We start from the raw sequence: 55,111 nt of genomic DNA, 5'->3' as shown, positions 1-55,111 counted from the left end.
CCACGGTGCCGATGGCCCGGGTGGGGTGGGCCTCCTCCAGAAGGGCCTCTATCTCCGCCTCGGCCTCGTCGGGAAGCTTCTCCCCCGAGGGCCCAAAGAACTTGATGCCGTTGTCCTGGTAGGGGTTGTGGCTGGCGGAGATCATGGCCCCGGCGGTGGCCCCAAGGCGCCGGGTGAGGTAAGCCACCCCGGGGGTGGGCAGCACCCCCAGGTGCTCCACCCGGACCCCCTGGCTCATGAGCCCCGCGGCCAGGGCCGCCTCCAGGAGGTCCGAGGACTCCCGGGTGTCCTTGGCCAGGAGGACCACCGGCCGCGCTCCCTGGCGGGCGAAGTAGGCCCCCGCCGCCTGGCCCAGCCGCAACACGAACTCCGGGGTCAGGGGGGGCTTGCCCGCCTCCCCCCGCACGCCGTCGGTGCCGAAGTAGCGCCTCATCCCGCCCACTATACCCGGCCCAGGACCCCCCTACTCCTTGGCGGAGAGCCAGTCCTCCCCCAGGCCCACCTCCACCTCCAGGGGCACCCGCAGGGGCCAGACCCCCTCCATGACCTCCTTGGCCAAAGCGGCTACCCTCTCCGCCCGGTCCTTGGGGGCCTCGAGGACCAGCTCGTCGTGCACCTGCAAAAGCATCCTCGCCCCCAGCTCCTGAAGCCGGGGGAAAAGCCGCACCATGGCCAGCTTCATGAGGTCGGCGGCGGTGCCCTGGACCGGCATGTTGAAGGCCATGCGCTCCGCCGCCTCGCGCACGCTCTTCACCCGGGCGTTGAGGTCGGGCACATAGCGCCGGCGGCCGAAGAGGGTCTCCACGTACCCCCGCCGGCGGCCCTCCTCGAGGGTCCCCTCAATCCAGGCCCGCACCTTGGGGTAGCTCTGGAAGTAGCGCTCAATGAAGGCCACCGCCTCCTCGTAGGGGATGGAAAGCTCCCCGGAGAGGCGGTGGGCGGACATGCCGTAGAGCACCCCGAAGTTGATGGTCTTGGCCGCCCGGCGCATCAGAGGGTCTACCCCTTCGGGGGAAACGCCGAACATCCAGCTGGCGGTCTGGGTGTGGATGTCCCTCCCCTCCTGAAAGACCCGGATCAGGTTCTCGTCCCCGGAGAGGTGGGCCAGGACCCGAAGCTCAATCTGGCTGTAGTCCAAGACCACCAGCACCCAGCCCTCCTCGGCCACGAAGGCTCGGCGGATGCGCTGGCCCAGGGGGGTGCGCACGGGGATGTTCTGCAGGTTAGGGTCGGAGCTCGAAAGCCTGCCCGTGGCGGTGGCCGTCTGGTTGAAGCGGGTGTGGAGCCGGCCGGTCTTGGGGTGGACCAGGGCGGGCAGGGGGTCTATGTAGGTGTTCTTGAGCTTGGTGAGCTCCCGGTACTGCAGGATGCGGTCCACGATGGGGTGGGCCTCTCGCAGGGCCTCCAGCACGGCAGCGCTGGTGGAGCGTTTCCCCGTCTTCTCCGTCTTGCCGATGGCAGGCAGGCCCAGCTCGTCAAAGAGCACCCGCTCCAGCTGGTCGCGGGAGTTGAGGTTGAAGGGGTGGCCGGCCAGGCGGAAGACCTCCTCCTCCAGCTGGCGCACCTCCGCCTCCACCTCCAGGGAGAGAGCCTGGAGGTAGGCCACGTCCAGCCGGACCCCCGTGGCCTCCATCCGGGCCAACACCCGGGAAAGCGGCTTCTCCACCTCCTCGTAAAGCCAAAGCAGGCGTTCTTCTCCCTTAAGGCGCTCCTTTAGGGTCTGGAAGAGGCGCTCGGCCAGGAGGGCCCTCTCCCCCGCATCCTCCGTCCACTCCCCCCCGTAACGCCGGGCCACCCCCTCAGGGGTGGTGTTGGAGGGGTCCAGAAGGTAGGCCAGGAGCATGGGGTCGTCCTCTGGGAAGAGGTCCAGGCCCTCCCGCAGGGCCAAAACCGCCAGGTCCTTGGCCAGGATTCCCCGCACCCCCTTAAGGTCCCTCAGGCCCCTAAGGGGGTCTTGTGCCCGATGGAGGCGCCCCTCCCACGCCCCCGCCAGGGCCAGAAGCTCGGCCCACATGGGCTCGGGACGGGAAAAGGAAAAGCCCAAAAAAGCCCCTTCCGGAGGGGGCCAGGGGGCCTCCTCTGCCGCCTTCGGCCCCTCCAGGAGGCCGAACTCGTGGAGGAGGCTTCCAAACTCCAACCGCTCCAAAAAAGCCCGCAGACCCTCCAGGTTGGGTGTGCGGCGCCTCCCGAAGTCCACCTCCAGGGGCAGGTCAGTGTGCACCTGGGAAAGCTTCCGGGAAAGGGCCAGGGCCTCCATGCCCGCCTGGAGCTTCTCCCGCAAGGAGGGCTTCACCTGGTCCAGGTGCTGGAAGAGGTTTTCCAGGCTCCCCCACTCGCGGATGAGCCTCTGGGCGGTCTTCTCCCCGATGCCCTTCACCCCGGGGATGTTGTCCGAGGGGTCCCCCGCCAGGGCCCGGTAGTCCACCCACTGCTCCGGGCGCAGGCCGTACTTCTCGTAAAGCCACGCCGGGGTGATCAGGTACCCCTCAGGGTGGAGGATGGCGATGCGCTCCGAAAGGAGCTGGTAGAGGTCGCGGTCGGCAGTGAGGATGCGCACCTCGTACCCCTCCTTTTCCGCCCGCTTGGCCAGGGTGGCCAGCACGTCGTCCGCCTCAAAGCCGGGCACCTCCAGCCGCACAAGGCCCAGGAGGTCCACCAACTCCTTGATGAGGGCCAGCTGCCGGGGAAAGTCCTCCGGGGTGGGGGCCCGGCCCGCCTTGTAGGCCTCGTAGGCCTCGTGGCGGAAGGAGGGGGCCTTGGCGTCAAAGACCACCACCACCACGTCCCCGTCCTCCTTCAGGGCCTTGAGGAGGCTTTTGGCGAAGCCGTAGACCGCCTGAACGGGTTCGCCGCGGCTGGTGGTAAGGCCCTTGAGGGCAAAGAAGGTGCGGTAGGCCAGGTGGTGGCCGTCCACCAGGAGCACGCGGCCTTTGGGCTCAAAGAGGGGAAGCATCGCCATCCATGCTAAATCAGCCCTCCACCCAAAGCCGCCCCCGGGTAAGGTCGGAAAGGGCCTTCAGCAGGGCCTCCTTCTCCCCCTGGGGAAGCCTGAGGGCAAAGCGCACCCCCTCGGGCAGGTAGGCCTCCTCCGCCTCCAGGTGCCGGGCGCGCAGGAGGCCGTGGACCCGGCCCACCTCGGGGAAGGGGACGCGGAAGGCCACCTCCACCCAGTCCAGCAGAGGGGCCTTGGGAGCCCGCCGCAAGGCCTCGGCCGCCACCCCCCCGTAGGCCCGCACCAGCCCCCCAGCCCCCAGCTTGACCCCGCCGAAGTAGCGCACCACCAGCACCACCACCCGGTCCAACCCCGCTGCCTCTATGGCGTGCAGGATGGGCCTGCCCGCGGTGCCCGCGGGTTCCCCATCGTCGGAAAAGCGGTAAAGGGGGCCTATCCTGTAGGCATAGGCGTTGTGGGTGGCCTGGGGCTCCCGGTGGGCGGCCAAGAAGGCCAAGGCCTCCTCCTCCGAGGCGGCGGGAGCGGCCTTGGCCAGGAAGCGGCTCCGCTGGATGATCACCTGGTGCTCGGCGAAGCCGGCCAGGGTCTGCACCTACCCCTCCCCCAAGGCCCGCGCGGCGGCCTCCTCCATGCCCCTGGCCTCGGGCAGGAGGCCGGTCCAGATCTGGAAGGCCAGGGCCCCCTGCCAGGCCAGCATGGGAAGCCCCGTCTGCACGGCAAGCCCCCTGGCCTGGGCCTCCTGCAAAAAACGGGTCCAAAGGGGCTGGTAGACCAGGTCTACCGCCGCCCCCTCCTCCGGGAAAAGCTCCGGCGGCAAAGGGGTGGCCTCCGGGTCCTTCAGGCCCACGCTGGTGGCGTTCACCAGGAGCCTGGCCTCCTTGGCCCACGCCAGGGGTACGGCCCGGAGGCCGAACTCCCGGGCCAGGGCCTCGGCCCTCTCCGGGGTGCGGTTCCAGACCCAGACCTCCAGGCCCGCCTCCTTCAGGGCCCAGGCCACCGCCCGCCCGGCCCCTCCCGCCCCCAGGACCAGGGCCGGGCCCTGCAGGGGAAACCCCCCCGCCCTCAGGGCCGCCAGGAAGCCCGGGGCGTCGGTGTTGAATCCGAAAAGGCGCCCCTCCACCTGGAGCACGGTGTTCACCGCCCCTATGGCCCGGGCCTCGGGGGAGGCCCAGTCCAGAAGGGGCAGGGCGGCCTCCTTGAGGGGGATGGTCAGGTTGACCCCCCGGTAGCCCCGGCGCACCTCCGCCAGGCGGGCGGGCAGGGCCTCGAGGGGGGTATCCAGGGCCTCGTAAGTGCCGGGAAGGCCTAGGCCCTGAAGGGCGTGGCGGTGCATGGCTGGGGAAAGGGAGTGGGCCACGGGATGGCCCAAAACGGCAAGGCGCAGCATCCCTTCCAAGATACCGTGGCCCCGGCCCCACTTGCCCGCCCGGGCCCTATAGAATGAGGACGGTGAAAAGGCTCCTTGCCCTGGTGTTCCTCCTCCCCCTGGCCCTGGGGAAGACCTACCTCATCCCCATCCAGGGAGAGATTGACCCGGCCCTGGCGGTCTTCGTGGAGCAGGCCCTGGACCGCGCCGAGCGGGAAGGGGCGGCGGGGGTAGTCTTCCTCATAGACACCCCCGGGGGGCGGGTGGACGCGGCCATCCGCATCTCCGACCGCATCCTCCAGACCCCCCTGCCCACCCTGGCGGTGGTGCAAAACGCCTTCTCCGCCGGGGCCCTCATCGCCCTCTCCTGCCGCCAGATCGCCATGCTGCCGGGCTCGGAGATCGGGGCCGCCCTGCCGGTGGTGGCCCTGCCCCTGCAACAACCCCAGGCCGCCGACCAGAAGGTGATCTCCGCCCTCAAGGGGAAGTTCCGGGCGGTGGCCGAGGCCCGGGGGCGGCCCGTGGAGCTTGCCGAAGCCATGGTGGACCCCGCCATAGAGGTGCCCGGCCTCAGCGCCAAGGGAGAACCCCTTACCCTCTCCGCGGAAAAGGCGGTGGAGCTCAAGGTGGCCGACTTTCGCGCGGGCAACCTGCCCGAGGCCCTGCGCCAGGCGGGGTTCAGCCTGGAGACCGAGCGGCTGGAGCCCGGCCCCCGGGTCCAGGTGGCCCGCTTCCTCACCAGCTCCACCGTGGCCGGCCTCCTCCTGGCCTTAGGGCTTCTTCTCCTCCTCCTGGAGCTCTTCACCCCGGGGTTTGGGGTGATGGGGGCCCTGGGCCTTGTCTTTTTGGCCCTCTACTTCGCCGGGGGGTGGTTGGCGGGGCTTTCTGGGGCCTTCGAGCTCCTCCTCTTCTTCCTGGGGGTGGCCCTGCTCCTGGCCGAGGCCTTCCTCTTCCCCGGCTTCGGCATCGCCGGGGCCCTGGGGGTGGGGGCCATCCTGGCCTCGGTATACTTCACCTTTGGGGAAAACGCCCTTTTGGTGATCGCCATCGCCGTGATCGCCCTGGGCCTGGGCCTCCTCTTCGTGTTCCGCTTCCTCCCCAGGACCCGGCCCGCCCGGGCCCTGGTGCTGGAAAGCGCCATCTCCGAGCACGCGGGGCCCCAGGAGGTGGAGGTGGGTTCGTTGGGCACCGCCATCACCGACCTCCGCCCCGGAGGCGTGGCCCGCTTCGGAGGTAAACGGGTGGACGTGGTGGCCCACCGCGGCTTCATCCCCAAGGGCACCACGGTGCGGGTGGTGGAGATACGGGGACCCACGGTCTTGGTAGAAGCGTTGGAGGAGTGATATGGAAGGACTCGGCGTGCTCTTTTTGGCCCTTTTGGTGCTCATCTTCGTCTTCCTCTTCTTCAGCTTCATCCCGGTGGGGCTTTGGATTTCCGCCTGGGCCGCGGGGGTCAGGGTACCCCTCCTCACCCTGGTGGCCATGCGCCTCAGGCGCGTGCCCCCAGCCAAGATCATCTACCCCCTGATCAAGGCCACCAAGGCGGGGCTGGACGTGCGGCTGGACCGCCTCGAGGCCCACTACCTGGCGGGGGGCAACGTGGACCGGGTGGTGGACGCCCTGATCGCCGCGGACAAGGCGGGCATCAAGCTCACCTTTGACCGCGCCGCGGCCATTGACCTGGCGGGCCGGGACGTGCTGGAGGCGGTGCGGGTCTCGGTGAACCCCAAGGTGATCCAGACCCCCATGGTGGCCGCGGTGGCCAAGGACGGCATCCAGCTTCTGGCCACCGCCCGGGTCACGGTGCGGGCCAACATTGACCGGCTGGTGGGCGGGGCCGGGGAGGAGACCATCATCGCCCGGGTAGGAGAGGGCATCGTGACCACCATCGGCTCGGCTAACTCCCACAAGGAGGTCCTGGAAAACCCTGACCGCATCTCCAAGACCGTGCTGGAAAAGGGCCTGGACGCCGGCACGGCCTTTGAGATCCTCTCCGTGGACATCGCCGACGTGGACGTGGGCAAGAACATCGGCGCCCAGCTGCAAATAGACCAGGCGGAGGCCGACAAGAAGATCGCCCAGGCCAAGGCCGAGGAGCGGCGGGCCATGGCCGTGGCCGCGGAGCAGGAGAACCGGGCCCTGGTGGAGGCCATGCGGGCCAAGCTGGTGGAGGCCCAGGCCCAGGTGCCCCTGGCCCTGGCCGAGGCCCTGCGGGAGGGGAACCTGGGGGTCATGGACTACTACCGCCTGAAGAACATTGAGGCGGACACCGACATGCGGGAGTCCATCAGCCGGGCCGCCAAGCCCGAGGGTGAGGAATGAGCCTGGACGACCTCATAGGCCTCCTCTTCCTCCTCTTCTTCGTCATCCTACCCGCCCTGCAGGGACTAGGCCGCCGGGGGGCGCCACCCACCCCCCCGGGCTTCCCCGAGGAGCTTCCCGCCCCCGAGCCCCTTCCCCGCCCCAAACCCAAGGCCAAGCCCAAGCCCAGACCTAGGCCCGCAGTCCCTCCCCCACCTTCCCGGGAACCCCAGCGGGAAGGAGAGAGCCTGGAAAGGGCCCCAAGCCCTGAGCGCACCCCCCTGGAGGTGCGCTTCCGGGAGGCGGCCCCTGAGGAAACTGCACAGAAAAAACCCAGGAAAAGGCTTATCACTACGGACCGGGAAAGCCTCCTGAAAGGGGTGATATGGCACGAAATCCTGAAGAAGCCCAGAGGCTGGTAATCCCCCTGAAGCCCGAGGAGACCCTGGCCTTTTTGGGCCAGGCGGACAAAAACCTAAAAAAGCTCCGCGCCCTCTTGCGGGAGGCCTTCCCCGAGCGCCTCAAGCTGGTGGTGCGGGGGGACCAGGTGGAGCTCTCCGGAGACCCCGAGGCCGTGGGGGTGGCGGAAAGGGTGGTGCGGGACCTCCTGGCCCTCCTGCGGCAGGGGGCGGAGCTGGACGAGCCCACCCTGGAACAGGCGGTGGGCCTGGCCCTCCAGGGGGAAGGGCTCTACCAGGCCACCACCCCGGAGACGGAGCTGGCCCTGCCCGGGCGCCTGCGGCCCAAGACCCCGGGGCAGCGGCGCTACGTGGAGGCCATCGCCACCCACGACATCACCTTCGGGGTGGGACCGGCGGGCACGGGCAAGACCTACCTGGCGGTGGCCATGGCCGTGAGCCACCTGCGGGCCCGCCGGGTGAAGCGCATCGTCCTCACGCGGCCGGCGGTGGAGGCTGGAGAAAAGCTGGGCTTTTTGCCGGGGGACATCCAGGCCAAGGTGGACCCCTACCTGCGCCCCCTCTACGATGCCCTCTTTGACATGATTGACGCCGAGCGCTTTGAGCAGTACCTGCAGTCGGGAATCATTGAGGTGGCGCCTTTGGCCTTCATGCGGGGCAGGGCCCAGCCCGTGGACACGCCGGTGCTCACCCCCGAAGGCTTCCGCCCCATGGGGAGGCTTAAGCCGGGGGACTGGGTGGTGGGCGCCTATGGCGTACCGGTGATGGTGGTGGCCGTCCACCCCCAAGGGGTCAAGCCCATCTACCGGGTCCGCTTTAGCGATGGCGTGGAGACGAGGGCCACGGCCGACCACCTTTGGGCCGTCCTCACCCCCTGGGACCGGAGGCGAAAGCGCCCTCCTCGCCTGGTCACCACCGAGGAGATGCGGGATAACCTCCACCAGCACCGCTACGAAATCCCCCTGCTCCAGGCCCCCGTGGAGTTCCCGCGGCGCCCCGTCCCCTTGGACCCCTACGCTTTGGGACTCCTCCTGGGGGATGGGTGCCTTACGGATGGCACCACGCCGACCCTCTGCACCGGCGACCCCGAGCTGAAAGAAGCCCTCGCCGCCCGGCTTCAGGGGGTGAAGGTGGTCCCCAAGGGGGGCGCGGACCCCACCTTGACCCTGAAGGGAGGGGAAAACCGCAATCCGGTAAGTACCGCCCTCCGGGCCTTAGGCCTCTGGGGAACACGCTCCAGGGAGCGCTTCGTGCCGGAAGCCTACCTCTGGAACGCATGGGAGGTGCGGTTGGCCGTGCTCCAAGGGCTTCTGGACGCGGACGGCAGCGTTCACGTCCAGCCGGGGCGGAGGGCGCGGGTCCAGTTCTCCACCTCCTCCCCCCGCCTAGCCCAGGACGTGGCCTTCCTGGTCCGTTCCCTGGGCGGCGTGGTGCACCACCGGGTGCGGCCGCAACACCGCCTGCACCCAGGCGTGGCCCGGGGACAGACTGCGCTCCACCCGGCCGAAAGCCACGTCCTGGACATCCGCCTGCCCCCAGGCCTTTCCCCCTTCCGCTTGGCACGGAAGGCGGCGATCTACGCCCAAGCCGGGGGAATACATCCCATGCGTTTCGTGGAGGCCGTTGAGCCCACCGGGGAAGCGGAAGCGGTGTGCATCACGGTGGCTAGCCCCGATGGCCTCTACGTGACAGAGGACTTCATCCTCACCCACAACACCCTCAACGATGCCTTCATCATCCTGGACGAGGCCCAGAACACCACCCCGGAGCAGATGAAGATGTTCCTCACCCGCATGGGCTTCTCCTCCAAGATGGTCATCACCGGGGACGTGACCCAGATTGACCTGCCCAAGCACCAGAAATCAGGCCTCATTGAGGCCACCCGCATCCTCAAGGGGATTGAGGGGATCGCCTTCATCTACTTCAAGGAGTCCGATGTGGTGCGCCATCCCCTGGTGGCCCGCATCATCAAGGCCTATGAGGAAGCCGAGCGCGGTGGCGATCGCGGTTAACAAGCGCCCCCCCAGGGGTCTGGTGCCCCGGCTACGCCGGGCCCTGGGGGCCCTTATGGCGGAGCTGGGGGTGGGGGACAAGGGGGTGACGGTGATCCTCACAGGAGACCGCCGCATGCGCGCCCTGAAGCGGGAATGGTGGGGAGAGGATGAGGCCACGGACGTCCTCTCCTTCCCCCACTACGAGCCCGGGGACCCCTTCATCCCCCCCCACCTGGGGGACATCTGGATCAGCCTGGACACCGCCAGGAAACAGGCGGAAGCGCGGGGGGTGGACCTTCAGGAGGAGGTGCTGGTGCTGGCCGCCCACGGCCTTTGGCACCTCCTGGGCCACGACCACCAGAAGGAGGAGGATTGGGAAGGGTTCCGCCGCGTCCAAGAGAGGATCCTCACCCTGTAAAGGGCGTGGTGCGCTCCTTCGCCTACGCCTGGGAGGGGGTGCGGTATGCCTGGCAGGTGCAGCGCAACTTCCGCATAGAGGTCTACCTGGGCCTCCTGGCCCTCCTCCTGGCCTTCTGGCTTGGGGTGGGCCTGGTCCCGGTCCTCCTCCTCCTAGGCCTGGTCCTCTCCCTGGAGCTCCTGAACACGGCCCTCGAGGCCCTCACCGACCTGGCCAGCCCCGTCTACCACCCCCTGGCCAAGCGGGCCAAGGACACCGCGGCGGCCGCGGTGCTATTGGCCAGCCTGGTGGCCTTCTTGGTGGGCCTCTACCTCTTCCTCCCCCCCCTTCTGGCCCGGCTTGGGCTAAGCTAGGGGCATGGACCACGAAGAGCGGGAGCTGATCCTGGAGCTCTTTCCAGGCACTCCCCCAGACCTCCTCCCCCTCGGGGAGATCCTCTACTACCGGGACGAGCTGGACCGGGTGGTGATCCTGGAAAAGGGCCCCCCCGAGCTCCGCCTCACCCTGGAGCCCCTGCCCGGGACCACCGGCAGCCCCCAGGTGTGCGAGGCCTGCCGCCGCCACCTCTCGGGAAGCGCCCTGGGCTTCTTCCGCCACCCCGTGGGCGGGCGGGAGACCCACCTGCGCTACCTGGTCCTCTGCCTGGACACGGGAAGCTGCGCCAGCCACGCGGAGCCCGAGCGTTTGAGGGAAATCCTCCTTCGGGGTATACTCTCCTGAGAAGGGGGCCCTTGGGCCAAGGAGGTCGGCTTTGGCCGGCCTCCATGACTTACGAGGTGAGCTATGGCGCGCGAGGTAAAACTGACCAAAGCCGGCTACGAGCGGCTCATGCAGCAGCTCATGCAGGAGCGGGAGAGGCTGCAACAGGCCACCCAGATCCTGCAGGAACTCATGGAGTCCTCCGACGACTACGACGACTCCGGGCTGGAGGCGGCCAAGCAGGAAAAGGCCCGCATTGAGGCCCGCATTGACAGCCTGGAGGACGTCCTCTCCCGGGCGGTAATCCTGGAGGAGGCCGCTACCGAGGTGATCGGGCTGGGCTCGGTGGTGGAGCTGGAGGACCCCGTAACCGGGGAGCACCTCACGGTGCAGGTGGTCTCCCCCGCCGAGGCCAGCGTCCTGGAAGTGCCCATGAAGATCTCCGACGCCTCCCCCATGGGCAAGGCCCTCCTGGGCCACCGGGTGGGGGACGTGCTCTCCCTGGACACCCCCAGGGGCAAGAAGGAGTTCCGGGTGGTGGCGGTCCACGGCTGAACCCGGGAAGTCCCAAGATGAACGAACAGACACGGCAACGCCTGCTGAACCTGGAAGCCCTGGTGGAGGCCGGGTTTGCCCCCTATCCCTACCGCTTCCCCAAGACGGCAAACGCGGCCGACCTCTTAAAGGATAAGGTGGGAGCCCCCCCGGAGACCGAGTGGCCCGAAAGGGTGGGAGTGGCCGGACGGGTGGTGGCCATAAGGCGCATGGGCAAGGTCACCTTCGCCCACCTCCTGGACGAAAGCGGCCGGATCCAGGTCTACTTCCAGCGGGACCTCACCCCCCAGTACGAGCTCCTGAAGAAGCTGGACGTGGGGGACATCCTGGGGGTGGAGGGCACCCTCTTCACCACCAAGACCGGGGAGGTCACGGTAAAGGTCCTCTCCTGGACCCCCCTGGTGAAAAGCCTCCACCCCCTGCCCGACAAGTGGCATGGCCTGCGGGAAAAGGAGGTACGCTACCGCCAGCGCTACCTGGACCTGATCGTCAACCCCGAGGTGCGGGAGGTCTTCCGGCGGCGCAGCGCCATGGTGCGCTACATCCGCCGCTTCTTTGAGGAAAAGGGGTTTTTGGAAGTGGAGACCCCCATCCTCCAGGCCACCACGGGGGGCGCAGAGGCCAGGCCCTTCAAGACCTACCACAAGGCCCTGGACCACGAGTTCTTCCTGCGCATCTCCCTGGAGCTCTACCTGAAGCGGCTCCTGGTGGGCGGCTTTGAGAAGGTCTTTGAGATTGGGCGCAACTTCCGCAACGAGGGGATAGACCACAACCACAACCCCGAGTTCACCATGCTGGAGGCCTACTGGGCCTACGCGGACTACCAGGACATGGCCCAGCTGGTGGAAGAGCTCCTCTCGGGGTTGGTCCACCACCTCTTCGGCTCCTACCAGGTGCCCTACCAGGGAAGGACCCTGAACTTCGCCCCTCCTTTTAAGCGCATCTCCTTCGTGGAGGCCCTAAAGGAGAAGGCGGGCCTGCCCTTTGACCCCCTGGACTTGGAAAGGCTTCGCATCTGGGCGGACGCCCACCACCCCGAGCTTTCCGGGGTACCCAGCTACAAGCTCCTGGACAAGCTCTTTGGCATCTACGTGGAGCCTGAGCTTCAGGACCCCACCTTCGTCTTTGACTTCCCCCTGGCCATCAGCCCCCTGGCCAAGCGCCACCGGGAGAAGCCTGGGCTCACGGAGCGCTGGGACCTGTACGCGGGCGGCATGGAACTCGCCCCCGCCTACTCCGAGCTCAACGACCCCCTGGACCAGCGGGAGCGCTTCCTGGAACAGGCCAGAAGGCGTAAGGAGGGAGACGAGGAAGCCCCGGAGCCCGACGAGGACTTCCTGCTGGCCCTGGAGTACGGCATGCCTCCCGCGGCCGGCCTGGGCCTGGGCCTGGACCGCCTGGCCATGATCCTCACCGACCAGCCCTCCCTGCGGGATGTGCTCCTCTTCCCGCTCCTGAAGCCCAAACGGGAGCTAGCGGAGGAAGAGGTTTAGGTGGCAGAACAAGCAGCCCGGCTCAGCTTCCTGGTGGCCCTCCTGGTCCTGGGGCTTAAGGTCCTGGCCTACCTCCTCACGGGCTCGGTGGCCCTGCTTTCCGATGCCCTGGAGTCCACGGTGAACGTGGCCGCGGCCCTCATGGCCCTCTTCGCCATCCGCTTCGCCCAGCGCCCCCCCGACGCCACCCACCCCTTCGGCCACACCAAGGCGGAGTACTTCTCCGCGGTGCTGGAGGGGGTCTTGGTGGTGCTGGCGGCCCTCCTCATCGCCAAAGAGGCCCTTCCCCGCCTCCTCCAGCCCACCCCCCTGGAAGGCCTGGGCCCCGGGCTTTCCGTGAGCCTTCTGGCCTCCGGCCTGAATGGCCTCCTGGCCTACCACCTGATCCGGCAGGGACGGCGCCTGCGCTCCCCCGCCCTCACCGCCGACGGCTACCACGTGCTCTCCGACGTACTCACCTCCATGGGGGTCCTCCTGGGGATAGGCCTCGCCTGGCTCACAGGACTTTGGGTGCTGGACCCCCTTTTGGCCCTCCTGGTGGCGGGCAACATCCTCCTCATGGGCTTCCGCCTGGTACGCCACTCCGTGGGGGGGCTCATGGATGAAGGGCTTTCCCCTGAGGAGGTGGCCCGCATCCAGGCGGTCATCACCAGCCGCCTTGCGGGAAGGGCCCTGGAGGTCCACGACCTCAAGACCCGCCGGGCCGGCCCCCGGGCCTTCTTGGAGTTCCACCTGGTGGTGCCGGGAAGGACCACGGTGGAGGAGGCTCACCAGCTTTGCGACGAGCTGGAGCGGGCCCTGGAAAAGGAGTTCCCCGGCCTGGTGGTCACCATCCACGTGGAACCCGAGAGGGAACGCAAGGAGCTGGGGGCCTAGCCCCCCCTGTGCCTGCACCCCCGCCTGGCGGGGGTGCATGACGCTCTTTTCCCAAAGCGCATAAAAGCGTAAACTGTAGCCAAAGGGAGGGCCCATGCGCAAGAAGCACGACTGGCTCAGGGAGACCTACCAGAAGAGCCTGGAGAAGATGCCCGAAAGGCCCATTGCCCACCGTACCCTTTCGGACATCGCCCCCGAACCCCTCTATACCCCGGAGGATATCGGGGTCCTGGACCCGGAGTACGAGGAGAAGCGGGGCTACCCCGGGGAGTACCCCTACACCCGGGGGGTTTACGGCTCCATGTACCGGTCCAAGCTCTGGACCATGCGCATGTTCGCTGGCTTCGGCACCGCCGAGCAGACCAACGAGCGCTTCAAGAAGCTCCTCAAAGCGGGTCAGACCGGGCTCTCCGTGGCCTTTGACCTCCCCACCCTCATGGGCTACGACTCCGACCACCCCCTTTCCAAGGGAGAAGTGGGAAAGTGCGGGGTGGCCGTAAGCAGCCTGGCGGACATGGAGGTCCTCTTCGACGGCATCAACCTGGAAGAGGTCACCACCTCCATGACCATCAACAGCCCGGCCAACGCCATCTGGGCCATGTACCTGGCGGTAGCCAAGAAGCGGGGCTACGACTGGAAGAAGCTGGGTGGAACCATCCAGAACGACATCCTCAAGGAGTTCATCGCCCAGAAGGAGTTCATCTTCCCCCCTGAGCCCAGCGTGAAGCTGGTCATCGACACCTTTGAGTGGGGGCCCAGGAACGTGCCCAAGTGGAACTTCATCTCCGTCTCCGGCTACCACATCCGCGAGGCGGGCTCCACCGCGGTGCAGGAGCTGGCCTGGACCCTGGCGGACGGGTTTGAGTACGTGGAGGCCGCCCTCAAGCGGGGCCTGGACATAGACGAGTTCGCCCCCCGCATCAGCTTCTTCTTTGACGTGCACAACGACTTCTTTGAGGAAATCGCCAAGTTCCGCGCGGCCCGGCGCATCTGGGCCAAGGAGATGCGCCACCGCTACGGGGCCAAGAACCCCCAGAGCTGGATGCTCCGCACCCACGCCCAGACCGCCGGGGTCTCCCTCACCGCCCAGCAACCCCTCAACAACATCGCCCGGGTGGCCATCCAGGCCCTGGCCGCCGTCCTGGGAGGCACCAACAGCCTGCACACCGATGCCTACGACGAGGCCCTGGCCCTGCCCACGGAGGAGTCGGCCACCATCGCCCTGCGCACCCAGCAGATCATCGCCTACGAGACCGGCGTCACCCACACCATTGACCCCCTGGCGGGCAGTTACTACGTGGAGTGGCTCACCGACGAGATGGAACGCCAGGCCATGGCCATCATTGAGGAGATCCGCCGCATGGGCGGGGTGGTGCGGGCCATTGAGGAGGGGTACTTCCTGCGGGAGCTGGCCGAGGCCAGCTACCGCTACCAGCAGGAGGTGGAACGCAAGGAGCGCATCATCGTGGGGGTGAACGCCTTCACCGACGAGATCCCCCTCAAGGTGCCCATCCAGCTGGTGGACCCCGAGGTGGAGCGGGTCCAGGCGGAGCGCCTGGCCCGGGTGCGGCGGGAGCGGGACCCCAAGCGGGTGGAGGAGGCCCTGGCCGGCCTTCGCCAAGCGGCGGTGGAGGGGCAGAACACCATGCCCCACTTCGTGGAGTGCGCCCTGGCCTACTGCACCCTGGGGGAGATGATGGACGTGCTGCGGGAGGTCTACGGCACCTACCAGGAGCCCGCTTACGTGTAGGAGGGTAGAATGCCCCACATGGACAGGCGCATACGGGTGCTGATCGCCAAGCCGGGCCTGGACGGGCACGACCGGGGGGCCAAGGTGGTGGCCCGGGCCCTGCGGGATGCGGGGATGGAGGTGATTTACACCGGGCTACGCCAGACCCCCGAGATGATCGTGTCCGCGGCCATCCAGGAGGATGTGGACGCCATCGGGCTTTCCATCCTCTCCGGGGCCCACATGCACTACTTCCGCGAGGTGAAGCGGCTCCTCGAGGCCCAAGGGGCGGAGGACATCCTCCTCTTCGGCGGGGGCATCATCCCCGACGAGGACGTGCCCCGGCTCAAAGAACTGGGGGTGGCAGCGGTCTTTGGACCAGGCACCAGCACCCAGGAGATCGTGGACTTCCTGCGGCGGGCGGTGCCGGAGCGCTGGCGCGCCCAGGGGCTGGCCTGAAGCCATGAAGGCCATCCAGCTCCACTACCCCCCGGAGTGGGCCCACTGCTACGGCTGCGGCTACCTGAACGCCCACGGCCTGCACCTCAAGACCTACTGGAACCCCGAGCGCCAGCTGGCCGAGACCCGCTTCACCCCAAGCCCCCACCACACCGCCATCCCCGGCTTCGTCTACGGGGGGCTTCTGGCCTCCTTGGTGGACTGCCACTCCACCGCCTCGGCCGCCGCTGCCAAGGCGGCGGCCGAGGGGGTAAACCTGGAGGAAAACCCCTTGCGCTTCGTTACCGCCAGCCTCAAGGTGGACTACCTGAGGCCCACCCCCCTGGGGCCTGAGCTCTACCTGGTGGGCCGGGCCCGGGAGGTAAAGGGCAAAAAGGTGGTGGTGGAGACGGAGCTCTACGCGGAAGGGGCGCTCACGGTGCGGGGGGAAGCCGTGCTGGTGCAGATCACGGAGGGCTTCGGTCAGCCCAGAAGCGCTCCAGGCGCTGGATGAGGCGGGCTAGGCCCTCCGCCACCGGGGAAGCCATGAGGGCCAGTTCCAGCCAGGCCTCCTCCAGCACCTTCCGCACCTCCTCCAGGTCCTTCTGGGGGAAAAGGGCGCCCGCGGCCAGGGCATCGCGCTCGGCCTGAAGGGCCTTGAGCCGCTCTTGGGCGGTCTGCAGGTAGTAGCCTAGCCGGGCGTTCTCCAGGGCCAGCCGGTCCACCTGCTCCCTCAGGGGACGCGTTATCTCCTCGCGCCAGGCCCTTTCCTGCTGGATCCTCCGGTCCAGCTCGTCATCCCAGCGGAGCATGGCTCCATGCTAAGATCACCCGCCACCCTCCCCTTGTGATTTTTGCACACGCCCTAAAACTCAAAGAAGGCGGGGAGGAACTCGTACCCCTCCCCCGCCCGGCGAATGTAGCCCAGGCTCGGCCAGGGGAAGTGATAGGCGGTGATGAGGCTCCGCTCCTCCGCCACCTTCGCAAAAAGACGCGCTCGGGTGCGCACCACCTGCTCCCGGTCCATGTCAAAGCCCAGGTAGGCCTGGGGAAAGCGCAGGGAGAGGAGGTAGTGGCCGGCAGCATCCCCGAACACGAAAAGCCGCCGGCCCTGGGAGAGGACCTCGAGGCTCATGTGCCCCGGGGTGTGGCCGTAGGAGGCCACCGCCCTGACCCCGGGGAGCACCTCCTCCCCGTCCCTGACGGGGCGAATCCTTTCCCTAAAGGGCACCAGGGCCCGGGTCACGGCGGCCGAGGGGTTTTTCAGCCAGTAGTCCAGGTCCACCTCCCCCATGAGGAGCTCCGCCCGGGGGAAGACCGGCCTTCCCTCCCCGTCCACCAGGCCGCCGATGTGGTCGGGGTGGCCGTGGGTGAGGAAGACGTGGGTGATCTCCTCCGGGGCATACCCCGCCAGGGCCAGGTGCTCCAGAAGCCTTCCCCCTGAGGCCACCCCCCGCCCCGTGTCCACCAGGAGGCGGGCTGGGCCAGTGTCCAGAAGGAGGGGATTGAAGTTGTTGCGGGTGGCCTCGGGGTTGAGAAAGTGCGCCTCCAGGGTGCGGCGGAAGGCCTCCTGGAGCTCAGGGTTGGCCCCCCAGTTGGGCAAAAGGGGCCCGGGGGCCGACTGCCCGTCGGAGAGGACAAAGGCGGTAATCCCCCCCACCTGGAAGCGGTAGAACCCGCCCCCATTGACCCCGCGGGGGCTACGGCCCGGGGCCTGGCCGGAGGCCAGGCCGGCCATCAAGAACAAGCCCGCGCCTTTAAGAAACACCCGGCGTTCCATACTTTTCCCCCTCAGGGCCCAAGCTAGCAGGGATGGCCCTACCCCAAGGTGGCCCGGCTTACCCTGGCCTCGAGGAGGCGTTCCAGGAGGAAGAGCCCAAGGGCCAGCCCCAGGAGGTAGGGCCGCAGGGGCAAGGCGGCAGAGGCCCGCACGGGGAGGTCCTCCGGGGCCAGAAGCCGCCCCCCGCTGGCCTCGGCCATGGCCCGGAGAACCTCCCGCCCATCCCGGGGGCTCCACTCCCCCGGCAAGGGGAGGCGCAAGGGGAGGCGGCGCTTGCCGTCCAGGAGCACCCCCTCCCCCGCCACCCAGGCCTCGTGGCGCAGGGGCCCCGTGGGCACCAGGGCCACCTCCTGCCCCCCCACCAGGAGGAGGGGGCGCTCCAGAAGCCCCAGGGCCACCACCCGCACCCCCTCCCCCTCGGGGTAGGCCTGGAGGGCCAGGCCCCGCCTGGCCCCCATGAGGTACCGGGCGAGCCCACCCAAAAGGGGTGCCGCTCCCTCCCAGTCCCGCCAGGAACGGCTGAGGTCGGTGGCCAGGGCGGCCACCCGCCCCTCCCCCCGCTCCCCCACCGCCAGCACCGCCCTTTTCCCGCTCCTGAGGAGGACCTCCGCCCAGGGCTCGGCCCGGGCGGGAAGGAGGACGCTCACGGGCGGGAAAGCAAAGCCCTCCGTCAGGGGGTGGGGGGTGGCCTCGAGGGGAAAACGACCCTCCAACCTCTCCCCCTGGAAGACCTCCTGCCCCTCCCGCAAGAAGAGGCGGGGCAACTCCCGGGGGGTGGCCGCCTGGTAGAACCGCCCCCCGCCCCGGCGGGCCAGCTCCTCCAGGAAGGCCCGGTCGGCGTCCGGCCCCAGGGCCATGGCGCTCACCTCGAGGCCCGAGGCCCCGGCCAGGGCCAGGATGGGTTCCTTGGGGTCGGAGATGAGGCCGTCCGTGAGGACCAAGACCCCCTTCCGCTCCACCGGCACCCCCTCCAGAAGCCGCACCGCCTCCCGAAAAGCTCCCCCAAGCACCGTCCCGCCCCCCGCCCGCACGGAAAGGAGGAGGCTTTCCGCCTCCTTCTTGGCCTGGGCGGTCATGGGCCTGGGGGGAAAGAGGAGCCGGGGGCTGGAGGAGAAAAGGACCACCCCCAGATAGTCCTCGGGGGCGGCGGAGCGCACCAGCTCCAGGGCCCCCGCCAGGGCCATGGAGAGCTTCTCCCCCTCCATGCTCCCCGAGACGTCCAGCACCAGGACCAAAGCCGCCCCCTTGCGGCCCAAGGGCTTCAGGGGGAGCTCCTCGGGCAGAGCCCGGTCCCAGCCCCCGAAGAAGAGGCCTTTGGGGGTAGCGGTGAAGAGGAGGCCACCTCCCTGGCGCAGGAAGTCTCGCAGGGCCTCCGGGGCCCCTTCCGGCAGGTCCAAAACCCCCAGGCCCACCGCCACCAGGTCAGCCTCCAGGGGAAGGCGAAAGGGCCCTTCCGAGACCTGGAAGCCCTGGGCCTCCAGGTAGCGGGCCAGGGCCGGGTCCCCAAGGACCAGGGCCTTCCCCCGGTCCGCGGGGGCCACCTGGGCCTCCGCCTCGCTCCTCCCCCAGGACCCCTCGGCCACCGCCCGCACCGTTACCGCCTCGGTGAGGGAAAGGGTATAGACCAGGCTCCGCCGCCCCTCCACCCGCAGGGTGCGCTCCAGGACCCCCGAGGGGCCTTCTACGCGCAGCCGGGCCTCCGTGGCCACCGGGGCCTCGAGGACCACCCCTACCCCCACGGTCTCCCCATAGAGGGGGTAGGGGGGCGGCACCAGGTGGACCTCCACGTGGGGCTTGGGGGGCACGTAAAGGGCGTCCAGGGGAAAAGGAGGCGCCAGGGGGGGAAAAAGCCCATCGGAGACCAGGACCACCCGGCTTGGCCTGAGGGCTTCCGCCGCGGCGAAGGCTGCCTTTAGGTCCGTCTTTTTCCCCAGGTCCAGGCGGCGGGCCGTGGGGGAAGGAAGAGGCACCACCCGCTCGGCGAAGGCCAGGTAAAGGGCCCCCCGGGGCAGGCGCTCCGCCAGGGCGAAGACCCCCTCCCGGGCCGAAGGGGAAAAGTCCAGGAGGTAGACCACCCGGCCCGAGAGGGGCCACCTGGGGTCCAGAAAGGCCAGGAGGAGCAGGAAGAGGACCGCCCCCCGGAGGACCCTGGGCATACCCCCATGCTACGGGAGGGCCTCAGTCCATCCAGTGGCCCAGCTTCTCCTTCTTGGCCTGGAGGTAGCGCTCGTTGTAGGGGTTGTCCCCGGCCCGCAAGGGGAGGCGCTCCACGATCTCTATGCCGAAGCCGGAAAGCGCCTTGACCTTGCGGGGGTTGTTGGTGAGGAGACGCATCTTGCGCACCCCCAGGTCGTAGAGGATCTGGGCCCCCACCCCGTAGTCCCGGAGGTCGGCGGGAAAGCCCAGGGCCAGGTTGGCCTCCACCGTGTCCAGCCCCTGGTCCTGCAGGGCGTAGGCGCGGATCTTGTTGGCCAGGCCAATCCCCCGCCCCTCCTGCCGCAGGTAGACCAAGACCCCCTTCCCCTCCTGGGCGATGCGCTCCAGGGCCAGGTCCCGCTGGAACCCGCAGTCGCACCGCAGGGAATGGAGGGCGTCCCCGGTGAGGCACTCGGAGTGCATGCGCACCAAAACGGGCTCCTCCGGCGCCCAGGTGCCCATGACCAAGGCCGCGTGCTCCTCCCCGGTGAGGGTGTCCCGGTAGGCCAGGATGCGGAACTCCCCAAAGCGGGTGGGCAGAAGGGCCTCCGCCTCCCGCCGCACGTACCGGTCCCCCTTCTCCAGGCGGTAGCGGATGAGGTCGGCGATGGTGCCCACCTTGAGCCCGTGCCTTGCGGCAAACTCCAGGAGGTCGGGCAGGCGGGCCATGGTGCCGTCCTCCTTGAGTATCTCAATGAGGCTTCCCACCGGGGTGAGGCCGGCCAGGCGCAGGAGGTCCACGGTGGCCTCGGTGTGGCCCGCCCGGCGCAACACCCCCCCGGGCCGGGCCACCAGGGGGAAGATGTGTCCGGGACGGCGGAAGTCCTGGGGCCCCGCCTCGGGGTCGGCCAAAAGTCGGATGGTGGCCGCCCGCTCGTAGGCGGAAATCCCGGTGGTGGTGCCCTTAGCGTCCACGCTCACGGTGAAGCGGGTGCCCTGGGGGTCCTGGTTCCGCTCCACCATGAGGGGCAGGTCCAGGGCCCTAGCCCGCTCCTCGGGCAGGGCCACGCAGAGGAGCCCCCGGCACTCCTTGAGCATGAAGTTCACCCACTCCGGGGTGACGTGCTCCGCGGCCATGATGAGGTCGCCCTCGTTCTCCCGGTCCTCGTCGTCCACCAGGATCACCGGGCGGCCCTGGCGAAGCTCCTGCAAAAGTTCCTTGACGTCGGCCAGTTCTGGCATCACTCCCCCCGCATGAGCCTTTCCAGGTAGCGGGCGATGAGGTCCACCTCCAGGTTCACCCCGTCCCCCACCCGCAGGTTTCCCAGGTTGGTCACCTTGAGGGTGTGGGGGATGAGGGTGACGAAGAAGACCTCCCCCGAAAGTCGGGCCACGGTGAGGGAGACCCCGTTGAGGGCCACGCTTCCCTTCTCCGCGATGTACCGGGCCAGCGCCCTGGGAGGCCGGAAGTGGTAGTCCCTGGCCCCCGGGGCCTCCTGGATGGCCACCAGCTCCGCCACCCCGTCCACGTGTCCGGTGACGAAGTGCCCCCCCAGGCGGTCCCCCACCCTGAGGGCCCGTTCCAGGTTGGGCCGGTGCCCCACCCGCCAGGTGGGGGCGGTGCGGCGCAGGGTTTCCTGGGCCAGCTCCACCCAGAACCCCTCCCCGTCCACGGCCACCGCGGTGAGGCAGACCCCGTCCACCGCCACCGAGTCCCCCACCTTCAGGTCGGAAAGAACCTCTTGGGCGGCAATCCGCACCCTGAGGAAGGGGCCTTCCTCCACCTTTAGGATCTCGCCGGTTTCCTCAATGAGTCCCGTGAACACTCACACCTCCGGATAGGCCTCCAGCCAAAGGTCGTCCCCCAGCCACTCCCGCCGCACCAGGCGGAGCCTTTTGGCCTCGGCCATGCGCTCCAGGGCAACGCCCTCCAAAAGCCCCCTCCCCTCCCCCAGGAGCTTGGGGGCCAGGAAGAGGGCCAGCTTGTCCACCAGACCCTGCTCCCAGAAGGCCCCGGCCAGCCTGGGCCCCCCCTCCAGGAGGACCCCGTCCAGCCCCTCCTCCAGGAGGAAGGCCAAGGCGGCCTCCAGGCTCACCCGCCCCCCCTCCCGGGGAAGCTCCACCACCCGGGCGGAGGCGGCCTCGAGGGCCTTGATCCGCTCCTTGGGAGCCCCGCGCCCCACCAGGACCAGAACCCGGGCCGCCTCCCCCCGGGGACCGGGTTGGAAGAGGCGGGCGGTGGGAGGGGTTTTGGCCTCGGTATCCAGGACCACCTTCACCGGGTCCCGGAGGGGCGGGGGTTCCAGCATGAGGGGGAAAGGGCGGAAGTCGGGCTCCCGCACGGTGAGGGCAGGGTCGTCCTGGAGCACCGTGCCCACCCCCACCATCACCGCGGGTAGCCACTGCCGGTAAGCCTGGGCCACCCGGCGGCTTTCCTCAGCGCTCACCCAGCGGGCATCCCCCGAGGGGGCCGCCACCTTGCCGTCTAAGGTGAGGGCGGCCTTGAGGAGGACGAAGGGAAGCCCCTTCCTCTGGACCGTGAAGAAGACTTCGTTCTGCGCCCTGGCCTCCGCTTCCAGAAGGCCGGCCTCCACCGCCACCCCTGTCGCCTTAAGCCGCTCCAGCCCCCCCTGGGCCAGGGGATTGGGGTCCCGGGCCGCCACCACCACCCGGGCCACCCCGGCCTCCAGGAGGGCCAGGGAACACGGGGGGGTGCGGCCAAAGTGGTTGCAGGGCTCCAGAGAGACGTAGGCCGTGGCCCCCCGGGCCGCCTCCCCCGCCACCCTCAGGGCGAAGACCTCCGCGTGGGGCTCCCCCGCCTTGGGGTGGTACCCCTCCCCCAGGATGCGCCCCTCCTTCACCAGCACCGCCCCCACCAGGGGGTTGGGGTGGGTGTGGCCGCGGGCCCTTTCCGCCAGTTGCAGGGCTCTACGAAGAAACCGTTCGTCCAGCGCTCGCAAAGGCCCTCCTTCTCCCATCCGGACTTTCACCGTCGGCCCCGGAGTTCCACCGGGTCGGGCCCCAAAGGGGCTTCGCGGGCTTTCACCGCCGGTGGGGACTTCCACCCCGCCCCGAAGGAGGTGCCAGATGGCACCATGCTCACTTTAGCAGGTCCCGAGGGGAAAAATGTCCGGCCCTCCCCACAAAGGGTTTGGGGCGCCCCTTGGGCGCCCCTTTTGGTGGAGGTGGGGGGAGTTGAACCCCCGTCCGAAGGTCCCTACGGCGGGCTTCTACGCGCGTAGTCCGCGTTTCGGGTGTCCCCCTGGCTTGGCCCGCGGACGGGCGGCCAGGGGCTAGCTCCGCTTAACTTCGCCTCAGGCTACGGAGCCTTGCCCTCGGCTAGCCGGGTTTGGTGTCCCCGCGCTGGCGAGCCCCCGGCAGGGCTTCCAGGCGAGGTCGCGGGCATTAAGCCGCGAGGGCGTAAGCAGGCTTGTTGGCCTTTATTCTTTTGCGGGTTTTTACGAGGCCACCCGCACCTCGGCGCGCCGCCTTGCCCTCGGTGACCCCCGTCGAGACCGTTCACCCCCATGTGAAGACCGGGTTCGGACCGGCAGACTTGAGTGTAGCAGGCTAAAGGGGTTGTGGTCAAGAGGCCCTTGGGTGTAAACTGAGCCCAGTGCTCCCAAGGGAGGGGGGTGGGTGTAAGCCCACCCTTCCTTTGTGAAGGGAGGTGAGGAGGTGCCGGTGGACCTTTGGCGGCTGGTGGAGGAAGCGGTGGAGCCTTTGGGCCTCGAGGTCCTGGAGGTCCGGGAAACCCCCGGGGAGGTCTTGGTGCGGCTGGAGCGCAAGGACGAGCGGCCCATCAGCGTGGCCGACCTGGAGCAGGCAAGCCGCCACATTGAGGCGGCGCTGGACCGGGAGGACCCTATCCCCGGGAGCTACCGCCTCCTGGTGGAATCCCCCGGACCCAAACGCCCCCTCTTTACCCGCCGCCACTTTGAACGCTTCCAGGGCCTCAAGGCCAAGGTGCCGGGCCCCGGCGGGTTCACCGGCCGCATTCTGCGCGTGGAGGGGGAGGAGGTGGTCTTCCAGGTGAACCTGGAGGAGAAGCGCCTCAAGATCGGCACCTTCCGCGCCCACCTCGCCGAGTGGCCCGAGGAGCCCAGGTAGGAGGTTAGGAGCATGAACCGGGAGTTCATTGACGCCATGCAGCAGCTGGCCTTGGAGCGGGGGGTGAGCACCGATGAGGTCCTCGAGGCCTTCAAGGAGGCCCTGCGCAAGGCCTACATCAAGCGGCAGAAGGGGTACAAAAAAGAGGAGATAGACGCGGGCAAAGGCCCCGAGGTGGACGTCTACATTGACCCCCAGACCGGGCGGATAGAGATGGTGGAGGTCCGGCGGGTGGTGGAGAAGGTGGAGGACCCCGACAAGGACATCGCCCTTTCCGACGCCCTGCAGTACGACCCCGAGGTCCAGGTGGGGGACGAGATGGAGTTCCCCATTGACCCCGAGGGCCTCTCCCGCATGGCCATCCAGGACCTGCGCCAGATCCTCACCCAACGCCTCAAGGAATCGGAGCGCAACCGCATCTACAACGAGTACAAGGACAAGGAAGGCCAGGTGCTCACCGGGGTGGTGACCCGGGTGGACAACCGGGGCAACGTCTTCGTGGAGCTGGGCCGGGGGGAGGCCTACCTGCCCAAGAGCGAGCAGATCCCCACGGAGCGCTACTACCCGGGGCAGCGCCTCAAGATCTACCTGAAGAAGGTGGACCGCTCCGCCAAGGGGCCCTCCCTGATCGTGAGCCGGGCCCACGAGAAGCTCCTGGAGCACCTCCTCAAGCAGGAGGTCCCGGAGATCGCCGAAGGGATTGTGGAGATCAAGGCCATCGCCCGCGAGCCCGGGCGCCGGAGCAAGGTGGCGGTGACCAGCCACAACCCCAACGTGGACCCCATCGGGGCCTGCATCGGGCACAAGGGGCAGCGCATCCAGGCGGTCTCCGCCGAGTTGGGCCGGGAGAAGGTGGACATCATCCTCTGGTCCAAAGACCCCAAGGAGTTCATCCGCAACGCCCTCTCCCCCGCCCAGGTGGGCTCCATAGAGCTGGACGGTGAGGCCAAGAAGGCCCGGGTGAAGGTGACCAAGGACCAGCACTCCCTGGCCATCGGCACCGGGGGGCAGAACGTGCGCCTGGCCTCCAAGCTCACCGGCTACGACATCCACTTTGAGGAGGCGGAGATCTCCGACCTGGACGAGGCCATCCGCCGGGCGGCCCAGGAGGAGGCCGAGGCCCCAAGCCGGTCCAAGAAAGAGGAGTTTGAGCGGCTCTTCCGGGATCTCTCCGAGTGATGCCCCACGTACCCCTACGCATGTGCGTGGCCTGCCGCCGGAGGCGGCCCAAGGGGGAACTCCTGCGCATCCTGCTCACCCCAGAGGGGTTCCGCATAGATTCCACGGGCAAGCTCCCGGGGCGGGGGGCCTACGTCTGCCCCGACACTCCGGAGTGCTGGACGGAGAAAAAGCTGAGGCGCTTCGCCGGGGGCCGGGCCAAGGCCCTTTCCGAGCTCCTGGCGGCGCAGTTGGGAGGTAAGGATGGGCAAAATTCGCATTTACCAGCTGGCTAAAGAGCTGGGCATGGAAAACGAGGAGCTTTTGGAGCTCCTTTCCCAGATGGGGGTGGCCTACAAGTCCCACGCCTCCACCCTCTCCGAGGAGGATGCGGAGGCGGTGCGGGAACTGGTGAAGGAACAGCGGGGCCTGGCGGCCAAGCAGGCGGAGGAGGAGCGCCGCAAGGCCCTTCCCAAGCGCCCCCCCGTGGTGGTGATCATGGGCCACGTGGACCACGGGAAGACCACCCTCCTGGACTACCTGCGCAAAAGCCGCATCGCCGAGAAGGAAGCCGGGGGCATCACCCAGCACGTGGGGGCCTTTGAGGTGAAGACGCCCCAGGGCACGGTGGTCTTCATAGACACCCCGGGGCACGAGGCCTTCACCACCATCCGGCAGCGGGGGGCCAGGGTGGCGGACATCGCCATCATCGTCATCGCCGCCGACGACGGCATCATGCCCCAGACCGAGGAGGCCATCGCCCACGCCAAGGCCGCCGGGGCCAAGATCATCTTTGCCCTGAACAAGATGGACCTCCCCCAGGCAGACCCCGAGCGGGTGAAGCGGCAGCTCATGGAGCGGGGCTTCGTGCCCGAGGAGTACGGCGGCGACGCCATCATCGTCCCCATCAGCGCCAAGACCGGCATGGGGGTGCAGGACCTCCTGGAGATGATCCTCCTCATCGCCGAGCTGGAGGACTACCGGGCCGACCCCAACGCCGAGCCCCGGGGGGTGGTGCTGGAGTCCAAGCTGGACAAGCAGGCGGGCATCATCGCCAACATGCTGGTCCAGGAGGGGACCTTCCGGGTGGGGGACCACGTGGTGGCCGGGGAGGTTTTTGGCCGCATCCGGGCCATGATGGACGCCGACGGCAACCAGCGCAAGGAGGCGGGCCCGGGAAGCGCCGTGCAGGTCCTGGGCTTCCAGGAACTCCCCCACGCGGGGGATGTGGTGGAGTGGGTGCCGGACCTGGAGGCCGCCAAGGAGATCACCGAGGAACGCAAGGAGGAACGCAAGGCCCGGGAAGAGAAGGAGGCCGAGCGCCGCCCCAGGACCATGGCCGACCTCCTGCGGGCCTTGCAGGAGGAGGGCCGCAAGGAGGTGAACCTGATCCTGCGGGCGGACACCCAGGGCTCCTTGGAGGCCATCCAGCACATCCTGGCCAGGGAGAGCACGGAGGAGGTGCAGATCAACGTCCTCCTGGCCCAGGTGGGAGCCCCCACGGAGTCGGACGTCCTCCTGGCCCAGACGGCGGGGGCGGCCATTTTGGCCTTCGGCGTCAACCCGGCGGGCTCCGTGAAGAAGGCCGCGGAGCAGAAGGGGGTCCTGCTCAAGACCTTCCGCATCATCTACGACCTCATTGACGAGGTGCGGGCCATGGTCAAGGGGCAGAAGGAGCCCCAGTACAAGGAGGAGGTCCTGGGCCGGGCCGAGGTGCGGGCCATCTTCCGCCTGCCCACGGGTAAACAGGTGGCGGGGTGCATGGTCACCCAGGGCCGCATTCCCCGGAACGCGGAGGTGCGGGTCCTGCGCAAGGGCCAGGAGGTCTGGAAGGGCAAGTTCGCCAGCCTCAAGCGCTTCAAGGAGGACGTGCGGGAGGTGGCCCAGGGGTACGAGTGTGGGATTGGCCTCGAGGGCTTTGACGACTTCCAGGAAGGGGACATCATAGAGGCCTTCCAGATGGTGGAGGTGCCCGCTTAGGGGGTAGGGTGCGCTGGGGCAGGCTTCTCCCCCTATGGGCCAGCCTGGCCCTCCTCCTCCAGGGCGTGGCCCTGCCCGCCCCCAGGGAGGAGGCCCAGGCGGGCCTCGCCGCCAAGGGCGGGGTTTTGGCCCTGAAGGAGGAGCGGAGCGGGGGAAGCCTCCCCTCCCTCCTCGCCACCTCCCCCAAGCCCCCCCGCGCCCTGCCCCGGCCCTTGGGAGAAGGGCCAGCCCTGGCCCTTCCCCCGCCCCCTCCCTCCCCCACCCTCTACCTCCTCTACCGGCGCCTGCAGCTGGAGGGGGGCTAACCTACCCCCCGCCTCCCCAGCCTGCGGGAAGGGGCTGGGGAGAGGGGCAAGAGGGCTTCCCCGGCCTAAGGCAACCCGACCCTTTTGCGAGGAACACCCATGAACCGAAAGCTTATCCAAGGCCTCTTTCTGCTTGGTCTCTTCCTCCTAGCCCTCCTCTTCGTCTGGAAGCCCTGGGCCCCCCAGGAGCCCAAAGTGAAGCTGGGCCTGGACCTCAAGGGGGGCCTGCGGATTGTCCTGGAAGCGGACGTGGAAAATCCCACCCCCGACGACCTGGAAAAGGCCCGCACGGTGTTGGAAAACCGCATCAACGCCCTGGGGGTGGCCGAACCCCTCATCCAGATCCAGGGGCAAAAGCGCATCGTGGTGGAACTGCCCGGCCTCTCCCAGGCCGACCAGGACCGGGCCCTGAAGCTCATCGGCCAGCGGGCGGTGCTGGAGTTCCGCATCCTGAAGGAAGGGGCCACCGGGACCACCGTGGCCCAGATCAACCAGGCTCTGCGGGAAAACCCGCGCCTCAAACGGGAAGACCTGGAAAAGGATCTGATCAAGCCCGAGGACCTGGGCCCCCCCCTCCTCACGGGGGCGGACCTGGCCGACGCCCGGGCGGTGTTTGACCAGTTCGGCCGCCCCCAGGTGGCCCTCACCTTCACCCCCGAGGGGGCCAAGAAGTTTGAGGAGGTCACCCGGGCCAACGTGGGCAAGCAACTGGCCATCGTCCTGGACGGCAAGGTCTACACCGCCCCCGTAATCCGCCAGGCCATCACCGGGGGGCAGGCGGTGATTGAGGGGCTTTCCGGCCTCGAGGAGGCCAGCGAGATCGCCCTGGTCCTGCGCTCCGGGGCCCTGCCCGTGCCCCTCAAGGTGGCGGAGATCCGGGCCATCGGCCCCACCCTAGGCCAAGACGCCATCCAGGCGGGGATCCGCTCCGCCCTCATCGGCACCCTGGCCATCTTCCTCCTCATCTTCGCCTACTACGGGCCGAGTCTAGGACTGGTAGCCTCCCTGGGCCTCATCTACACCTCGGCCCTCATCCTGGGCCTCCTCTCCGGCCTGGGGGCCACCCTCACCCTGCCGGGCATCGCCGGCTTGGTCCTCACCCTGGGGGCGGCGGTGGACGGCAACGTGCTCTCCTTTGAGCGCATCAAGGAGGAGCTACGGGCAGGCAAGCGCTTCCGCCAGGCCATCCCCGAGGGGTTCAAGCACTCCACCCTCACCATCCTGGACGTGAACATCGCCCACCTCCTGGCGGCGGCGGCCCTTTACCAGTACGCCACCGGGCCGGTGCGGGGCTTTGCCGTGATCCTGGCCATCGGGGTGGTGGCCAGCGTCTTCTCCAACCTGGTCTTCAGCCGCTACCTCCTGGAGCGCCTGGCGGACCGCGGGGAGATCCGCCCCCCCATGTGGCTGGTGGACCCCCGGTTCAACTTCATGGGCCCGGCCCGCTACATCACCATGGCCACCCTGCTCCTGGCGGTGGCGGCCGCGGGGGTGGTCTTCACCAAGGGGTTCAACTACGCCATTGACTTCACCGGGGGCACCGCCTACACCCTGCGCACCCCCCCTGAGGTGGGGGTGGACACCCTGAGGCGCTTCCTGGAGGCCAAAGGCTTCCCCGCCAAGGAGGCGGTGATCACCGAGGTGCAGGCCCCCACCGCGGAGCACAAGGAGTTCTCCCTGAAACTCCCTCCCCTGCCCGATGAGAAGCGCCTGGAGCTGGAAAGGCTTTTCGGCGCGGAGCTGAAGGCCACCGTGCTCACCTCCGAGACCGTGGGGCCCGCCATCGGCTCGGAGCTCCGCCGCGATGCGGTGATGGCGGTGCTGGTGGGCCTCGGCCTCATCCTCATCTACGTGGCCTTCCGCTTTGACTGGACCTTCGGGGTGGCCAGCGTGATCGCCGTGGCCCACGACGTGGCCATCGTGGCGGGGATGTACAGCCTTTTGGGCCTGGAGTTCTCCATCCCCACCATCGCCGCCCTCCTCACCATCGTGGGGTACTCCATCAACGACTCCATCGTGGTCTCCGACCGTATCCGCGAGAATCAGAAGCTTCTAAGGGGCGTTCCCTACCGAGAGCTCGTGAACCGCTCCATCAACCAGACCCTCTCCCGCACGGTGATGACCAGCCTCACCACCCTCCTGCCCATCATCGCCCTCCTCTTCCTGGGAGGAAGCGTCCTCCGGGACTTCTCCCTAGCCATCTTCGTGGGGATCTTCGTGGGGACCTACAGCTCCATCTACGTGGTGAGCGCCCTGGTGGTCTTCTGGAAGAACCTGCGCCAGCAGCAGGCCAAGAAGGCGGCTTAAAGCCTCCCCCAAACCCCCCGCGGCCGGCCGCGGGGGGCATGCTTTCCCAATCCACAATCGGGGACGGGACCCGGCCCTATCCTCAGGGAAGGATTCGGAGGAGAACATGGCCGGCTGGCCTTGCCGCCTCCTGGCGCTGGGCGTTCTTTTGGGCCCCTGGGCCCTGGGGGAGCCCCTCCTCCTGGCGCGGGAGGTGCGGCTCCTCTGGGCCGGGGAGTGGCTAAGGGCGGGCCTCGAGGCCCTGGCCGAAGCCCCCACGGAAGGCACCCTCGCCCACCTCTTCCAGGCCCATGCCCTCTGGGCGGGAAGCCTGGGGGCGCATCCCGAGCTCCTCTCCCAGGTGGCCGCCCTCCTGGCCGAGGCCAAGCGCCTAAGCGAGGAGGAACCGGAAGGCCTGCGGGCCCTGGCCCAGAGGGCCTCGCCTCTCCTGAGCCGGGCCCAGGCCCAGTTGGTGCCCAACCCCACCCCGGGCCTAAAGGCGGGCCTGCTGGTCCAGATGGCCCTGGGGGTAGCCGAGGGCTACCGGCAGGGCTTCCTCCTCAATAAGGAGGCCTACCGCCTGGGGTTCTTCCTCCTCTGGCACCTCCAGATCCATCTGGAGGAACTTAGGCCCCATCTGCCTTCCCCGGTGCAGGAAAGGGTGGCGGAGAACCTGGCCGCCCTCCGGGCCCTCTACCCCGCCTCGGCTCCACCCTCCATCTTCCGCCATCCCGATGAGGCCAAGGAGGCGGCCATGGACCTCCTCTTCGCCCTGGAGGCAGGGCTTGGCCTGGACCTCTGGCCCCGGGACCCCCTGGCCACCCTGGAGCGCCTGCAAAGCCTGGTGCAGGAGGCCTGCCAGTCCCCAGACCCAGGCCTGGCCCAGGAGGCCTGGGAAGGGGTGAAAAGCCTCGCCTTCTACCTGATCCCCAGCCTGGCCTTTGGCCAAGGGGAGGCCCTGGCCCGGGCCCTGGAGACTAGGCCCCCCGCCTGCCAGCCCACCCTCGTCCTCCTTCAGGAGGCGGCGGCCGGGCCTTGGGAGTGAGGGGCTAGAGGCCCAACTCCTCCAGGGCCTCCTGGTGAAGGCGGGAGGCCTCGGGGTAGAGGGGAGTAGCCCGGAGGCGGGCAAGGGCCTCCTCGTCCAGGGGGTCCAGGCGCAGGGCCTGGAGCCAGTCCCCGGGGTTGGGGCTTTGCAGGAGGGCCCGGCGCCTGGCCTCGGCCCAGGCCCGGCCCCAGTCCTCCAAAAAGGGATGGTCCAGGCCCTGGAAGGGCAGGGCCGGGGGGGCCTGGGAGTCCAGGAGGTCCAGGTAGAGCTCGGGGGCCTCGAGGTGAAGCCCGTAGGGCCGGGTGCGGAGGAAGTAGGGCGGGGCCCCCTTGGGCCGGCCGGGCTCCAGGGCGCCCACCACCTCCCACCAGAGCACGCGAAACTCCCCAGGGGATACCCCCAGGGCCTCCTCCAGCGCCTCTCTGTCCCAGGCCTGAGTGCTCAACAAGGCCAGGAGGAGCCGGGCCTTTTCCCGCCGGAAGCGCACCGGCCTGCCCTCCACCCGTACTTGGAACCCCCCCAGGGCCAGGACCTCCACCCGCACCCCGGGGTGGTAGGGCAGGGCCAGCCGCCCAAGCCGCCAGAGGGCCCGGCGCACCCGGGGCAGGGGAGGGGCAAAGAGGGTGGGTTTGGCCAGGAAGGGGTAGCGCTCCAAAAGCCCCTCCCACCCTTCCCGGAAGGGATAGGCCCCGGCCAAGGCCCCGAGGAAGGGGTCCAGCAGGGGAAGTGCCGGCAGGGGAAAGGCCTCCCCCTGCCGGAGCCGGGCTAAGGCCACCATCAGGGTCAAGAACCCCTCCACCCAGAGGTCCCCCGAGGCCCGGCAAAGCCGCACCATCTCCCCGTAAGCCCCCTCCTCACCCAAGGCGGCCAAGCCCGCCAGGGCCTCCACCTTGAGCCGGGCCGGCCCCCCCTCCGCCAGGTCCATGGCCGCCCGGTAGGCGGCCTCCGCCTCCGCCAGGCGCCCCAGGGCCAGGAGGGCGTGCCCCCGCCGGGCCTCGGCCAGGGCCACCCCGAAGGGACTTCCCAGCACCTCGGCCTCCCGCCGGCCCCGCTCAGCAAAGGCCAGCCCCTCCCTGGCGTCCCCAGCCACGCACTCCAGGAGGGCCCGAAGCAGGCTCCCCTCCCGGTGGTTCTGGGGCGGGCGGTGGAGGCCCGGGTCCCTGGCCTGGCGCAGGAGAGCCAGGGCGGCCTCCGGCTTTCCCTGGCGCAGAAGGAGCCGGGCCCCGCCCATCCCCAGGGCCTCAGCCTCCGCCACCCGGCCCTCGTTGAGCAGGTTCTCCGCCAGAAGGGGCCTGGCCTCCTCGGGAAAACGCCTTAGGGCCTCCTCCAGGTAGGGCCGGGCCCGGGCGGGCTCCACCGAGTCCAGAAAGAGGCGGACCAGGCCCAAATAAGCCCGCTCCTCCCCAGCCCTTAGGGCCTCCTGGTAGGCAGCCTCCGCCTCGGGGTAGCGCCCGGCCTGGCGCAGGGCTTCGGCCTCGAGGAGGAGGAGGCCCCTGCGCCCCTGCCGCAGGGGGAGGGGGAGGTGGCTCAGGAGGCGGAGCACGGTGTAGGTGAGCCCCCGCTCCAGCCAGGCAAACCCCTCCCGCAGGAGGAGGTCCGCGGCATGGCCGAGCCGGCCCGCCTCCAGCAGGAACTCCGCCGCCCGCACCCCCTCCCCCTGGGCCAAGGCTGCCTCAGCCGCTTGGGCAAGGAGGGCCCGGGCCTCCGCCTCGGGCAGAAGGCCTTTTAGGGCGCTCCGCACCAGGGGGTGGAAGGCCAGACGCCCCTCCCGCTCCTCCAGGAGGAGGTCCTGGGCATAGGGGAGGAGGCCCTGGGCCTCAGCCTTGGGCACCTCCCCCAGAAGGGCCAGGCGGGCCGCCTCCCGGAGCACCTCTGGGGGCAGGCCGTAGGCCAGGTAGGAAAGAAGCCCCTCGGCGCTTTCCAGGGCCACCTCGGGCCTAAGCCCCCGGCGCATGGCCAGGAGGACCACCCTGAGGCCCAAAGGCCAGCCCCCTACCAGGGAATGGGCCCGCTCCACCTCAAAGGCGGGGAGCTCGGGGGCCAGGGCCTTGGCCAGACCGCAGGCCTCCTCGGGGTCAAAGGCCAGCTCCCGCTCGGCCAGCACCCGGAAAAAGGCGAAGGGGGCCGCCTTGCGGGAGAGGACCAGAAGCTTCAGGCCGGGAAGCTGGCCCAGGCCCCGCAGGAGGCGCAGGGCCTCGGGGCTTTCCGCCCGGTGAGCCTCGTCCAGGACCAGGAAGTGGGGCCCCAAGGGCTCCAAGGCCGCCAGAAGGGCCTCCAGGGCCCGGGGCCAGGCCCCTCCCTCCAGAAGGGCCGCCACCTCCTCCAAGGGGGCCCGCTCCCCGTAGGCGGCCAGAAGGTGCCAGAGGAGGACCGCCGGGTCCTTGGCCTCTTCGGCCAGGGCCACGTACACCCCGGGGAACTCCGAGGCCAGGCTGGTCTTGCCGTACCCCGCCCCCGCGGCCAGGACCACCCCAGGGCTTCCCTGGAAGGCCGCCTCCACCAGGCGGATGGGGCGGAACCGCCGCACCTCCTTGGCCGTGCGGGGAGGGAGGAGCCTCGAGGGGGGCACCGGATAGGGCACGCCTTCATTCTGCCCCAAAGGGGGCCGGGAGCAGCGTGTAACGGGCGTGTAACGCCCCTTCCCTACCCTGAGGACAGATGTTCGTGCGGAGCCTGGGCGTGTACCTGCCAGAGGGGCGGATGGGGGCCGAGGAGATCGCCCACCGGTCCGGCCTGCCCCCTGAGGTGGTGCGGGAGAAACTGGGCATTCTGGAAAAGCCCATCCCCGGCCCGGAGGACCACCCCGCAGCCATGGCCGCCTGGGCCGCCCAAAGGGCCCTGGCGGCGGCGGGCCTGGAGGGCGGGGCGGTGGACTGGGTGCTCTCCATGGTGGAGGAGCACAAGGACTACCCGGTCTGGGCCACCGCCCCCTACCTGGCCCGGGCTGTGGGGGCCTGGGAGGCCAAGGGGTTGGACCTCAACCAGAAGTGTGCCTCCCTCATGGGGGCCCTGGAGGTGGCCCGGGGGCTTTTCGCCACCCGGAAGGAGGTGAGGGTGGTCCTGGTGGCGGGGGGCTACCGCAACGGGGATCTGGTGGACTACCAGGACCCCCACACCCGCTTCCTATACGACCTGGCCGCGGGAGGGGGGGCCCTGGTCCTCACCCGGGAAGGGCCGGGCCTCAGGCTTCTGGGGCTGGCCCACCGCATGGACCCCCTCCTGGCCTTGGCCGTCAAGGTGCCCGTGGGGGGGACGCGGCGGCCACTCACCCCGGAAACCCTGGGAGAGTACCGCCTCAGGGTGGAGGACCCTGAGGGGATGAAGCGGAGGCTGGACGCCACCTCCATCCCAAGCTTCCTGGAGGTGGTGCGGGAGGCCCTGGCCGAGGCGGGCTACACCCAGGCGGACCTGGACTACCTGGCCCTTTTGCACATGAAGCGCTCCGCCCACCGGGCGGTGCTGGAGGGGCTTGGCCTCGGGGAGGAGCAGTCCTTCTACCTGGAGCGCTTCGGCCACCTGGGGCAGCTGGACCCCATCCTCTCCCTGAAGCTGGCCTGGGAAAGGGGGCTCCTGCGGGAGGGGAGCCTGGTGGGCCTGGCGGCCGCGGGGGTGGGGTACTTCTACGGGGCGGCGGTGCTCCGCCTGGAAGGAGGGCTTTGTGCTTGAGGCCAACTGGCTGGGCCGCCTGGCCCGGTACCACCCCGAAAGGCGGGCCGTGTGGTTCCGGGATGGCTGGCTCACCTACGCCGAGCTCTACCGGCGGGCCAGGAAGGCGGCGGGGTTTTTGCAGGCCCTGGGGGTGGGAAAGGGCGACCGGGTGGGCCTCCTTTCCTGGAACCACCCCGCCTACCTGGACCTCCTCTTCGCCGGGCCCCTCCTCGGCCACATCCTCACCCCCTTCAACCACCGCTTAAGCCTCACGGAGCTCAAGGCCCTCCACGCCTACAGCGAACCCAAGGTGCTCCTCTACGGCGAGGGCTTCGCCGAGGCCGCCAAGGCCCTGGACCCAGAGGCCCTTCCCCTCGAGGCCCTCCTGGAGGGGGAAGAGGCCCCGGAGGAGGTCCGGGTGGGGCTGGAAGACCCTGCCCTCCTCCTCTTCACCGGAGGCACCACGGGCCTGCCCAAGGGGGCCCTGATCCCCTACCGCCAGCTCCTCCTCAACGCGGTGAACACCGCCTTCGCCTGGGGGCTTTCCCGGGAGGACCGCTACATCCTGGCCACCCCCATGTTCCACGCGGCCCTCAACGCCCTGGCCACCCCCCTCCTCTACCTGGGGGGAGAGGTGGTGCTCATGGAGCGCTTCCGCCCCGAGGAGTACCTGGCCCTCCTAGAGGCCCACCGGCCCACGGTCCTCTTCCTGGTGCCCACCATGTACCAGATGCTCCTGGAGACCCCGGGGTTTGGGGAGGCCGACCTCTCCTCCGTGCGCTTCGCCATCTCCGGGGGAGCCCCCTGCCCCGCCCCGGTGCGGGAGGCCTTCCGGGCCAAGGGGGTACGCTTCAAGCAGGGGTACGGGCTCACGGAGTGCGGGGTGAACTGCTTCACCTTTGAGGTGGAGGAAGCCGAGGCCCACCCCGAAAGCGTGGGCCGGCCCATGCCCCACCTCTGGGCCCGCCTGGTGCGGGAGGACGGCCGGGAAGCGGGGGTGGGGGAGGCGGGGGAGCTCTGGCTTTCGGGGAGCGTGGTGATGCTGGGGTACTTCCGCCGCCCGGAGGAGAACGAAAAGGTCTTCGCCTTTGACGGGGAAAGGCTTTGGCTCAGAACTGGGGACCTGGCCTACCGGGACGAGGGGGGGCGGTACTACATTGCGGGCCGGCGCAAGGAAATGTTCATCTCCGGGGGGGAGAACGTCTACCCGGTGGAGGTGGAGCGGGCCCTCTACGACCACCCCGCGGTGCGGGAGGCGGCGGTGGTGGGGGTGCCGGACCCCAAATGGGGCGAGGTGGGGGCGGCCTTTGTGGCCCTGAGGACACCCTTGGACCTCGAGGCCCTCCGCACCTTCCTGAAGGGAAAGCTGGCGGGGTACAAGGTGCCCAAGTACCTCATCCTCCTGGAGGAACTCCCCAAAACCGGCCCCGGCAAGGTGCAGAAGGAGGCCCTGAAGCGGCTTTGGGAGGAGAGATATGGCCAGGCTTAGGTACAAGGTGGAGGGAGAGGGCCCGCGGGTGGTCCTCCTCAACGGCCTTTTCCAGCGCCTGGAAAGCTGGGACCCGGTGGTGCCCCACCTTGGGGGCTACACCCTCCTCCGCTACGACATGCGCGGGCAGGGGGAGAGCGAGGCCCCCGAAGGGGCCTACACCCCCGAGGTCCACGCCCAGGACCTCCTGGGGCTCCTGGAGGGGCTGGGCTGGGAGGAGGCCGCCTTGGTGGGGCTTTCCAACGGCGGGGTGGTGGCCTTAAACCTGGCCCTACTGGCCCCCAGGCGGGTGCGGGCCCTGGCCCTGGCCTGCACCACCCCCTACCTGGACGCCGCCCTGAGGGCCAAGGCGGAAAGCTGGCTTCATGCCCTAAAGACCGGGGGCACCCCTTTGCGGCTCCGGGTAGCCCTGCCCTGGGTGTATGGGGCAGGCTTCCTCAACGCCCACCCCGAGCTCCTGGCCCCCGAGGGCCTTCAGTCCCTGGCCTCCCAGGCCCCCACAGAAAGGGCCCAAGAAGGGCTCCTCCTGGGGTTCCTGGGGCTAGAGGACCTGCGCCCCCGCCTGAAAGCCCTCCGCCTCCCGGCCCTGGTCCTCTACGGGGAGGAGGACCTCCTCTTTCCCAGGCCCTACGCCCAGGCCCTGGCCGAGGCCCTTGGGGCCAGGCTCCAGGCCCTGCCCACGGGGCACGCCGCCCCCCTGGAAGACCCCCTGGCCTTCACCCGGGCGGTAAGAAGTTTTTTGGAGGAGGTGTATGCTTAGCCATCTGGAAGCGGGAAGCGGAACCCCAGTGGTCCTGATCCACGGCAACTTCGCCTGCAAGGAGTGGTGGCGGGAAGTCCTGGAAAGCCCCCCGGAAGGGGTACGCCTCCTGGCCCCTGACCTTCCCGGGTTCGGGGAAAGCCCGGCCCCCCAGGGCTTCACCCCCTCCATCCCCGCCTACGCCCAGGCCCTGAGGGACTTCCTTAAGGCCCTGGGAGCGGAGGAAGCCCTTCTGGTGGGCCACTCCCTGGGGGGCGCGGTGGCCATGGAGGCGGCCACGGAAAGGACCCCGGGCCTCCTCCTCCTCAATCCCGCCCCCCCCACGGGCTTCCCCACCCCCGAGGCCTACTACCCCATCCTGGAAAGCTACCGGGAAAACCGCGAGGCCCTGGCCCAGGCCCTGGCCGCCATGGCCCCCACCCGCAGGCCTCCCTGGTTTCCTGAGCTGGTGGCCAAGGCCCAGGGCATGCACCCCGGCCACTTCCAGGGCAACGCCCGGGCCCTGGCCGCCTGGCGGGCCCGGCCCTTCCCCGGGCCGGTCCTGGTGGTCTACGGCACCCTGGACCCCCTCATTTCCAGGGCCATGGCCGAGGCCACGGCGGCCTTCTTCCCCCGGGGCCGGTTCCTGGCCGTGGAGGGGGTGGGGCATTCCCTGAACCTGGAAAACCCCGGCCTCTTCCGGGAAATCTTGGAGGGCTTCCTCAAGGAGGTGCGCCCATGAGGTTCCAGGTGGGGGACAGGGCCAGCTACACCCAGACCCTCTCCGAGGCCCACGTGGCCCTCTTCGTGGGGGCAGTGGGGGACACTAACCCCCTCCACGTGGACGAGGCCTACGCGCAAAGGAGCCGCTTTGGTCGCCGCATCGCCCAGGGCATCCTGGTGGCCGGCCTCATCTCCACGGTGATCGGCACAAGGCTCCCTGGCACCGGGGCCATCTACCTCTCCCAGACCCTGCGCTTCCTAAAGCCCACCTACCTGGGGGACACCATCACCGCCACCGCGGTGGTGAAGGCGGTGCGGGAGCGGGAAAAGGGAGGATGCATCCTCACCCTGGACACCTTCTGCGAGAACCAGCGGGGGGAAAGGGTGATTGAGGGAGAAGCGGTGGTGCTCTACGAGGAACCCGAGGGCGCCAAGCCCTTAGGGAATGAAGGAGGTAGCCCATGAGAAAAGCACTCGGACTCTTGGTTTTCGCCCTGGGCCTGGCCTTGGCCCAGACCCCCCTCAAGGTGGGGGTCATCCTGCCCCTTTCCGGGGCCTCGGCGGTGGCGGGCAAGGCCGCCTTGAACGGCATCCAGCTGGCGGCAGACGAGGTGAACGCCCAGGGCAGGGTGCGCCTGGAGCTCGTCGTGGTGGACGACGGCACCGACCCGGCCAAGGCCGTGCCCGCCTTCACCAAGCTCATGACCGTGGACCGGGTGGACCTGGTCATTGGGGGCCTGGCCAGCGGGGTGACCTTCGCCCTCTCCGGCCCGGTGAAGCAGTACGGCCCCCTCTTCCTCTGCATCGGGGCCGCCAGCTCTGTGGTGGAGCAGGCCTTTGAGGGCTACCCCCTCTTCTTCCACTACCACCCCTGGGACTACCACAACGTGGCCGCCGCCTTGCAGTTCTTCCAATCCCTGGCCAAGGACCACGGGGCCAAAAAGGTGGCCATCCTCTACGAGGACGGGCCTTTCGGCTCCGCGGGCATCGGGGTCTACAAGCAACAGCTAGAGCGCCTGGGCTACCAGGTGCAGGCCGAGCCCTACAAGGCGGGAAGCGGCCAGTTCACCCCCATCCTCACCCGCTTCCGGGCCTTCGCCCCCGACATCCTCTACTGGATCGGCTACGACGTGGACGCCCTGCCCATCGCCACCCAGACCCGGCAGGTGGGCCTCAGGCCCAAGCTCATCTACGGGGCTCCCCCCTCCTGGCCCATCGGCTTTGAGAAAAACCCGCTTTCCAACGACGTGGCGGGCATGACCGCCTGGTTGCCCACGGTGCCCAACGCGGAGTCCCGCCGCTTCGTGGACGCTTACCGCAAGAAGTACGGGGAGCTCACCGAGGAGTACATGGCCCCCATGGGCTACACCATCGTGAAGAGCCTGGCCTTGGCGTTGGAAAGGGCGGGGAGTGCGGACAAAAACCGCATCGCCGAGGCCCTGGCCGGCCTCCGGATGAACACCCCCTTCGGCCCCCTGGCCTTTAAGCCCTCGGACACGGGCAGGACCAAGTACCAGGGATTCGGCCCGGAGATCTGGTTCCAGTTCCAGTACCTGGAGGGCAGCCGCCGTCCGGTCTTCCCCAAGGACAAGGCGGCACGCCCCCTCCGCTACCCCGGGGAGTACTACCTGCGGTAAGGCGATAGGGCCATGGAGCTCCTCCTGCAGACCCTCCTTAACGGCCTGCTCATGGCCGGGGTCTACGCCCTGGTGGCCACCGGCCTAGCCCTCTCCTTGGGGGTGGTGGGCATCGTGAACTTCGCCCACGGGGAGTTCCTGATGCTGGGGGCCTTCCTCTCCTACCTCCTCTTCGCCTTCCGGGGTCTGGACCCCCTCTTCGCCCTAGGGCTGGCCTTTCTTGCTGCCTTCTTGGTGGGGGCCCTCACCTACTGGGGGCTCATCCGCCCGGTGCTGAAGGCCCCGGAGCTCAACCAGATGCTCCTCACCTTCGGCCTCTCCATCCTGTTGCAGAACCTGGCCCTCCTCCTCTTCGGCGCCGACACCCGGGTGGTGGCCCCGCCCTACCAGGCGGCCACCCTGGCCCTGGGGCCCTTCTTTCTGGGGGCGGTGCCCCTGGGGGCCTTCCTCCTCTCCTTAGCCCTCCTTCTTTCCCTGCAACTTTTCCTCACCCGAAGCCGCCTGGGCCTGGCGGTGCGGGCCGTGGCGCAAAACCGCCTGGCCCCGGGGCTTCTGGGGATTGAGGCTGAAGGGGTTTACCTCCTGGCCTTCGGCCTGGCGGCCGCCCTGGCCGGGGTGGCAGGGGTGATGCTCTCGGTGATGCTCTACGCCAGCCCCAGCGTGGGCTTCCTCTTCACCCTCAAGTCCTTCGCCATCGTGGCCCTGGCAGGCCTAGGCAACCTCAAGGGGGTGGTACCTGCGGCCTTGGTCCTGGCCCTGGCCGAGGCCCTGGTGAGCACCTACCTCCCCGGAGGCGGGGGTCTGGTGGAGGCGGTCTTCTTCCTGGTGCTCTTCCTGGCCCTGGTGGGCCGGGCCTGGAGGGGGGCATGAGGGGCATCCTGGGCCTGCTCCTCCTCTTTGCCCTTCTGCCCTTCCTGCCCCTGGGGGCCTGGGGCGCCTTCCTCCTGGACGTGGGGCTTTTCATCCTCCTCTTCACCGCCTTGGCCCTCTCCTGGGACCTGGTGGCCCGCACCGGCCAGCTCTCCTTGGCCCACGGGGCCTTCTTCGGCCTAGGGGCCTACGGGGCAGGGCTCATGGTGCCCCACCTGGGCACCCTGCCCGCCCTCCTCCTGGGGAGCCTGCTGGCCGGGGCCGGAGCCCTCCTTCTGGGCTCGGTGACCCTGAGGCTCCATGGCCTCTACTTCGCCATCGCCAGCCTGGCCTTCAGCGAGGTGCTCCGCACCATGGCCCTCAAGCTCCCCTTCACCGGGGGGCCCATCGGCCTGCCCGTGCCCCCGCCTTTTGGGGGAGGCTGGCCCCTGGCCAGCTACTACCTGGCCTTCGCCGTCTTGCTCCTGGCGGTGGCCCTGAGCCTGTGGGCCGAGCGGAGCTCCTTCCGCCTGGCCCAGGCGGCCACAAGGCAGTCCGAGGCCGTGGCCCGGGTCCTGGGGGTGCGGGTGGTGCGGGTCAAGCTCCTCTCCCTCCTCCTGGGGAGCCTGGTGGCGGGGCTCGCCGGCGGGGTGTACGCCATGAAGGCCCTTTTCCTGAACCCCTACGAGGCCTTCAGCCTGGGGCGGGCGGTGGAGGCCCTGGTGATTCCCATCTTCGGCGGGCTTTACTCCACCCTGGGGCCCCTCCTTGGGGGGGTGGTCCTGGTGGGGCTGGAGCAGGCCCTGAGGCTTTGGATCCAGGAGGGGTATCTGGTGGTCTACGGCGCCCTCCTCATCCTGGCCATCCTCTTTTTGCCTCGAGGCCTCCTCGGCCTCTTGGGAGGGCGGCGTGGCTAGGGTCCTGGAGGTGCAAGGGGTGAGCAAGCGCTTTCTGGGCCTTCTGGCCCTAAAGGAGGTGAGCCTGCACCTGGAGGAGGGGGAGATCCTGGCGGTGATCGGCCCCAATGGGGCCGGCAAGAGCACCCTTCTGAACGTGATCTCAGGCCTCCTGCGCCCGGATGGCGGGGAGGTGCGGCTTCTGGGCCGGCCCATCACCCGCCTCTCCCCCGAGGCCCGCACCCACCTGGGGCTGGGCCGGGCCTTCCAGATCGTCCAGCCCCTGCCCGAGCTTTCGGTGCGGGAAAACCTCCTGGTGGGGGCCCTCTTCGGCAAGCCAGGGACTTCCAAAAAGGCGGCCGAGGCCTGGGTGGAGGAGGTGCTGGCCCTCACCGGCCTCGAGGCCCGGGCCGAGGCCCCCGCGGGGGAGCTCACCCTCTTGGAGGACAAGCGCCTGGAGCTGGCCCGGGCCCTGGCCACCCGGCCCCGGGTGCTCCTCCTGGACGAGGTCATGGCCGGCCTCCGCCCCAAGGAGGCCGAGGAAGCGGTGGCCCTGGTGCGCCGCATCCGGGATAGCGGGGTCTCGGTGCTCTTCATTGAACACCTGATGCCCGTGGTCAGGGCCTTGGCGGACCGGGTGGTGGTCCTGGACCACGGGGAGGTGATCGCCGAGGGCCCCTACGAAAAGGTGGCCCGGGAGGAGCGGGTACGGGAGGCCTACCTGGGGAGGGGGGCATGAGGCTCGTGGTGGAGGCCCTAGAAACCGGCTACGGCAAGGCCCAGGTCCTCTTCGGCGTGGACCTAAGGGTGGCGGAGGGGGAGCGGGTGGCCCTCCTGGGGGCCAACGGGGCGGGCAAGACCACCCTGCTCCGCACCCTCTCCGGCCTCCTGCGCCCCTGGCGGGGAAGGGTGCGGCTTGGGGAGGTGGACCTGAGGGGCCTCTCCCCCGCCAGGCGGGCCCGCCTGGGCCTGGGACACGTGCCCGAGGGGCGGCAGCTTTTCCCCCTGATGAGCGTGGAGGAGAACCTGCGCCTGGGAGCGGCCTTCCTGGCCCCCGGGCGGGAGAAGGAGGGATTTGAGCGGGTCTACGGGCTCTTCCCCCGCCTGGCCGAGCGGCGCAGGCAACTGGCCGGCACGCTCTCCGGGGGCGAGCAACAGATGCTGGCCATCGGGCGGGCCCTCATGGGCTTTCCCCGGATCCTCCTGGTGGACGAGCCCTCCTTGGGCCTCTCGCCCCGGCTGGCCGAGGAGGTCCTCCTGGCCCTGAGGGCGGTGGCCGAGGAGGGGGTGGGAGTCCTGCTGGTGGAGCAGAACGTGGCCCTATCCCTGGAGGTGGCGGAACGGGCCTACGTGATGGAGCACGGGCGCATCGTGCTGGAGGGCCCTTCCCAAGCCCTGCGCCAGGACCCCAGGGTGCGGGAGGCTTACTTGAGCCTGTAGACTGGCCGGGAGGGAAATATGGGCACGCTTTCGGGAAAAACCGCCCTCATCACCGGGGCAGGAAGCGGCATCGGGCTGGCCATCGCCCGGGCCTTTTCCCGGGAAGGAGCCAGGGTGCTGGTGCACGACGTGAAGGACATAGGCCCCCTGGCGGCAGAACTCGGGGGTGTCCCCCTCCAGGCAGACCTCTCTGAACCCGAGGCGGTGGCGGCCCTGGGGCAAAGGGCAGCGGCCGAGGGGGTGGACATCCTGGTCAACAACGCCGGGTTCCAGCACATTGACCCCGTGGAGGACTTTCCCCTGGAGACCTGGCAGCGCATGCTCCAGGTGATGCTCACCGCCCCCTTCCAGCTCATCCAGGCCCTGCTCCCCGGGATGAAGCGGAGGGGCTGGGGGAGGATCATCAACATGGCCAGCGTCCACGGCCTGGTGGCCAGCCCCTACAAAAGCGCCTACATCTCAGCCAAGCACGGGCTTTTGGGCCTCACCAAGACCGTGGCCCTCGAGGCCGGTCCCTTCGGCGTCACGGTGAACGCCATCGCCCCCGCCTACGTGCGCACCCCCCTGGTGGAGGGGCAGATCCAGGACCAGGCCCGCACCCTGGGCATCCCGGAAGGCGAGGTGGTGGAGAAGGTCTTCCTGGCCCAGGCGGCCATCAAGCGCCTCATCGCCCCCGAGGAGGTGGCCGAGCTGGCCCTCTTCCTGGCCTCCGACAGGGCCGGGGCCATCACCGGGGCGGTCTTCCCCATAGACCTGGGCTGGACGGCCCGCTAGCCCCGCACCGCCCGCAGGGGCACCCCCTCGGCCTCGGCCCAGGCCTCCCACTCCCGGGCCGTGCGCTGGGCCCAGAGCTCCAAAAGGGCCCGGTAGGCAGGGTTCTCGGGCCGGGCGGGGGTGAAGGCCGCCCCCTCCAGGTGGGGAAGGCCTGCCCTTTGGCAGAAGCGGGCCCAGAGATGGGGCTCCAGGGCCGCCAGAGCCACCTCCCCCTCCCGGGCGGGGTAGACCCCATAGCAGAGGACGGAACCGTCCAAAAAGGGCAGGGGGGGATAGGCCACCTGCCGGACAGCCTCGGAGAGGGCCACCTCAAAAACCCCTCCCCCAAGCCACAGGCCCTTCATGGCCGTGAGGGCCAGGGCGTAGGCCCCGGCCAGGTCGGCGAACTGGAAGGCCCGCCAGGGGAAGCGGGAGAGGAGGCCGGCCTCCGCCAGGTAGGTGAGGTCGTGGCCGGGGTCGGCGCGGTGGGGATAGCCCCGGAGGCGGGCATAGACCAGGCGGGGGTTGGCCCTGAGGAGGACCTCCGGCCCCAGGCCCAGCCGCTCCATCACCCCGGGGCGGTTGGACTCCAGGAGGATGGCCGCCTCCTGGACCAGGGCCAAAAGCCGCGCCCTTCCCTGCGCCTCCTTGAGGTCCAGGGTGAGGACCTCCTTGGCCCCGTTCAGAAAGCGGTAGGCCTCGGGGGCCAGGGCCAGGAGGGGGTCCCCTCCCGGGGGCTCCACCTTCAGGACGGGAAAGCCCAGGTCGGCGAGGAGCTTTCCCGCCAGGGGCCCGGGCAGGAGCCGGGTGAGGTCCAGGACCCTACCGGGGGGCCATGCGGAGGGCGCCATCCAGGCGGATCACCTCCCCATTCAGCATGGGGTTCTCCAGGATGTGGAGGACCAGAAGGGCATACTCCTCCGGGCGGCCCAGGCGCCTGGGGAAGGGCACCTGCTCGGCCAAGGAGGCCTTGGCCTTCTCGGGGAGGCCCTGGAGGAGGGGGGTGTCAAAGAGGCCCGGGGCGATGGTGACCACCCGGATGCCCCACTCGGCCAGCTCCCGGGCGGCGGGCAGGGTGAGGGCCACCACGCCCCCCTTGCTGGCCGCGTAGGCCGCCTGGCCGATCTGCCCCTCGTAGGCGGCCACGCTGGCGGTGTTCACCACCACCCCCCGCCCTCCCTCGGCGTCCGGGGGGTTTTCCCGCATCCGCCAGGCGGCCAGGCGGAGGACGTTGAAGGTGCCCACCAGGTTCACCTCCACCACCTGGCGGAAGGCCTCGAGGTCGTGGGGCCCCTCCCGGCCCAGCACCTTTCTGGCCAGACCGATTCCTGCGGCGTTCACCACGGCAAAGAGGGGGGCCTCGGCCGCTGCCACCGCCCGGGCCACGTCCCCCTCCTGGGTCACGCTGCCCTCCACGTAGGTAAGGCCCGGGTCTTCCCCCCGCCTGAGGTCCAGGACCACCACTTGGTAGCCCCTGTCCCGCAGGGCCAAAGCCGCCGCCCGCCCGAGGCCCGAGGCCCCACCCGTCACCAAGGCACTCCGCTCCATCCCTTCCCTCCTAAATCCTCTGGATGATGGTGGCCGTGGCCTGCCCGTGGCCGATGCACATCACCTGCAGGCCGAACTCCCCTCCCGTGCGCTCCAGCTCGTGGAGGAGCTTGGTCATGAGGATGGCCCCCGTAGCCCCCAGGGGGTGGCCGTGGGCGATGGCCCCGCCGTTGGGGTTCACCCGCTCGGGGTCCGGGGAAAACTCCCGCAAAAAGGCCAGGACCACGCTGGCAAAGGCCTCGTTGATCTCCATGACGTCTATGTCCTTTAGGGAAAGCCGGGCCCGCTCCAGGGCCTTGCGGGTGGCGGGGATGACCTCCAGAAGCTGCAGGGTGGGGTCTCCCGCCACCACCACCCGGGCCAGGAAGCGGGCCCGGGGGCGGAGGCCGAGGGCTTCCGCCTTGGCCCGCTCCCCAAGAAGCAGGGCCGCGGCCCCATCGGAGACCTGGCTGGCGTTGCCCGCGGTGATGACCCCGTGCTCCCGGAAGACGGGCTTCAGGGAAAGCATCCGCTCGTAGTCCACATCGGGGCGAACCCCCTCGTCCCTTTGCAGGAGGAAGGGCCTCCCCTCCGGGTCCAGGCCCTCCAGGGGGAGCATCTGGGCGGCGAAGCGCCCTTCCTCCGTGGCCCGGGCCGCCCGCTTGTGGGAGAGGTAGCCCCACTGGTCCAGCTCCTCCCGGGAGAAGCCGTAGCGCTCAGCGATGCGCTCGGCACTCTCCCCCTGATGGACCAGCTCGTAGCGCTGAAAGAGGGCCGGGTTCAGGGTGTGGAACCCGCCCCCGATGTCCGAGAACATGGGGGCCCGGGTCATGCTCTCCACCCCCCCGGCTATGGCGAAGTCCAGGTCCCCAGCGGCGATGGCCTGGGCGGCGAAGTGGACCGCCTGCTGGGAGGAGCCGCACATGCGGTTCAGGGTCACCGCGGGCACCTCCTTGGGCAGCCGGGAGAGGAGGACGGCAAGCCGCCCCAGGTTGGCCCCCTGCTCCCCGGCCTGGGTGACGCAACCCGTGACCACATCCCCGATGAGGGCCGGGTCCAGGCCGCTTCGCTCCAAAAGGGCGTCCAGCACCCGAGCGTAGAGGGCATCGGGCCGCCACGCCCTCAAGGCCCCGTTCCGCTTGCCGATGGGGGTGCGCACCGCCTCCAGGATCACCGCCTCCCTCATCCCCGCCTCCTCACAAGCTCCCGCAACACGATGAGCCTCTGGATCTCCGAGGTGCCCTCGTAAATCTGGAGCACCTTGGCGTCCCGGTAGAGCTTGGCCATGGGGTAGTCCTCGCTGTAGCCGTTGCCCCCGAAGACCTGGAGGGCCTCGGAAACCCCCCGCACGGCGGCGTCGGCGGCGAAGGCCTTGGCCATGGCAGCCTCCAGGGCGTTCTCTCCCTCCTCCGCCAAGCGGGCCGCCTTCTGGGTGAGTAGCCGGGCGGCCTCGAGGTCTATGGCCATCTCCGCCAGCTTGAAGCCCACCCCCTGGTGCTCCAGGAGAGGCTTGCCGAAGGCCTCCCGCAAGGAGGCGTAGGCCAGGGCCTCCTCCAGGGCGCGGGCCAGGAGGCCCACGGCCAAGGCGGCCACCATGGGCCGCGAGCGGTTGAAGACCCGCATGGCCAGCCGGAAGCCCTCCCGGGCCACCAGGCCCTCCTCGGGGACAAAGGCCCCCTCCAGGGCCACCTCCGCCGCGGGAGAAGCCTTCTGGCCCATCTTGGGCAGGGGCGGGCCCACCTCCACCCCCTCGCCCCGCTCCAGCAAAAAGGCAGCGATGCCCTCCCGCCCCTCCCCCACCCGGGCGAAGACCAGGAAGAAGCCCGCCTCCGGGGCGTGGCTGATCCAGGTCTTGCGGCCAAAGAGCCGGTACCCTCCCGGCACCCGCTCCGCCCGGGTACGCAAAGCGGCCACGTCCGAACCCGCTTGGGGTTCGGTGAGGGCGTAGGAGGCCACCTCCCGCCGCAGCCTGGGCACGAAGGCCCGGGCATAGGGGCTTTCCGAGAGTAAAAGGGCATCGGCCACCAGGTTGTTGAGGAGGAGGGCGGCCGCTATGCCGGGGCAGGCGTAGGCCAGCTCCTCCGCCACCACCGCCAGGGCCTCGGGGCCAAGCCCCGCCCCACCCAGGGCCTCCGGGGCCACCAGCACGGGAAACCCTATGGCCGCGGCTTCTTGGAAAAGGGGCCAGGGGAAGCGGGCCTCGCGGTCCCAGCGGGCCGCCTCAGGGAGCACCCGCTCGCGGGCAAAACGCCGGGCCAGGTCCTGAATGGCCTCTAGGCTCAAGGGGAACCTCCAGGGCAAAGTTTACCCAGTCCAAGGCCAGAGGGCAAGCCACTCAGACACGGGCCAAGCAGGGTGGGCCGAATCTCCCGCAGGGGAGACAAGCCCTATCCTGGCCCATGGGCCGCGGCCGGCTTGACTTTGCCCCCCGAACCCCTGAGGATGGGAGGGATGGACCAGCGCCGCATCCGCAACTTCTCCATCATCGCCCACGTGGACCACGGCAAGTCCACGCTGGCCGACCGTATCCTGCAGATGACCCATGCGGTGAGCGAGCGGGAGATGCGGGAGCAGTTCCTGGACTCCTTGGAACTGGAACGGGAGCGGGGCATCACCATCAAGGCCAGCGCCGTGCGGGTGAACTACCGGGCCAAGGACGGACAGACCTACACCTTCCACCTCATTGACACCCCCGGGCACGTGGACTTCACCTACGAGGTCTCCCGGGCCCTGGCGGCGGTGGAGGGGGTCTTGCTGGTGGTGGACGCCACCCAGGGGGTGGAGGCCCAGACCATCGCTAACTTCTACCTGGCCCTGGAGCACCAGCACACCATCATTCCCGTCATCAACAAGATTGACCTCCCCAACGCCCGGCCCCTGGAGGTGGCCCTGGAGGTGGAGGAGGTCTTGGGCCTGCCGGCCGACGAGGCCATCTTCGCCTCAGGGAAGACGGGGGAAGGGGTGGAGGAAATCCTGGAGGCCATCGTCCAGCGCATCCCCCCACCCCAGGGGGACCCCGAGGCCCCCCTCAAGGCCCTCATCTTTGACTCCCTCTACGACGCCTACCAGGGGGTGATCCCCTACCTCCGGCTCTTCGCGGGGCAGGTACGCCCCGGGGACCGCATCCGCATCTGGTCCACGGGGAAGGAGTTCACCGTGGACAAGGTGGGGGTCTTCACCCCTCAGGGCCTGGTGCCCACCGAGGCCCTCACCGCCGGGGAGGTGGGGTGGCTGGTGGCCGCCATCCGCGACATCCACGACGTGCAGGTGGGGGACACCATCACCCACGCCCACCGCCCCACCGACGCCCCCTACCCCGGCTTCCGCCCCGCCAAGCCCGTGGTCTTCGCCGGGCTTTACCCGGTGGAATCGGGGGACTACGGCAAGCTCCGGGACGCCCTGGAAAAGCTCAAGCTCAACGATGCCGCCCTCTCCTTTGAGCCCGAAACCTCCACCGCCTTGGGCTTCGGCTTCCGCTGCGGCTTCCTGGGACTTCTGCACGCGGAGATCGTGCAGGAGAGGCTGGAGCGGGAGTTCGGCCTCTCCCTCATCGCCACCGCCCCTAGCGTGGTCTACCGGGTGCGCCTCAAGGGGGGAGAGGAACTGGAGATCCACAACCCCGCCGACCTCCCCGACCCCACCAAGATAGAAGAGGTCCTGGAACCCTACGTGAAGCTCACCATCTTCACCCCTGAGGAGTACGTGGGCGCCATCATGCAGCTGGTGCAGGAGAAGCGCGGCCGCCTGGTGAGCATGAACTACCTGCCGGGCTCCCAGAAGCGGGTGGAGCTGGTCTACGAGGCCCCCTTCGCCGAAATCCTCTACGACTTCCACGACCGCCTAAAAAGCCTCTCCCGGGGCTACGCCTCCATGGATTACGAGCAGATGGGCTACCAGCCCGGGGACCTGGTGAAGGTGAACGTCCTGGTGCACGGGGAACCCGTGGACGCCCTCACCTTCATCGCCCACCGGGAGAAGGCCTACGCCATGGCCCGGGCCATCGTGGACAAGCTGGCCGAGGTGATCCCCCGCCAGCTCTTTGAGGTGCCCATCCAGGCGGCCATCGGGGGCAAGATCATCGCCCGGGCCACGGTGAAGGCCCTGCGCAAGGACGTGCTGGCCAAGTGCTACGGCGGGGACGTCACCCGCAAGAAGAAGCTCCTGGAGAAGCAGAAGGAGGGCAAGAAGCGGCTCAAGGCCATCGGCAAGGTGGAAGTGCCCCAAGAGGCCTTCCTGGCGGTGCTCTCGGCGGGACGGGATGAGCCTTAGGGCAAGGCTGGCCCTGGTCATCGCCCTCTTGGCCTTTTTGCCCAACCTGGTCCTGGCCCTCACCCTTGGCCTCATGGGGGAGGGGCCCTGGCTACCCCTCCTCCTCTGGCTCCTCTTCCTGGCCCTGGTCTCCGCTCTGGTGGGGTACTTCCTGGCCCGGGGCCTCCTGAGACCCTTGGAGGAACTCACCCGGGCCCTGGCCTACCTCTCCTTGCGGGAGGGGCCGGTGAGCGAGCTCCGCCTTCCCCCCAGCCGGGGAACCCCCCCGGAGGAGGTGGCCCTTCTCCGCCGCCGCTTCACCGAACTCCTGGAGCGCCTCAAGGGACTTTTGGAGGCCCGGGAAGCCTTCTACGCCACCTTGGCCCACGACCTCAAGACCCCCCTCCTCTCCGCCATCCGCGCCCTGGCCTACCTGGAGAAGGCCGACGACCTGGGGCGGGAAAAGCGGGTAGCCCTCCTCCACCAGCTCAAGGAGGAGCTGGAGCGGGGCTATCGGCTGGTGGAGAACCTCCTGGCCCTCTCCCGCACGGAGACCCGCCCGCCCCAAGGGGAGACCCTGAACCTGAGGGCCCTAGCGGAGGACCTCCTCCTGCGCTACCGGGAAACGGCAGCGGCCAGGGGGCTGCGGCTTGGGCTGGAAGGGGCCGGCCTGGGCCGGGGGGAGCGCCTTTTGGTGGAGCGGGCCCTGGCCAACCTCCTGGAGAACGCCCTGCGCCACGCCCGGACCCAGGTCCGGGTACGGGTGGAGCCCGGGGCCCTGGAGGTGGAAGACGATGGCCCCGGGCTTCCCCTGCCCCTGGAGGCCCTGGTCCAGCCCTTCCGCCAGGGGACGGGGCACCGGGGAAGCTTCGGGCTTGGCCTCTATACCGCGGCCCGGGTAGCCGAGGCCCATGGGGGGCGGCTCCTAGCCCCCCCCGGGCAACTGGGCGGGGCCCGCCTGCGGCTGGAACTGGGTCCCCCTAGTCCATGACGGGGGGAATCTGCCGCACCCAGAGGATGTAGGAGAGGTACTCCAGGTACCTCAGGGGGGGCTCGGAAAGGGGACGATCCATTTCCAGGCTCATCATGGCCTCCCCGCCCCGCTTCTTGCGGCTCACGGTGAGGTGGGCGATGTTCACCTCGTCGTCCGCCAGGATGCGGGCCACCCGGGCCACCACCCCTGGGGTGTCCACGTTGCGGATCACCAGGGTGGGCATGGCCCCGGTGATGCGCACCTCAAACCCCTCCAGGTCAAAGATGCGCACCAGGCCGCCGCCCAAGGAGCTTCCCGTCACGGTAAGCCGCTCCTTCTCCCCCTCCAGCACCATGCGCACGGTGTTGGGGTGGACGTCCCCCAGCTCCACCTCCTTGAAGACCACCTCCACCCCCTCCCGTTCCGCCAAGGCCAGGCTTTCCTTGAGGCGCTCGTCCTCGGGCCTCAGGCCTAGGACGCCCGCGGCCAGGGCCAGGTGGGTGCCGTGCCCCTTGCCGGTCTTGGCAAAGGAGCCGTGCAGGCCGAACTCCACCCGCTTGGGCTTCTCCCCCAGAAGGTAGCGGGCCAGAAGCGCCAGCCGGCAGGCCCCGGCGGTGTGGCTGGAGGAGGGTCCCACCATCACCGGCCCGATCATGTCCAGTAGACCCATGCCTGTAGAATAACGCCATGCGCGTCCTCCCGGCGCTGGCCTTTCTGGGCCTCGTGGCCCTGGGCCAAACCCTCATCCTTCCAGAACGGATCCAGGTGGGCGAGCCCCTCCTCCTCCAAGGCAAGGACCTTCCCCAAGGGCGCTTTCCCCTGCGGGTGGAGGGGCCCGAAGGGGTCCAGTCCCAGGAGGTGGCCGTGCAGGGGGGAGCCTTCCGCCTGGAGCTGGTCCCCAAGGCCCCCGGGGAGTACCGCGTCCAGCTCTCCCTGCCCGGGGGTCCCCTGGAGGGGCGGGTTAGCGTTCTGCCCGCCGCCGCCCCTGAGCTCACCCCCGAGGGGGTAAGGCTCCCCTGGGGTCTCCTCCCCCTGCCCCCAGGGGCCTGGCTGGGCCCCCTGGTCCAGGGGGAGAAGGTTTACCTGGCCCAGGGGCTTCTGGTGGTGGAGGCCAGCCTAAAGGCCCCGGGGGTACGCTTCCACTTCGCCCCAGCCCGCGTGCTGGCCCTCAGGCCCGGCCCGGAGGCCCTTCTGGAGGGGGAACGGGTGCTTTCCATCCCCTTTCCCCTGGTGCCCTTTGAGGGGAGCGAAAAAGATCTGGAGGCCCTCAGGCCCCTCCTCGAGGCCCTCACTCCCCCCAAGCCCTGGCCCTACTTCGCCTACTGGACCCAGGACCCCGCCTCCTTGACCCTAGAGGACCTGGAGGCCTACGGCCAGGACCTCCTGGCCCGGCACCACCGGCCGGAGCTCTTCTTCGGCCTAACCGGGGTGCGCCGCATGGCCGAGGTCTCCCGGGCCCTGCGCACCCAGGACCCGGAACAGGCCTTCCTGCTGGCCGAAGCCCTCCTGCGCTACACCCCGCTTTTCCCAGACTCTCTGGTCTTTTTCCGGGAAACCGCCGAGTTCCTCGAGGCCCAGGGCCACCCCGCTCGGGCCCTCCGCTTCCGGGAGGCGGAGAAGGTGCTCCGCACCTGGCTCCCCCCCGACCTCTCCTTCCTCCCCCCCGTCCTCTGGACCCTGGGCCTGGCCTACCTGGGCCTCTTCCTCTACCTCTTCGCCTTCTACCTGCCTGCCCAGCTTCGGGACCTGCGGGCCCTCGGGGGGTATCTGGGGGGGTTCTGGCGCCATCCTCTCCTGCGCCTCAGGCACCTCCACCTGGCCTACGCCAGCCTGGGGGAGCGCCTCCTGGCCCTTTTGCTCCTCCTGGCCCTGGGGTCGGGATTCCTCCTCTATGGGCTGGATGCCCAGGTGCGCTCCCGCCTCCTCGCTCCCCCTTTGGACCGGGGTAGCCTGCGCACCCAGGCGGCCCTGGACTGGCTCCGCACCCTCCCCCCCACCCCGGGGACCAGGGCCCTCCTGGGCTACGCCCTCCTGCCCCAGGCCCCCAAGGAGGCCAAGGTCCTCCTCCAGGAGGCCTCCTGGCCCTTTGCCCTGGCCCTACGGGGGGATGAGGCCTCCCTGAAGGAGGCCTACGGGAAGGCACCCCTCGAGGGGCCCATCCGAAGCACCCTCGGCCTGGGCCAAGACCCCTGGGGGGCGCGGGAGCCAGGACCGAGCCAGCGCACCCTCTACCTGGCCCTCCTCCAGGTGGAGCTCGGGCACTTCCTGGAGGACCCCTTGCGCACCTTCCTGGACCTACCCACTCCCCTCCCGGACGGGGCCAAGCCCTGGGTCTTCCTGGGGCTTCTCCTTCTCCTCCTCTACCACCTCCTGACCTTCCTCCTGCCCCGGCGCAAGGGGGCCATCCCCCCCGCCTGGGCCCTGGGGGTGCGGCTCCTGGTGCCGGGGAGCCTGGGCTTCGCCGGGGGGGTTGGCCTGGCCCTTCTCCTCCTGGCCGCCTACGGCCTCCTGAACCTCCTCCAGGACCGGGGGCCCTCCCTCCTCCTCCTGGCCTACGGCCTGCACCTCCTCGGGGTAGTCTGGAGCCTGAGGAGGACGGCATGATCCTGCCCCCCATCCCCACCCCCTTTGACCGGCAAGGCCGCCTGGACCCCGGGGCCTTCCGGGAGCTGGCCCAGGCCCTGGAACCCCTGGTGGACGGGCTTCTCGTCTATGGCTCCAACGGGGAAGGGGTCCACCTGACCCCCGAGGAGCGGGCCCAGGGGCTCCGGGCCCTGGCCCCAACCAAACCCTTCCTGGTGGGCCTCATGGAGGAGACCCTGCCCCAGGCGGAAGGGGCGCTCCAGGAGGCCCGGGCGGCGGGGGCCATGGCCCTCCTGGCCACGCCCCCCCGCTACTACCACGGGAGCCTTGGGGAGGGGCTTCTCCGCTACTACCAGGCCCTGGCGGAGGGCACGCCCCTTTTCCTCTACCACGTGCCCCAGAACACCCGGGTGGACCTGCCCCTCAGTGCGGTGGAAGCCCTGGCCGAGCACCCCAACATCCTGGGCATCAAGGACTCCAGCGGGGACCTCCACCGCCTGGCCTTCTACCAGGCCCGCCTGAAGGGCTTCCGCGTCTTCACCGGCCACGCCCCCACCTTCCTCGGGGCCTTGGCCTTGAGGGCAGAGGGGGGGATTCTGGCGGCGGCCAACCTGGCCCCCCGGGCCTACCGGGCCCTCCTGGAGCACTTCCGGGCCGGAAGAATGGCCGAGGCCATGGAGCTCCAGAAGCGGCTTTTCCCCTTGGGGGACCTGCTCTCCCGCGGGGGGGTGCCCCTTCTGAAGCAGGCCCTGCGCCACCTGGGCCTGCCCGCGGGCTACCCCAGGCCCCCCTACCCCCAGGAAAGCCCCCTTTGGGGAAGCTTCCTGCCGGTCCTGGAAAGCCTTAGGGAGGAGGGATGGCTCCTCTGAGGCTTCTCCTTCTCCTCGTCCTCCTCAGCGCCTGCGCCCCCAGGCCCCTCCCTCCCGAGGCCCGGCTCCTGGGGGCGGAGGTGCGGGGGCTGGAGCTGAGCCCGGGCCCTGCCCTCCTCCTGGCCCTGCGGGTGGAGTTGCAAAACCCTAACCCTTTCCCTCTTCCCCTGGCGGCCCTGGGGGCCCGGCTACGGGTGGGGGAGGTGGTGGTCCCCCTGGACCTCACCCTGGCTCCGGGGCGCCAGGAGGAAGCCCTCCTCGTCCGCCTCACCCCCCAGGCGGCCCTGGCCACCGTCCAGGCCCTCCTCTCCCGGGAAGGGGTCCTGGTGGCCCTCGAGGGGCGCACCCTGGGGCAGGAACTCACCTTCTTCCGTACCCGGGTGGCCCTGCCCCTGGAACCCCTTAGGGTGCGCCGGGCCGGGGTGAACCTCTACCTGGAAAACCCCAACCCCATCCCCTTGAAGGCCGAGGGGAGCCTCCTCTTCCTGGGCCAGCGCCTCTCGGTGCGGGCCGACCTCCCCGCCCGGGGGGAGGCCCGGCTCCAGGTGGTGGGCCTCCGCCCGGGGCTGGAACGGGGAGGGGGACGGCTGGAGCTCACCCTGGAGGTCCCCGGCTTCACCCGCTTCTCCCTGGAGCTCCCCCTCTAGGCGGGTAGAGGTGGCAGGCCACCCCGTGGCCCGCCTCCACCTCCGGGCTGGCCTTGAGTTGCAGGACCGCTGCACCCCCGCGCAGGACCCCTACTTCCTCAAGGCCCTGGAGTGGCTGGCCCAGGCCTCCCCTTAGAGGCGGAACCCCAGGGGCAAAAGCTCCCCCAGGGTGCGCACCACATGCCCCTCGGGCCCGTGGAGGACCACCTCGGTCTCGGGATGGCCGAACTCAAAGAGCACCTGGCGGCACCCCCCGCAGGGGGGAATGGGGCCCTTGGGGCTATAGACATGCACCCGGTCAATGCGACGCTTACCCGCCAGGACCATGGCGGCCACCGCGTTGCGCTCCGCGCACTGGGAGAGGGGGAAGGCCGCGTTCTCCACGTTCACCCCCAAAAAGGCCTCCCCTTCCGCCTCTACCAGGGCCACCACGGGGAAGCCCGAATAGGGGGCGTAGGCCCGGGGCACGTGGGCCTTTAAGAGCTCCCTAATCCTCTCCATGCTCCACCAGCCGCTCCACCCGCACCCGCTCTATGCGGCGCTGGTCCGCGCTTTCCACCACGAAGCGGAACCCCTGCCACTCCACGCTCTCCCCCACCCCCGGGATGCGGCCAAACCGTTCGTAGAGGAAGCCGGAAAGGGTGTCGTACTCCCCCTCGGGCAACTCCACCCCCAGGGCCTCGGAGACCTCGTCCACGGGGGTCTGGGCTTGGATGGAAAGGGTACCGTCGGGCAGGTGGCGTATGGGGGCGTCCTCGGGCTCGTCGGTCTCATCGTAGATCTCCCCCACGATCTCCTCCATCACGTCCTCCAGGGTGACCAAGCCGGCGGTGCCCCCGAACTCGTCCACCACGATGGCCATGTGCACCTTTCGGCGGCGAAGCTCCCGCAGGAGGGACCAGGCGTCCATGTTCTCGGGGACGAAGTAGGGGGGGTGGGCGATGGAGGCCACCGTCCGGCCCCTAAGGTCCTCCTCGCAGTAGTAGTCCAGGAGGTCCTTGGCGTAGGCGATGCCCACGATGTGGTCCACGCTCTCCCGGTAGACGGGCACCCGGCTGTAGCGGTGCTCGCGGAAGAGGTGGAGGAGGTCCTCCAGGCTGGCCCCCGCCTCGATGGCCACCATCTCCACCCGGGGGGTCATGATCTCCCGCACCGGGGTCTCCTCCAGCTCCAGGATGGAGTGGATCATCTCCTCCTCCTGGGCCTCAATGGTCCCCGACTCCTCCGCCCCCGCCAGGATGAGCTTGAGCTCGTGCTCTGAGACCAGGGGGGTGTTCCGGGGCTCCAGGCCTAGGAGCCGCAGGAGGAAGCCCGAGACCAGGCTGAAAAAGCGGCCCACGGGGTAGAGAAGGACGGAGAAGAGGTAGATGGGCCAGGCAGCCACCCGGGCCAGCCCCTCCGCGTGGTGGACCGCCAGGGACTTGGGGGTGATCTCGCCAAAGAAGAGGACCAAAAAGGTCATGACCCCGGTGGCCAGCCCCACCCCCACGGAGCCGAAGGCCCGGGTGGCCAGATCGGTGACCAGGGCGGTGGCGGCGATGTTCACCAGGTTGTTGCCCACCAGGATGGTGGTGAGGAAGCGGGTGATGTCCTTGGCCAGAAGGCGGAAGGGCCCCCCACGGGTCTCGGAAAGCTCCCGCACCTTCCAGGGGTAGAGGGTGGTGAAGGCGGTCTCGCTGGCGGAGAAAAAGGCGGAAAGCCCCAGGAGAAGGACCAAAAGAAAAAGGTCCCCAGGGCTTGGGGCTTGGGTCTGGGCCAGGGCTAGGGAACCGAAGGGAAGGAGGAAGAGCCACCGACTGGGAGGTCTGTCCATATCACCTGGGGCCATTGTACACCAGGCGCTCTGGCCAGGGGCGGAGTGTGGGCCTCACCCCGGTTTTCTCTTTATGGATATGCCCCCTTTTCGGATATTCACCTGCGTACTCACCTCACGCCACCGCCCGCAACNCCCGGGTGATGGGCAGACCCGCCTGCCCAAGAAGCTGGGCCACCACGCTCCAGGCCATCACCCAAGCTTCCACTTGCAGGGCCACCGCCTTCAGCCCCCGT

Annotated in this window: 53 protein-coding genes, 1 other RNA gene, 3 pseudogenes and 1 riboswitch (1 of these 58 cut by a window edge); of the genes and pseudogenes, 38 read left to right on the top strand and 19 right to left on the bottom strand. The window is 69.4% G+C overall.

What is annotated here, in order from left to right; genetic code table 11:
- The 4 genes in view from glmM to aroE are tightly spaced (at most 30 nt apart) and all read right to left on the bottom strand, a layout consistent with a single transcriptional unit that may run on beyond the window.
- A protein-coding gene (gene glmM, locus B128_RS0107310; protein WP_018111632.1) for a phosphoglucosamine mutase crosses the window boundary here: on the bottom strand, positions 1-433 show its start. The gene continues 869 nt to the left of window position 1, outside the view; the window shows 433 of its 1,302 coding nt (coding positions 1-433); its start codon is at positions 431-433; its stop codon lies off the left edge, out of view.
- A 30-nt stretch (positions 434-463) separates the two neighbouring features.
- Entirely contained in the window at positions 464-2,953 is a 2,490-nt protein-coding gene (gene polA / locus B128_RS0107300; protein ID WP_018111631.1) for a DNA polymerase I, read from the bottom strand.
- 16 nt (positions 2,954-2,969) lie between these two features.
- Entirely contained in the window at positions 2,970-3,545 is a 576-nt protein-coding gene (locus B128_RS0107295) for an IMPACT family protein (protein WP_018111630.1), read from the bottom strand.
- Positions 3,546-4,340: a shikimate dehydrogenase gene (gene aroE / locus B128_RS0107290; RefSeq protein WP_018111629.1), complete on the bottom strand. Its 795-nt coding sequence runs from the start codon at positions 4,338-4,340 to the stop codon at positions 3,546-3,548. It lies immediately after the preceding gene.
- A gap of 53 nt (positions 4,341-4,393) precedes the next feature.
- On the opposite strand from aroE, the gene B128_RS0107285 reads away from it, so the two are divergent.
- The 15 genes and pseudogenes from B128_RS0107285 to B128_RS0107225 all read left to right on the top strand — a co-directional run bounded on the left by B128_RS0107285 (position 4,394) and on the right by B128_RS0107225 (position 15,755).
- Positions 4,394-5,662: an NfeD family protein gene (locus B128_RS0107285; protein WP_156822403.1), complete on the top strand. Its 1,269-nt coding sequence runs from the start codon at positions 4,394-4,396 to the stop codon at positions 5,660-5,662.
- A 1-nt stretch (position 5,663) separates the two neighbouring features.
- Positions 5,664-6,641, top strand: a complete 978-nt coding sequence (floA, locus tag B128_RS0107280) for a flotillin-like protein FloA (RefSeq protein ID WP_018111627.1) — start codon at positions 5,664-5,666, stop codon at positions 6,639-6,641.
- Positions 6,638-7,042, top strand: coding sequence for a hypothetical protein (locus B128_RS0107275; RefSeq protein ID WP_018111626.1), 405 nt, complete (start codon positions 6,638-6,640; stop codon positions 7,040-7,042). Before floA ends, B128_RS0107275 begins: the two co-directional genes overlap by 4 nt.
- Positions 7,006-7,701 (top strand): annotated as a pseudogene (locus B128_RS13445) (PhoH family protein); the annotation flags it as partial. The gene B128_RS0107275 and the pseudogene B128_RS13445, both read left to right, overlap by 37 nt.
- Positions 7,690-8,460 (top strand): annotated as a pseudogene (locus B128_RS13440) (LAGLIDADG family homing endonuclease); the annotation flags it as partial. The pseudogenes B128_RS13445 and B128_RS13440, both read left to right, overlap by 12 nt.
- Positions 8,461-8,754: 294 nt before the next feature.
- A pseudogene (locus B128_RS13195) lies at positions 8,755-9,051 on the top strand (PhoH family protein); the annotation flags it as partial.
- The gene (gene ybeY / locus B128_RS0107265; RefSeq protein ID WP_018111624.1) at positions 9,035-9,451 is read left to right on the top strand and encodes an rRNA maturation RNase YbeY; all 417 of its coding nucleotides are present in this window, start codon (positions 9,035-9,037) and stop codon (positions 9,449-9,451) included. The pseudogene B128_RS13195 and the gene ybeY, both read left to right, overlap by 17 nt.
- The gene (locus tag B128_RS0107260; protein WP_026175104.1) at positions 9,406-9,804 is read left to right on the top strand and encodes a diacylglycerol kinase; all 399 of its coding nucleotides are present in this window, start codon (positions 9,406-9,408) and stop codon (positions 9,802-9,804) included. Before ybeY ends, B128_RS0107260 begins: the two co-directional genes overlap by 46 nt.
- A 4-nt stretch (positions 9,805-9,808) precedes the next feature.
- Positions 9,809-10,171 (top strand): hypothetical protein, encoded by a 363-nt coding sequence (locus tag B128_RS0107255; RefSeq protein WP_018111622.1) that lies wholly within the window; start codon positions 9,809-9,811, stop codon positions 10,169-10,171.
- A 63-nt stretch (positions 10,172-10,234) separates the two neighbouring features.
- The gene (locus B128_RS0107250; RefSeq protein WP_018111621.1) at positions 10,235-10,705 is read left to right on the top strand and encodes a GreA/GreB family elongation factor; all 471 of its coding nucleotides are present in this window, start codon (positions 10,235-10,237) and stop codon (positions 10,703-10,705) included.
- A gap of 17 nt (positions 10,706-10,722) precedes the next feature.
- A complete protein-coding gene (lysS, locus tag B128_RS0107245; protein ID WP_018111620.1) occupies positions 10,723-12,198 on the top strand; it encodes a lysine--tRNA ligase in 1,476 nt (491 codons plus the stop codon).
- Entirely contained in the window at positions 12,199-13,074 is an 876-nt protein-coding gene (locus B128_RS0107240; protein ID WP_018111619.1) for a cation diffusion facilitator family transporter, read from the top strand. It begins immediately after the preceding gene.
- Between the two features lie 94 nt (positions 13,075-13,168).
- Positions 13,169-14,824, top strand: a complete 1,656-nt coding sequence (locus tag B128_RS0107235) for an acyl-CoA mutase large subunit family protein (protein ID WP_018111618.1) — start codon at positions 13,169-13,171, stop codon at positions 14,822-14,824.
- Positions 14,825-14,833: 9 nt separating this feature from the next.
- Positions 14,834-15,262, top strand: coding sequence for a cobalamin B12-binding domain-containing protein (locus B128_RS0107230; protein WP_018111617.1), 429 nt, complete (start codon positions 14,834-14,836; stop codon positions 15,260-15,262).
- Between the two features lie 4 nt (positions 15,263-15,266).
- Positions 15,267-15,755, top strand: coding sequence for a PaaI family thioesterase (locus tag B128_RS0107225; RefSeq protein ID WP_018111616.1), 489 nt, complete (start codon positions 15,267-15,269; stop codon positions 15,753-15,755).
- Here the strand turns inward: B128_RS0107225 and B128_RS13375 are convergent.
- From B128_RS13375 to ssrA, 7 genes are all read right to left on the bottom strand, one after another.
- Entirely contained in the window at positions 15,709-16,053 is a 345-nt protein-coding gene (locus B128_RS13375) for a hypothetical protein (RefSeq protein ID WP_018111615.1), read from the bottom strand. The genes B128_RS0107225 and B128_RS13375 overlap by 47 nt on opposite strands.
- A 53-nt stretch (positions 16,054-16,106) precedes the next feature.
- Positions 16,107-17,021 (bottom strand): MBL fold metallo-hydrolase, encoded by a 915-nt coding sequence (locus tag B128_RS0107215; protein WP_018111614.1) that lies wholly within the window; start codon positions 17,019-17,021, stop codon positions 16,107-16,109.
- A 38-nt stretch (positions 17,022-17,059) separates the two neighbouring features.
- On the bottom strand, positions 17,060-19,177 hold the full coding sequence (locus B128_RS0107210; protein WP_018111613.1) for a VWA domain-containing protein: 2,118 nt from the start codon (positions 19,175-19,177) through the stop codon (positions 17,060-17,062).
- 22 nt (positions 19,178-19,199) lie between these two features.
- A complete protein-coding gene (locus B128_RS0107205; protein WP_018111612.1) occupies positions 19,200-20,399 on the bottom strand; it encodes a bifunctional 3,4-dihydroxy-2-butanone-4-phosphate synthase/GTP cyclohydrolase II in 1,200 nt (399 codons plus the stop codon).
- Positions 20,399-20,983 carry a riboflavin synthase gene (locus B128_RS0107200; protein WP_018111611.1) on the bottom strand — a complete coding sequence of 195 codons (585 nt, stop codon included), beginning with the start codon at positions 20,981-20,983 and terminating at the stop codon, positions 20,399-20,401. Before B128_RS0107200 ends, B128_RS0107205 begins: the two co-directional genes overlap by 1 nt.
- Entirely contained in the window at positions 20,984-22,117 is a 1,134-nt protein-coding gene (gene ribD, locus B128_RS0107195) for a bifunctional diaminohydroxyphosphoribosylaminopyrimidine deaminase/5-amino-6-(5-phosphoribosylamino)uracil reductase RibD (RefSeq protein ID WP_018111610.1), read from the bottom strand.
- A gap of 2 nt (positions 22,118-22,119) precedes the next feature.
- Positions 22,120-22,240, bottom strand: a riboswitch (FMN riboswitch).
- A gap of 94 nt (positions 22,241-22,334) precedes the next feature.
- Positions 22,335-22,684, bottom strand: a transfer-messenger RNA (tmRNA) gene (ssrA, locus tag B128_RS12685).
- Between the two features lie 157 nt (positions 22,685-22,841).
- Here ssrA and rimP point away from each other — a divergent pair.
- The 7 genes from rimP to B128_RS13365 all read left to right on the top strand — a co-directional run bounded on the left by rimP (position 22,842) and on the right by B128_RS13365 (position 30,041).
- Positions 22,842-23,267 (top strand): ribosome maturation factor RimP, encoded by a 426-nt coding sequence (rimP, locus tag B128_RS0107190; protein WP_026175102.1) that lies wholly within the window; start codon positions 22,842-22,844, stop codon positions 23,265-23,267.
- 12 nt (positions 23,268-23,279) lie between these two features.
- A complete protein-coding gene (nusA, locus tag B128_RS0107185; protein WP_018111608.1) occupies positions 23,280-24,446 on the top strand; it encodes a transcription termination factor NusA in 1,167 nt (388 codons plus the stop codon).
- The gene (locus B128_RS12680; RefSeq protein WP_083922101.1) at positions 24,446-24,721 is read left to right on the top strand and encodes a YlxR family protein; all 276 of its coding nucleotides are present in this window, start codon (positions 24,446-24,448) and stop codon (positions 24,719-24,721) included. The genes nusA and B128_RS12680 overlap by 1 nt, the downstream gene beginning before the upstream one ends.
- Complete coding sequence (infB, locus tag B128_RS0107180; protein ID WP_018111607.1) at positions 24,690-26,405, top strand: translation initiation factor IF-2; 1,716 nt, start codon at positions 24,690-24,692, stop codon at positions 26,403-26,405. Before B128_RS12680 ends, infB begins: the two co-directional genes overlap by 32 nt.
- Positions 26,406-26,413: 8 nt before the next feature.
- Positions 26,414-26,710, top strand: coding sequence for a hypothetical protein (locus B128_RS13370; RefSeq protein ID WP_018111606.1), 297 nt, complete (start codon positions 26,414-26,416; stop codon positions 26,708-26,710).
- Positions 26,711-26,809: 99 nt separating this feature from the next.
- A complete protein-coding gene (gene secD, locus B128_RS0107170; protein ID WP_018111605.1) occupies positions 26,810-29,017 on the top strand; it encodes a protein translocase subunit SecD in 2,208 nt (735 codons plus the stop codon).
- 106 nt (positions 29,018-29,123) lie between these two features.
- Positions 29,124-30,041, top strand: coding sequence for a hypothetical protein (locus B128_RS13365; protein WP_018111604.1), 918 nt, complete (start codon positions 29,124-29,126; stop codon positions 30,039-30,041).
- A 4-nt stretch (positions 30,042-30,045) separates the two neighbouring features.
- On the opposite strand, the gene B128_RS0107160 is transcribed toward B128_RS13365, so the two are convergent.
- Complete coding sequence (locus tag B128_RS0107160) at positions 30,046-32,622, bottom strand: tetratricopeptide repeat protein (protein ID WP_018111603.1); 2,577 nt, start codon at positions 32,620-32,622, stop codon at positions 30,046-30,048.
- A gap of 77 nt (positions 32,623-32,699) precedes the next feature.
- Here B128_RS0107160 and B128_RS0107155 point away from each other — a divergent pair, with 77 nt between their 5' ends.
- Genes B128_RS0107155 through B128_RS0107105 form a run of 11 tightly spaced genes read left to right on the top strand, consistent with a single transcriptional unit; the run spans position 32,700 to position 42,236 of the window.
- Entirely contained in the window at positions 32,700-33,707 is a 1,008-nt protein-coding gene (locus B128_RS0107155; protein WP_018111602.1) for a 3-oxoacyl-ACP synthase, read from the top strand.
- Positions 33,700-35,178: a class I adenylate-forming enzyme family protein gene (locus B128_RS0107150; protein ID WP_018111601.1), complete on the top strand. Its 1,479-nt coding sequence runs from the start codon at positions 33,700-33,702 to the stop codon at positions 35,176-35,178. The genes B128_RS0107155 and B128_RS0107150 overlap by 8 nt, the downstream gene beginning before the upstream one ends.
- A complete protein-coding gene (locus B128_RS0107145) occupies positions 35,165-35,938 on the top strand; it encodes an alpha/beta fold hydrolase (protein WP_018111600.1) in 774 nt (257 codons plus the stop codon). Before B128_RS0107150 ends, B128_RS0107145 begins: the two co-directional genes overlap by 14 nt.
- The gene (locus tag B128_RS0107140) at positions 35,931-36,659 is read left to right on the top strand and encodes an alpha/beta fold hydrolase (RefSeq protein WP_018111599.1); all 729 of its coding nucleotides are present in this window, start codon (positions 35,931-35,933) and stop codon (positions 36,657-36,659) included. The genes B128_RS0107145 and B128_RS0107140 overlap by 8 nt, the downstream gene beginning before the upstream one ends.
- Positions 36,656-37,105, top strand: coding sequence for a MaoC family dehydratase (locus tag B128_RS0107135; RefSeq protein WP_018111598.1), 450 nt, complete (start codon positions 36,656-36,658; stop codon positions 37,103-37,105). The genes B128_RS0107140 and B128_RS0107135 overlap by 4 nt, the downstream gene beginning before the upstream one ends.
- Positions 37,102-38,277 carry an ABC transporter substrate-binding protein gene (locus B128_RS0107130; protein ID WP_026175100.1) on the top strand — a complete coding sequence of 392 codons (1,176 nt, stop codon included), beginning with the start codon at positions 37,102-37,104 and terminating at the stop codon, positions 38,275-38,277. The genes B128_RS0107135 and B128_RS0107130 overlap by 4 nt, the downstream gene beginning before the upstream one ends.
- A gap of 12 nt (positions 38,278-38,289) precedes the next feature.
- Positions 38,290-39,147 (top strand): branched-chain amino acid ABC transporter permease, encoded by an 858-nt coding sequence (locus tag B128_RS0107125; protein ID WP_018111596.1) that lies wholly within the window; start codon positions 38,290-38,292, stop codon positions 39,145-39,147.
- Positions 39,144-40,043 carry a branched-chain amino acid ABC transporter permease gene (locus B128_RS0107120; RefSeq protein ID WP_018111595.1) on the top strand — a complete coding sequence of 300 codons (900 nt, stop codon included), beginning with the start codon at positions 39,144-39,146 and terminating at the stop codon, positions 40,041-40,043. The genes B128_RS0107125 and B128_RS0107120 overlap by 4 nt, the downstream gene beginning before the upstream one ends.
- On the top strand, positions 40,036-40,761 hold the full coding sequence (locus B128_RS0107115; RefSeq protein WP_018111594.1) for an ABC transporter ATP-binding protein: 726 nt from the start codon (positions 40,036-40,038) through the stop codon (positions 40,759-40,761). Before B128_RS0107120 ends, B128_RS0107115 begins: the two co-directional genes overlap by 8 nt.
- Positions 40,758-41,462: an ABC transporter ATP-binding protein gene (locus B128_RS0107110; RefSeq protein WP_018111593.1), complete on the top strand. Its 705-nt coding sequence runs from the start codon at positions 40,758-40,760 to the stop codon at positions 41,460-41,462. The genes B128_RS0107115 and B128_RS0107110 overlap by 4 nt, the downstream gene beginning before the upstream one ends.
- 18 nt (positions 41,463-41,480) lie before the next feature.
- Positions 41,481-42,236: a 3-hydroxybutyrate dehydrogenase gene (locus B128_RS0107105; RefSeq protein WP_018111592.1), complete on the top strand. Its 756-nt coding sequence runs from the start codon at positions 41,481-41,483 to the stop codon at positions 42,234-42,236.
- On the opposite strand, the gene B128_RS0107100 is transcribed toward B128_RS0107105, so the two are convergent.
- From B128_RS0107100 to B128_RS0107085, 4 genes are read right to left on the bottom strand one after another with little or no spacing between them, the layout of a single operon-like run.
- Positions 42,233-43,066 (bottom strand): CoA transferase, encoded by an 834-nt coding sequence (locus B128_RS0107100; protein ID WP_018111591.1) that lies wholly within the window; start codon positions 43,064-43,066, stop codon positions 42,233-42,235. The genes B128_RS0107105 and B128_RS0107100 overlap by 4 nt on opposite strands.
- A complete protein-coding gene (locus B128_RS0107095) occupies positions 43,038-43,763 on the bottom strand; it encodes an SDR family NAD(P)-dependent oxidoreductase (RefSeq protein ID WP_018111590.1) in 726 nt (241 codons plus the stop codon). Before B128_RS0107095 ends, B128_RS0107100 begins: the two co-directional genes overlap by 29 nt.
- Before the next feature lie 10 nt (positions 43,764-43,773).
- Complete coding sequence (locus B128_RS0107090) at positions 43,774-44,928, bottom strand: thiolase family protein (protein ID WP_018111589.1); 1,155 nt, start codon at positions 44,926-44,928, stop codon at positions 43,774-43,776.
- Entirely contained in the window at positions 44,925-46,025 is a 1,101-nt protein-coding gene (locus B128_RS0107085; protein ID WP_018111588.1) for an acyl-CoA dehydrogenase family protein, read from the bottom strand. Before B128_RS0107085 ends, B128_RS0107090 begins: the two co-directional genes overlap by 4 nt.
- Positions 46,026-46,193: 168 nt before the next feature.
- Between B128_RS0107085 and lepA the strand changes: the two genes are divergently transcribed.
- Positions 46,194-48,011 carry a translation elongation factor 4 gene (lepA, locus tag B128_RS0107080; protein WP_018111587.1) on the top strand — a complete coding sequence of 606 codons (1,818 nt, stop codon included), beginning with the start codon at positions 46,194-46,196 and terminating at the stop codon, positions 48,009-48,011.
- A complete protein-coding gene (locus B128_RS0107075; protein WP_018111586.1) occupies positions 48,001-48,981 on the top strand; it encodes a sensor histidine kinase in 981 nt (326 codons plus the stop codon). The genes lepA and B128_RS0107075 overlap by 11 nt, the downstream gene beginning before the upstream one ends.
- On the opposite strand, the gene sdaAB is transcribed toward B128_RS0107075, so the two are convergent.
- Positions 48,971-49,633 (bottom strand): L-serine ammonia-lyase, iron-sulfur-dependent subunit beta, encoded by a 663-nt coding sequence (gene sdaAB / locus B128_RS0107070; RefSeq protein ID WP_018111585.1) that lies wholly within the window; start codon positions 49,631-49,633, stop codon positions 48,971-48,973. The genes B128_RS0107075 and sdaAB overlap by 11 nt on opposite strands.
- 17 nt (positions 49,634-49,650) lie before the next feature.
- Here sdaAB and B128_RS12955 point away from each other — a divergent pair, with 17 nt between their 5' ends.
- The 3 genes from B128_RS12955 to B128_RS0107055 are packed head-to-tail and all read left to right on the top strand — an operon-like array spanning position 49,651 to position 53,062.
- Complete coding sequence (locus B128_RS12955; protein WP_018111584.1) at positions 49,651-51,567, top strand: hypothetical protein; 1,917 nt, start codon at positions 49,651-49,653, stop codon at positions 51,565-51,567.
- Positions 51,564-52,415 (top strand): dihydrodipicolinate synthase family protein, encoded by an 852-nt coding sequence (locus tag B128_RS0107060; protein ID WP_018111583.1) that lies wholly within the window; start codon positions 51,564-51,566, stop codon positions 52,413-52,415. Before B128_RS12955 ends, B128_RS0107060 begins: the two co-directional genes overlap by 4 nt.
- Positions 52,403-53,062, top strand: a complete 660-nt coding sequence (locus B128_RS0107055; RefSeq protein ID WP_018111582.1) for an LEA/WHy family protein — start codon at positions 52,403-52,405, stop codon at positions 53,060-53,062. Before B128_RS0107060 ends, B128_RS0107055 begins: the two co-directional genes overlap by 13 nt.
- Positions 53,063-53,194: 132 nt before the next feature.
- On the opposite strand, the gene cdd is transcribed toward B128_RS0107055, so the two are convergent.
- Together cdd and B128_RS0107040 are read right to left on the bottom strand one after the other, a co-directional pair.
- A complete protein-coding gene (cdd, locus tag B128_RS0107045; RefSeq protein ID WP_018111580.1) occupies positions 53,195-53,563 on the bottom strand; it encodes a cytidine deaminase in 369 nt (122 codons plus the stop codon).
- A complete protein-coding gene (locus B128_RS0107040) occupies positions 53,550-54,875 on the bottom strand; it encodes a hemolysin family protein (protein ID WP_018111579.1) in 1,326 nt (441 codons plus the stop codon). Before B128_RS0107040 ends, cdd begins: the two co-directional genes overlap by 14 nt.
- Positions 54,876-55,111 lie beyond the last annotated feature (236 nt).

Source organism: Thermus igniterrae ATCC 700962, assembly GCF_000376265.1.
GTDB classification, from domain to species: Bacteria; Deinococcota; Deinococci; order Deinococcales; family Thermaceae; genus Thermus; species Thermus igniterrae.
Note: the sequence above shows the minus strand (reverse complement) of the source record. Positions and strands in the feature narration are given on the sequence as shown.

Coding starts and splice junctions, on each gene's coding strand:
- polA (WP_018111631.1), bottom strand. CDS start 2,953: ATGCTTCCCCTCTTTGAGCCCAAAGGCCGCGTGCTCCTGGTGGACGGC.
- aroE (WP_018111629.1), bottom strand. CDS start 4,340: ATGCTGCGCCTTGCCGTTTTGGGCCATCCCGTGGCCCACTCCCTTTCC.
- B128_RS0107285 (WP_156822403.1), top strand. CDS start 4,394: ATGAGGACGGTGAAAAGGCTCCTTGCCCTGGTGTTCCTCCTCCCCCTG.
- floA (WP_018111627.1), top strand. CDS start 5,664: ATGGAAGGACTCGGCGTGCTCTTTTTGGCCCTTTTGGTGCTCATCTTC.
- B128_RS0107275 (WP_018111626.1), top strand. CDS start 6,638: ATGAGCCTGGACGACCTCATAGGCCTCCTCTTCCTCCTCTTCTTCGTC.
- B128_RS0107255 (WP_018111622.1), top strand. CDS start 9,809: ATGGACCACGAAGAGCGGGAGCTGATCCTGGAGCTCTTTCCAGGCACT.
- B128_RS0107250 (WP_018111621.1), top strand. CDS start 10,235: ATGGCGCGCGAGGTAAAACTGACCAAAGCCGGCTACGAGCGGCTCATG.
- lysS (WP_018111620.1), top strand. CDS start 10,723: ATGAACGAACAGACACGGCAACGCCTGCTGAACCTGGAAGCCCTGGTG.
- B128_RS0107235 (WP_018111618.1), top strand. CDS start 13,169: ATGCGCAAGAAGCACGACTGGCTCAGGGAGACCTACCAGAAGAGCCTG.
- B128_RS0107230 (WP_018111617.1), top strand. CDS start 14,834: ATGCCCCACATGGACAGGCGCATACGGGTGCTGATCGCCAAGCCGGGC.
- B128_RS0107225 (WP_018111616.1), top strand. CDS start 15,267: ATGAAGGCCATCCAGCTCCACTACCCCCCGGAGTGGGCCCACTGCTAC.
- B128_RS13375 (WP_018111615.1), bottom strand. CDS start 16,053: ATGCTCCGCTGGGATGACGAGCTGGACCGGAGGATCCAGCAGGAAAGG.
- B128_RS0107215 (WP_018111614.1), bottom strand. CDS start 17,021: ATGGAACGCCGGGTGTTTCTTAAAGGCGCGGGCTTGTTCTTGATGGCC.
- B128_RS0107210 (WP_018111613.1), bottom strand. CDS start 19,177: ATGCCCAGGGTCCTCCGGGGGGCGGTCCTCTTCCTGCTCCTCCTGGCC.
- B128_RS0107205 (WP_018111612.1), bottom strand. CDS start 20,399: ATGCCAGAACTGGCCGACGTCAAGGAACTTTTGCAGGAGCTTCGCCAG.
- nusA (WP_018111608.1), top strand. CDS start 23,280: ATGAACCGGGAGTTCATTGACGCCATGCAGCAGCTGGCCTTGGAGCGG.
- B128_RS12680 (WP_083922101.1), top strand. CDS start 24,446: ATGCCCCACGTACCCCTACGCATGTGCGTGGCCTGCCGCCGGAGGCGG.
- infB (WP_018111607.1), top strand. CDS start 24,690: ATGGGCAAAATTCGCATTTACCAGCTGGCTAAAGAGCTGGGCATGGAA.
- secD (WP_018111605.1), top strand. CDS start 26,810: ATGAACCGAAAGCTTATCCAAGGCCTCTTTCTGCTTGGTCTCTTCCTC.
- B128_RS13365 (WP_018111604.1), top strand. CDS start 29,124: ATGGCCGGCTGGCCTTGCCGCCTCCTGGCGCTGGGCGTTCTTTTGGGC.
- B128_RS0107155 (WP_018111602.1), top strand. CDS start 32,700: ATGTTCGTGCGGAGCCTGGGCGTGTACCTGCCAGAGGGGCGGATGGGG.
- B128_RS0107145 (WP_018111600.1), top strand. CDS start 35,165: ATGGCCAGGCTTAGGTACAAGGTGGAGGGAGAGGGCCCGCGGGTGGTC.
- B128_RS0107140 (WP_018111599.1), top strand. CDS start 35,931: ATGCTTAGCCATCTGGAAGCGGGAAGCGGAACCCCAGTGGTCCTGATC.
- B128_RS0107135 (WP_018111598.1), top strand. CDS start 36,656: ATGAGGTTCCAGGTGGGGGACAGGGCCAGCTACACCCAGACCCTCTCC.
- B128_RS0107130 (WP_026175100.1), top strand. CDS start 37,102: ATGAGAAAAGCACTCGGACTCTTGGTTTTCGCCCTGGGCCTGGCCTTG.
- B128_RS0107125 (WP_018111596.1), top strand. CDS start 38,290: ATGGAGCTCCTCCTGCAGACCCTCCTTAACGGCCTGCTCATGGCCGGG.
- B128_RS0107120 (WP_018111595.1), top strand. CDS start 39,144: ATGAGGGGCATCCTGGGCCTGCTCCTCCTCTTTGCCCTTCTGCCCTTC.
- B128_RS0107110 (WP_018111593.1), top strand. CDS start 40,758: ATGAGGCTCGTGGTGGAGGCCCTAGAAACCGGCTACGGCAAGGCCCAG.
- B128_RS0107105 (WP_018111592.1), top strand. CDS start 41,481: ATGGGCACGCTTTCGGGAAAAACCGCCCTCATCACCGGGGCAGGAAGC.
- B128_RS0107100 (WP_018111591.1), bottom strand. CDS start 43,066: ATGGCGCCCTCCGCATGGCCCCCCGGTAGGGTCCTGGACCTCACCCGG.
- B128_RS0107095 (WP_018111590.1), bottom strand. CDS start 43,763: ATGGAGCGGAGTGCCTTGGTGACGGGTGGGGCCTCGGGCCTCGGGCGG.
- B128_RS0107090 (WP_018111589.1), bottom strand. CDS start 44,928: ATGAGGGAGGCGGTGATCCTGGAGGCGGTGCGCACCCCCATCGGCAAG.
- lepA (WP_018111587.1), top strand. CDS start 46,194: ATGGACCAGCGCCGCATCCGCAACTTCTCCATCATCGCCCACGTGGAC.
- B128_RS0107075 (WP_018111586.1), top strand. CDS start 48,001: ATGAGCCTTAGGGCAAGGCTGGCCCTGGTCATCGCCCTCTTGGCCTTT.
- sdaAB (WP_018111585.1), bottom strand. CDS start 49,633: ATGGGTCTACTGGACATGATCGGGCCGGTGATGGTGGGACCCTCCTCC.
- B128_RS12955 (WP_018111584.1), top strand. CDS start 49,651: ATGCGCGTCCTCCCGGCGCTGGCCTTTCTGGGCCTCGTGGCCCTGGGC.
- B128_RS0107060 (WP_018111583.1), top strand. CDS start 51,564: ATGATCCTGCCCCCCATCCCCACCCCCTTTGACCGGCAAGGCCGCCTG.
- B128_RS0107055 (WP_018111582.1), top strand. CDS start 52,403: ATGGCTCCTCTGAGGCTTCTCCTTCTCCTCGTCCTCCTCAGCGCCTGC.
- cdd (WP_018111580.1), bottom strand. CDS start 53,563: ATGGAGAGGATTAGGGAGCTCTTAAAGGCCCACGTGCCCCGGGCCTAC.
- B128_RS0107040 (WP_018111579.1), bottom strand. CDS start 54,875: ATGGACAGACCTCCCAGTCGGTGGCTCTTCCTCCTTCCCTTCGGTTCC.